The organism is Acinetobacter sp. V110_1, assembly GCF_031798975.1.
GTDB lineage: Bacteria > Pseudomonadota > Gammaproteobacteria > Pseudomonadales > Moraxellaceae > Acinetobacter > Acinetobacter nosocomialis_A.
In genome coordinates this window covers 115,344-173,014 of sequence record NZ_JAVQNN010000030.1, presented here as the reverse complement: position 1 = coordinate 173,014, position 57,671 = coordinate 115,344, and the positions used below count along the sequence as shown (strand labels likewise).

Genomic DNA, 57,671 nt, shown 5'->3' with positions numbered 1-57,671 from the left:
GCTCATGACTTAAAGTCCTGATATAACTTGCTTAGTGAAACTATATTTTTCAACTATTAAAATTAGTTTCATAAAATGCGATCCACCAAGGTATGGGGAAAAGTCAATGACAAAGAAGTATGCGCGTTTTTTACCTACAACGGAATCTTTCACTCTTGAAGATTTTCCATATTATTGGATTACTCAGGTCCATGCTCAATATGTTCAAAATATTGATAATGCCCTTAAAAAATATGGCTTAGATAACTCACGTAGACGCATTATGCTTGCGCTAAGTAGTAAACCTCACGCTAGCGTGTCTGAGCTATCTGACATGATTATTTCAAAGATGTCGACTACAACTAAAATTGTTTATCGCTTAAAAGATGAGGGTTTAGTTGAAACATATTCTTGCCAAACTGATGGTCGTATTACACGCGTATATCTTACTGAACGTGGTACTGAAATGATTAATAAAATTAATGATCTAACCAGCGTAGTACTTGAGCAATCATTTGAAGGTATTACCCCTCTACAGTTAGAAAAAATGATGGAAAGCTTAAAAATGCTTTTAAAAAATCTATCTCGTTAATTTCTTTTAAACTTGCAAAATTTGTTTAGATTTCAAGCTCTCTTATGAGGGCTTTTTTTATATTTACTGAACAGGACTCAGAACCTAGATTTCACAAAGTAGCCAATTAAACACTATGCTTGTTGACATGTTCTTTCAACTCCAGTAGAAACTCTCTTTTATTATCTACATTGTAATTTTAGGAAAATGGCTAAAAGAAAATATAAAAGTGATAAGTTTCAGGTGCGTCGAATTAATCGCCAATGGTGGGTACTTGAAAAGGACTTGGAAACGAACTGCTATGCTAAGCATGAACAAGTAGCTACAAAAACATTAGCGAATAATTATGCTGATGATTATATAGAGCAATACTATATGAATCTCTATATTCAAGAACAATTGAAAAAACCAGAAACTGTATAAAAAGCCTTTATGGCTTTTTTTATTTATAATTTAAAAAGTTAATAAACAATTAAATTATAAAATTATGGCATAAAAAAAAACCTACATCTTGGGGAAAATGTAGGCTATAAAATGCACAAAAAGGAATGATATATCCTTTTTGACAAGAAGAATTTTACGCTACTGCAAGCTCTTATTTTATATTACTTTTGTAAAGTTAATGGTGGTTATTGTATTAATGCTTAATAATTGAAACTGATTTTTTATATAAATTTTCTAACAAAAATATCTAAAGTCATTTTATTTCTTGCTCACTTAAATATTTTATTTGCTATGAATTACTCTATAAACTCTTCTTTTTTGATCTATAAACACCTGTTTTAACAAGTTTTTTACAAAAATAAGCATAATTTTTTAAAGTTAATACTCTATTTTTTACACTCTTAATAAAATTAAAAGTTAATAAATAACATATGCATACATGAGTAATATCAATTTTATTTTAGAAAAACATTTATTCAAGGCGAAAAAAACATCAAATATTATTTTTTTATAGCTTTTGTGGTGACGACACAACTATTACAATACAGTTTATAAATAGTTTAACTCTTCAGCAGTTTTAGGCATGTTATGACTTCAATGTCGAACACTACCCAAAAGCACTTTATTGTTGAGCAGTTTCCTCTACCGACTTGGGTCAATGATGAAAAAGGCTTAATTTTATACTGCAATACGGAGTGTACAAAGTACTGGCACGATACCTCTCCTCCATTGTTTCAGCAATGGTTAGATTTCGTGTACCCTGCCGATTTAGAAGAAGTTAAAAACAAATGGTTAGATGCTATACGACTGCAATCAAGAGTTGAATTTAAATGCCGTCTTTTACATAAGAGCCATCAATATCGATGGTGTAAACTTTCAATTCAATTATCGAAATATCATGAACCTTTTCAAGAAAATCAATGGTTTATTAGTTTTCTAGATATTGATCAAGATATACAAGAACAACAAAGCCTACGTAAAGATATCGATATACAGAATCAAATGCTCGATATTAGTGTCGATTGTATTAAAGTTTTAAATACAGATGGCACAGTATCTCATATGAATAAATCAGGGTGTCTTGCATTAGGTGTACCTGTCGATGAAAAAAAATTCGGTATGCGATGGTTAGATCTTTTACCACCGCATATTCGTAAACGCGGAAGAGTTGCTTTAAAAAAAGCCTTACAGGGTAAAGTGGCTCGATTCGCTGGCATGAGTTGCTTACCAAATCAAGATCCTGAATATTGGGATAACATGCTTACCCCAATTCAACATACAAACGGCGAAATTATTCAAATATTGTGTGTTTCTCGGAATGTCACTCAACAATATCTTACTGAAAACCGATTACGAGATATTAGTGAGAGAGATGAACTTACCGGATTATTTAATAGACGCTCATTTAAGCTCCAATTAAAACGTACCCTAGCCTACTCACGAGAAACCCAAACAAGTGTAGGGTTACTTTTAATTGATTTAGATCACTTCAAACACATTAATGACACCATCGGTCATAGTGCTGGCGATCACTTATTAAAAATTCTGTCTAAACGTTTTAATCAGTGCGTAGACCATGAACGATGTTCTGTCGCTCGCTTAGGGGGCGATGAGTTCGCAGTTATTGTCAGCCATTTAAAAAATGAAAATGATGTCCGAGAGCTTGCTGAAGTATTGCTTCAACAACTCAATCAACCCATTACATATGCGGGGAATGTACTCAACGGCGGTATGAGCATTGGGTGTGCCATTTACCCGCAAGATGCGGTTGATCAATCAAGCTTATTAAGCTGTGCAGACATGGCATTGCATGACTTAAAAGCTCGAGGTCGTGGCGGTATACGTATGTATAACCCGAGTATGATGCAGTTGACTGAAGCCATCGCCTCTCAACTTAACATTGCTCGACAGCTTATTCGCCACCATACTATCCAACCCTACTATCAACCTAAAGTTGATTTAAAAACTCATGCTGTTGTGGGCTTTGAAGCATTACTGCGTTGGCACACGACTTCGGCTCAAAGAGGTTTGCCTTCACAAATTGCTGAAGCTTTTAAAGACTATGATTTAGCCAGTAAGATCGGTGAAATTATGCAGCAACAAGTTTTGCATGATATGGCTAAATGGATAAAGTTAGGCTTTCAGCCACTTCCAGTATCACTAAATGCTGCACCAGTTGAGTTCTTAAGAGATAATTACGCTGAACGTTTATTAAAAAAGATTCATCAACTTGAAATTCCTACATATTTAATTGAAATAGAAGTTACTGAGCATATGCTTGGGGACCGTGGCTCTGAATATGTTATTCGCGCACTCAATAAATTAAAGCAACATGGCGTACGCATTGCTTTAGATGATTTCGGAACAGGATTCTCTTCTCTAACGCATATACGAGACTACCCAATTGATTGTCTAAAAGTCGACTGTAGCTTTATACAAAAGATGCAACAGGACCCATCAATTTATGCAATTGTCCAAGCAATTGGTTTACTCGCACCTAATCTCTCACTCGGTTTAATTGCAGAAGGTATTGAAACCCCAGAACAAAAAGAGCTACTTCTTAAATTTGGTTATAACATTGGACAAGGTTTTTTATTCGAACAAGCTATTGATGCAAATCAAGTTATATCTATTCTTAAACAAGGTCAGGCTTATTTAGAAAGCCATTATTCGATGAATTAATCTGTATATATACAAAAAGTAGTCGCTCACTTTGCACACTAAAAATACACAATAAAAACGATAAAATTGGCGATAATATAACCATAACGATAACAAACTTAGGTTCTTCAACAATAAATATTGTCACAAGGCAATAAGGAGCAATATATGAGTTATCACCATATTTTAGTTCCAGTCGATGGTTCTCCTACTTCACTTATTGCGGTTAATCATGCTGCAAGTCTTGCTAAAGCGTTTAACAGTAAAGTCACTTTAGTATATGCGCTCACTATTGATCCTTTTATTTCAGTTGAAATCATTGATAGTACAGAAATTGCACAAGATTACTTTAATAAAGCGAGAGCTTCGATTCAGGGCATTTTAGATCAAGCTAAAGAGCAATTTAGTCAACACGGAATTTCTGTTGAAACAAAGATTGTTGAAGGTCAAACAATTCACACAGAAATTATCAAAGCAGCAACTGAGCTAAAAGCTGATTTATTGGTAATTGGCTCTCATGGACGAAAAGGTTTTAAAAAGTTCTTCTTAGGAAGTGTGACTCAAGCACTGTTAGGAGAAATCCATGTACCCGTATTGGTCGTAACCGAATAGATAAATTTAAAGTTCAAAAAAACCCAGCTATAGAGCTGGGTTTTTTACATAAACTACTTTCCGTTATACGTAAATTTAATGAGAGAACCAGGATTCTCTAAAGTATGCGTTACAGAACCATCGTCTTTTTGCACATTACCCGCTGTATCGGTCAGTACATATAAGACATTGCCCTCCGGACTTGCAATCACGTCACGATAACGGTTATTGCTTTTAAACATCGGGATGGCATCATCTAAAGTCGCACTATATGTTGGATCTAGCTTAATACGGAAAATGACTCCACGTTTTAAAGATGGTACCAATAATGTATTTTCCCATCCCGGAATCGCCTTTTTACCTCCCGTATATACATATGCCGATGACGGTGCAACCGTTGGCCAGCAGACATAAGTCATATCACCACAAGTTGGATCATTGTAGTTATAGGTATCTTGTACGGTATACAACGTTTTCAAAGGCGCTACAAAATTTTTCCCAGTCCATTCAGACTCTTTAGTCACGGGAACACCTTCGGCTACTTTTACCCCGTTTTGACCCAAATCTTTAATTTGAGATTTATTGGTTGCAGCCGAATAGTTGGCATAAGCATAGCCACTATCATCTTTATAACCTGCTACATTTGGCCAACCATAGTTCCCACCTTTTAAAATGAGATTAATTTCATCATCAGAATTTGGCCCTTGCTCAGATTGTAAAAGCTTTCCATTTGGAGCAAATGCTAAACCTTGTGGATTACGGTGCCCTAAAGTATAAATATGACTAACTACCCCATTAAAGCTCGGGTTATCTTTAGGAATACTTCCATCCAGGTTTAAGCGTAATACCTTGCCCATATAGGTATGGTAGTCTTTGCTGTTCAGCTCTTGCTGAGTTGGGGTATGCTGCGCCTGATTTGGTAAAAACAAATAAGCCAGTTGATTTCGGCCTTGGTCACCAATCGTATAGTAGATTTTTTGGTCTGGACCAATAACAAGACGGCCTGACTGATGGTCTTTTGATGATGGTAAGCCTGCAATCAAATCAACAGGTTTTTCAAATGTATCTGTTGTTTTGTTATAGGTATATCTACGGATAATCGTTTGGTTAGGTAGTTCTTTATCTGTAGATTTTGGATTTTTAAAAGTACCCGAAATATAGATATAAGGGTTATGTTTAAAGTCAGGATGAAAAGCAAAGCCTAACAAACCATTTTGCCCATCCGCATCATTCACAATTTCAGGAACCTGAAAAACTGTTTTTGCGCTACCGGACTCAGGATTTACTCTTAAAATTTTACCGGTTGCACGTTCGGTTAACCAAATCTGATTGTCTGGTCCCCATAACAAAGCATGCGGTTTATTTAAGTTAGACAGAATAACTTTTTTATCAAAATTTTCTGTTTTTGCTTTAGCAAATTGCGCTGGCGTAAGCGGAATGTCCGCAAATGCCGTATTAAGCATAAATAGTTGTGCAGCACCTAAAAGAGTGACCTTGGCTAATAAATGTTTATTCATAATTCCACCTTATAAATTTTTTAAAGAGTTACTCAAATCAAAAACGTTTGATTTGTATAAGTTCTCTATATCTTTTGTATTATGATGAATAGCATATTTATTAAAATCCAAATTTCTGAAAGGCTCTGTTGCATAAAAGTAGCTATTCAAAACAAATGAATACTTTAAAAGTTATCTTATAAATAGTTCATCAAGTTTTTAAACTGATTGATATGAAAGCAACCTTTAACAAAGTAATTGAAAAGTAAAAATTAATACTGAAACAGACAATTCAAACTATAAAAACATACATAACACCCAGCTAAAAGATTCAAGCTAGAGCTTAAGGATTTCAGCAGAAGTCAGGTTCAGTTATGTGCGCAAATTTTAAACCTCTTAAGAAAGATCATGCTCATCAATTAGACTTATTTGAACCAACGTTTGATTACAAATCGGATGTTTATCCAAGTGATGACTGTCCACTGATCTTATCTCACCAAAATGAATTGGAATGGCTAAAAGTTAAATTTGGAATGTTACCTCCCTATGCCAGAGAAGTTTCATTTAAGTATGCAACCTATAATGCAAGAACTGAAACGGTTGAACAAAAACGTTCTTTTAAACACGCTTGGTCACATAATCAATTCGGGCTTATACCTGTTGAAGCTATTTATGAACCGAAATATATCAATGGAAAAGCTCATTGGTATGGCATATTCCGTCAAGATAGGGAACCATTTACACTTGCGGCAATTTATGAAGAAACCATCATTGATGAGCAGAAAGTTCGGTCAATGTCATTATTAACAATAAACGCAGATCAGCATCCATTCATGAAGCAGTTTCACAAACCAGACGATGAAAAACGTTCAATTATTGTGATACCAAATCATCTCAGGAATGATTGGTTGAATTGCAAGCACACTGAAGCATCTGATTTTTTCTTAGATATGCCACTATATGAATTTATATCTCTACCGAAAGCAGATATGAAGAAATAATAATTAAATATTTAGCACTGAGGACACATATAAAAAATTAAAAAAGGCCCGCTTGGGACCTTTTTTTATATTGGACATTAAGGCGATTTGTAGAGCAAACGGTTTGGGCTACCAGACGGATTTTTCACTACATTACTGGTTGCTTGATTTAACAAATTAGTCAATATCGTTTGAGGCGTAGCAGTAGGTGTGCTTTGAAGCATTTCAGCAACTACACCGGCAACATGTGGAGTTGCCATTGAGGTACCATTTAATACTTTAGTGGCTGTATTACTTCCAATCCAAGAAGAATTAATTTGACTTCCCGGCGCAAAAACATCCACACAGCTTCCATAATTAGAATAACTTGCTCGAGTATCAGTATTGTCCGTTGCAGCAACTGTAATTGCATTACTTGTTCTTGCAGGAGAAGAAGTACAAGCATCTGTATTCGAGTTACCTGCGGCTACGACCATTACATAACCATTATTATATAAATTTTCTACTGCACTATCTAAAGAAGAGCTTGCTGCCCCGCCTAACGACATGTTTACAACGGCTGGTTTACTTCCATTTTTCAAAATCCAATCTAAACCAGCAATAACATTACTTGAAGCACCAGACCCATCACATCCTAAAATCCGGACTGGAACTAGTCTTACACTCTTGGCAACACCATAAGTCGTCCCCCCTACAGTCCCAGCAACATGTGTGCCGTGTCCATTACAATCGGTCGTTCCATTACCATCAGATATTGCTGTATATCCATTTAATACACGACCTGAAAATTCTTGATGGGTAGACAATATACCAGTATCAACAATATAAGCTGTTGTACCCGAACCGGTCTGCGAATAAGAATATGCTGAATTTAATGGTAAAGCTTTCTGATCGATGCGATCTAGTCCCCAATCAGGATTACTTTGGGTCGTTGCATCAATATTCACAACAGTATCATTTTCTACAGAAAGAACTTGTGGATTCTTTTTCATCGCTTCAATAAAGGCTGTTCCTGCCGTATCAGGTAAATAAATTGCAAAACCTTTAAGAGCACTATCGTAGCTCTGCAAAACCCTGCCACCATGTTGTTTTGCAATATTCTGTGCAAAATCTTTAGCAGGTCCAATATCCTTGTTCAAGATGACAATATATTGATTTTTAATAATTCCTTTTGCTTGAGAAGAGTCTATTGCAGAATTTAAAAGATTTGGTGCTGCGTAAGCTAAATGGGTCGCTGCCATTGAAAGAAAAATGGCAGAAACTTTGCGAATATTCATGTATATCTCCATATATTATATTTCAGGTATTTTTATGATAAGTAATAACTTTTTTATTTAGGTTTAACTTCCAGATGAAAATTTTAAAGAGTTTTATCTGTTTTTAACCTAAATCATATTTTCATAATTTTTTATTTCACACAATATACTTCAACTTTTTTAACAGAAACTGTGATAGGAATCTAATTAAAACTTATATATTTTATTCTTTTATAGTCAGTTATTCTTTAATATTTGGGATCAACAATATAGAAAAGAATAACCATGATGAGCAAAACTATAGTCATGATTGTTAAGTATGTCCCTACAGTATTAAAACTTTTTAAAAACTTCAAAATATCCATAACAACATGATAGATAAACAATAAATTAGAAAAATTATTTCAAAATTTACTCATTCAAGCAATCATAAGTAATTTACAATTTTTTTAACTATAATTCCTACGTATAGTAAATGTATAAATATTTTATTTACTCAAATTATTATTCATATTTTTAAGCTATAAAATTATTATGTAGGCAAATTTATTAAAAATATAAAATACATTCTCTCTATTTTTATAAAAGTAAAATTAACTATAAAAAATTAAGTTTAATATTTCTTAAAATTTATGTAATTACCTTTTATTTACCAATTAACTTATTTAAAAACAATTTGATGAATAAATACTTTTAATAAAAAATACCCTCATATCTAAGATACGAGGGTATTAAAATAAAAAACTTTACAGACGCAGTATGTGCATGAATAAATATATACTTTTAAAGATATATTTACAATACCTCTTTCATATTTTCATTTAATTGGATGTGATCAACTTCATCAATTGCTGCTTTAGTACACTAAATATTTATGATCAAGAGACGATACAAAATAAAAAAGTCCGTATCTTGGGAAGCTACGGACTATAAAACTCATCTAAGCAACAGCTAAACAGTTTGTCGATTAGAGAGAAAACACTATCCTTTTAATCTAATTGAGTTATTAATTTAGGTCAACTTGAAATCCAACGCAGTGATAAAAAGCTACTTAAATGTGATACGTTTTACATTTCCACTCAAACACAACCTAAAATTAATATATTCAACTAAATTTAATAAAAACATATATCATTTAGCACGCCATCATTGAATAAACTTCAAATTATTGATTCCAAATATTAAAACCAATCATCCACCTTTAAAAGTCGGATTATACAGTTCATATCTATTCAAACCTACCTTTAAAATAGTGCTCTAAAATAGAATAATGATTGACCCCAGAAATAGTCTCTAAAGAGAATAACTCCTGATCTTGCCCCCCTTTATGCTCAAAATAATTTTGGCTTTGCCATCTCAACTCACTTAGCTCCAACTCTCCACACAAAACTATACAAGGAATATCAACACTCTCTTTGTGATAAATAGGGCTATATTCCAAAATATCGTCTTGTGATAAGTTTAATGCATGATTTAAATGAGTCTCTCGTATAGGTGCTAAATCATAGATACCACTTAATAAAACTGCTTCAGTTAATAAAGGATGGCTTAAACATAATGCTCCGAGATGCGCACCTGCTGAATGGCCCACTAATAAAACTTCATCCGTTTTCCAATTCTGCTGTGCAATAAAATCTAGAGCTTTTTGAGTTTGAGCCACCATTTGTGAAATATGACTTTGAGGAGCCAAGTCATATTCTAAAAGTACACACTGCGCCCCTTTTGCCAAAATATACGGCGCTATAAAGGCAAAGTCCGATTTATCACACCACTGCCAATATCCACCATGTATAAAAATCACGGTCTTATTGGCATGTGCTAAAGGGAAAAAATCCATCGTTGATCGGTTCTGTGAACCATACTTTATATCTTTTATATGATGATAGGCTTGATAACTCAGCAAGCTTCTATATTGAAAGCTTGCTAGTATTTCACCTTCATTTGCTACCGTTGTAGCATTATCATATTGTCTCATATACCGATCACTTCAATGTTTCTTCACTAGAGTTGAGATTTAACTTTACGGTGGAACGTTTTAAGTAGAAGCAAAATATCAGAACAAGCACTAAAGGTACGCCAAACTGCAAAGTAGATTTAAACTCATTGGTAAACCAAGTGGTTACTGTAATACTCAAAATCGCAATAAAACCAAATAGTGAGATGAATCGACTGGCTGGAATTTTAAATTTTAGCTGTATGTTTTGCTGAGCCATATGCTTTCTAAAAAACATATGTGTCACAAAGATACTCCCCCAAGTGAACAACGCACCAAACATCGATAGCGCAATCATGATTGGAAACGCAGAAGCCGGATTAATTGTATAAACAATACTAGCAATACCAATCCCTACCGCGGAAAGCAACAGTGCATTTACGGGTACACCGTTACTACTAATTCGGCCAAAAACTTTTGGTGCATCGCCTGCACGTGACAAGCTAAACAACATACGAGTTGAGATATAAAGCATGCTATTCATTGCAGATAAGGCAGCTACAATTACAATAAAGTTTAAAATACTATCGGCATATGGAATACCAACAATCCTCATGACCATAACAAAAGGACTTGTTGCATCTGCTCCAATCAAAACCGTCCATGGCACCAAAGTAACGATGAGAAATAAAGACAATAAATAAAACAAAATAAGTCGGAGTGCTGTGCTTTTAAATGCCTTTTTTACTGCTTTTTCAGGGTCTTTTGCTTCACCAGCTGCGACGGCGATCATTTCTATACTTAAATAACTAAATATTGAAATAATGACACCAATCCATACCCCACTAAAGCCATTGGGGAAAAAGCCTCCATGCCCTGACAAATTAGTCACAACTTGCTTTGCGCCCTCCTTGCTTTGAGTCAAGATACCAATAGCCAAAAGAATAAACACGATAATGGCAAAAACTTTGATTGTGGAAAACCAGTACTCCACCAAACCAAAGGCTTTAACACTATAGGCATTTACAACAAGTAAGGTCAGTGAAAAAAATCCAATCCAGACCCAAGAGCCTACATTTGGAAACCAAAGCTTCATATAATCAGCTACAGCGGTAATCTCAGTGCCTACCGCCAGCACAATACAAGCCCAATAACAGTAGCGAACTAGAAAGCCAGCAAGTGGACTCATATAATGTTCTGCGTATGCACCAAATGAGCCCGAGGTAGGATGCTGAACCGTCATTTCAGCCAAGCAAGCCATAAGTGCAAATGCAATTAAACCACCAATCGCATAGCTGACGATGACTGCAGGACCAGCAAAGCTAATTGCAAATTTGCTTCCCATAAACAATCCGGTTCCAATTGCTCCGCCAATGGCAATCATACCCATCTGTTTTGCGGATAACTTTTTATGCAGCCCAGCTTCTCTATTTTGTATTTCATCAAAACTACTCATAGGCCCTCCTAGCCATTTGTTTTATTTTGATTCCTTAAAAAAATCAGGTCACTTCACCGCGAACTAAATAGCGCTTATTTTTCCATTCACTATTCAGCATAGTTTCTTTTAAATGCTGTACTGCATTCCAAATATCTTCAAATCCTAAGTACAAAGGTGTAACACCAAATCGCAACACCGCAGGTTCCCTATAATCACCAATCACACCACGTGCAATAAGCGCCTGAATAATTTCATAACCGAATTCATGACGATAACTAACATGACTACCACGATATTTATGATCTAAAGGCGTAATTAACTCAAAACCAAATTCAGAGCATTCTTGCTGTACCAGTTGAATAAATAAGTCAGTTAATTTCAGCGATTTTTCACGGATTTTTTGCATATCAGCATGTAAGAAAATATCGACGCCGCATTCAATAAGACTCATAGAAATAACTGGCTGAGTCCCACATAAATATCGGCGGATACTATTCGCTGGCTCATAATGCTGTGCCATATCAAATGGTTTTTTGTGACTCCACCAGCCAGATAAAGGTTGCCAAAACTGATCACGGTGCTTTTCATTGACCCAGAGCAATGCTGGCGAACCAGGCCCCCCATTTAAATATTTATAGGTACAACCAATCGCAAAATCACTACCGCTTTGATTCAGGTCCATTGGAACAGCACCAACGGAGTGACATAAATCCCAAATCACCAAAGCGTCTTTAGAATGAATCTGCTCATTAATAGATGACATATCGTAGAAATACCCTGTACGGTAATTCACGTGAGAAAGAACTACTACAGCAACATCTTTCTCTAAAACCCGAGCTAAGTCTTCTACGTCATCAATCAATTCAACTTGATAGCCCTTTTGTATTAAGTCAATGAAACCTTCAATAATATAAATATCTGTTGGGAAAGCATCCTTTTCCGCAACGATGACTTTACGTTCAGGATTTTTTTCGGCCTGAATTTTTACCGCTGCTGATAAAACTTTAAATAAGTTCAGTGTAGTTGAATCTGAAATAACAACTTCGCCTTGTTCCGCACCAATCAGTTTAGCGACTTTGTCACCCAGTCTTATTGGTAATCCCCACCAATCAGCCTTATTCCAGCTATTGATCAGATCTTCTCCCCATTCTTGGGAAATAATATGCTGAGCGACAGCCAAAGATTTCTTTGGTCTAGCACCTAAAGAGTTGCCATCTAAATAAATAACACCTTCTGGCAATGCAAATTCATCTTTAAATTTTTTGAGTTCATCTTCCTGATCCCAATACAAACACTGTTCACGAGTAATCATTTGGTATTGCACCTATTTCAACATTTCCTTTGTATTTGAATTTTATCACGTCAATTTGTACGATTTATTCGATAATATTTGATTAAAAACGGCTATTTTCGTATAGAATTCTAATTAAAATTAAAAAATATGGATGGAATTCGAAAATGAATGTAGATGCAATCGATCTAAAAATTTTGAAGTATTTACAAGATAATGCCCGCTTAAGCAACCAAGAACTTGCTGATCTCGTTAATCTTTCAGCCTCTGCTTGTCACAGACGAGTCAAGATTTTAGAAACCAACGGAATTATTGAAAAATATCAAGCGAAAGTTAACTACGAAAAATTAGGTATAAAAATTGAGGCGATAGTTGAAATAAAACTTGCTCAACTCACCGAAAATGATCACAATTTTTTCTTAAGCCAGATCAAGAATTTTGATGAAGTGATTAATGCTTATATCATTACAGGCGAATCTAATTATGTTCTGCATGTCGCCACTAAAGATCTAAATTCTTTTTCTCACTTTGTTATTAATACACTCAATAAAATTAAAGGAGTGGTAAGCATTAATTCTAAGATTATCTTACAGAAAATTATACAAAAGCCACTGTAGACTATATAGTTAAATTAAAAATTATATTTACAGAGCTTTTACTATGATCGAAACCGAACGTTTAATCTTAAGACAATGGAAAGAAACTGATGCTGCCCCCTTTATCGAAATGGGATTGGATAAAGATGTTATGCGTTTTTTTCCAAAGCTTTTATCTGCTACTGAAAGTATAAATTTAATTCAAAGAGCATCAGCCCTTATTGATGAAAAAGGTTGGGGATTTTGGGCTGTAGAATTAAAAGAAAGTCATGAGTTTATGGGTTTTATTGGCCTACACGACCAACCAGAACAATTTGATTTTTCCCCTTGCATTGAAATTGGCTGGAGGATTGCTACAAAATACTGGAAAAAAGGTTATGCCACAGAAGGAGCAAAAGCAGCGTTGGACTATGCCTTTAATGTTCTCAATAAAGATAAAGTAGTTTCTTTTACAGCAACTGTGAATAAGCCATCTCAAGCTGTGATGGAAAGACTAGGAATGTATAAAGTTAAATACTTCAATCATCCGAAGCTTCCAGACGAACATGCCCTACAAGAACATGTTCTTTATGAAATAAATAATCCTAAGTTTAAGTTATGAGTAAAGTACATATTGGTATATTTCAAGCATTCCAATGAATTAAAAAATAAGGATTATTCATCAAAGTCATAACCTACAGAAGTAGAATGCTCCCAATATTCATTAATTTTATCTGCAATAGCTTCCTTATCCATTGTAGTTAAAACATAGAAAAGTTTTGCTTCTTTGTTTTTTCTCAAAATTAGTAGATTGTAATAGTCATATTCAGGGCCATTTAGTCCTAATGATGGCTGTTCTTCACAGTGCTTCTCAGCCTTGTAATGCCATTCAAGTTTATAAGTATCAATACCATTGGCGGCATTGATCACTATGCCGTCATTGGCGCCTCCAATAAATCCAATTTTCATTGCCTGCTCTAAATTGTTATTCGGATAATTTTTAATATAACTTTAAACAGGTACGGTTCAATTTATAAAATGTTTGCCAATACGTATCCTATGTAAATCAAAATAACGAGTTTATTACTTCATGGCACGTAAATATTCATAAGCCTCTTTTTCATTGCTCTCCAGATGAACTCGTGCTTCCGTCTCATCATTTAAAGTTTCGTTTATTATTTTGGTATCTTTATAAGAGATTTGATGACCTATTTGAAAATCTGCTCCTAATGCATCAATCACGATAAACTTTCCAGCAGCGTTTGAAGCTATAAAAAAACTGTTGTTACGATAACCATATCTAATTGTATATAAGCCCACTTTCATTCCAACTTTTAATAATATTTAAATAATAATTCCATAGAGTTCATAGAAAAGCAAAAATACTTATCAAAAAATGAACCGAAAAATAAATATAAATCTATATTTCTAAAAGACTTTATTAATCACCTTCCTCCTATTTTACTTCCATGAATATTTTCAAAAATTTGTTCAAGCTCCACTATTAAGTAGTTTTATCATAAAATATACCTTCAAAAAAGTAAGAGCAGATATATAGAAGCTATCTTATGAAAAACACGATTTTTCTTTTCTCTCAATATTGAGTAGTCCAAACTTTAGGGGCACTATTGTTATCTACTCGTTTATTCATTACAGACCATTAGAATTTTAAAATGATGAAATAACAACAAATCAGTCCGTTTTCCCGACTTTAATGATTATAATCTTAAGCTACTTTTCTTCCATGTATATTTTAGTTGGAGCTCTCAAAACATGAATAAAATAGTGCTTTTTGACATGGACGGAACTTTGTTAGATTTGGCTTTTGACGATTTTATATGGAACGAATGCCTACCTGAAAGACATTCTCAGACACATCAAATCTCTTTAATAGAAAGCCAAGAAATATTAAGCCAGTTTTATCGTAGCAATAAGCATACTCTTGCCTGGTATTCTTCAAAATATTGGACAAAAACTACAGGCGTAGATGTTTTAAAGCTTCAACAAGAATTTCAACATAAAATTAAAACACGATCAGGATGCATGGAGCTACTTCGCGCTCTAAAAGAACAAGGTTATCAATGCTGGTTAGTCACTAATGCAGACTATGCAAGTTTACAATTAAAACTTGATAACATTCCTATTCAAGATTTTTTTGATGTGATTGTGTCTAGCGAACAAATTGGTCATGCAAAAGAAGAACTTCAATTTTGGCAAGAGTTACAACGTTTATATTATTTTGTACCAGAAACGACTATTTTTTTAGATGACACTCTTCCAGTTTTAAAAACTGCTGAAAAATTTGGTATAAGACACTTGTTTACTATCTTACAGCCCTCAACTCTTAAGAGTAAAAGGCAGTCACAAGATTTAGAGTATAAAGCTCTAGATCAGCTTACAGAGCTACTGTCTATTTTGAATCAAACTGATAGAAAGGATAATGATGTCAAAATTGCGTGAAAACGATGCTGTGGAAACCATGCGTATTGACAAATGGTTATGGGCGGCACGTTTTTTTAAAACTCGTTCTATTGCTAAAGCAGCAATTGAAGGAGGAAAAGTACATCACAATAATGAGCGTGTAAAAGTTTCTAAAGAAATTCGTGTTGGGATGGAACTGGTTGTTCAGCAAGGTTTCGATAAAAAGACGATTGTTGTTAAAGCACTTTCCAACGCTAGAGGACCCGCTCCTGTTGCACAACAACTTTATGAAGAAACCGAAGTAAGTATTGCAAGACGGGAGTTGATTGCTTCCCAGCGAAAATTGCATAATCTAGCTCGACCTGACCATAGACCAAGCAAGAAAGATCGGCGACAAATCAATCGGTTTAAACAGGATAACGATCAACATTATGAAGACCATTGGTCTTATGATGAGGAATAAAAACGTCGAGTTGTGTCGCACTCACATATACAATATATAGAAGCTAGAGAAAAAATCTGTCACTATTAGCCCTGTGAAACAAGTTGAGATTCAATGCATCCACTTGGGTTAAACGTGATGAACATAGAGTATTGAGGTTTTTGAGATGGATGAGAATAAAAGCAAAGCATTACAAGCCGCTTTGAGCCAAATTGAGAAGCAATTTGGTAAAAACACGGTTATGCGTCTCGGTGACAACACTGTTCAAGCAGTTGAAGCCGTATCTACAGGTTCTTTAACTTTAGACATCGCATTGGGGATTGGTGGTTTACCGAAAGGCCGTATTATCGAAATTTATGGTCCAGAATCTTCTGGTAAAACTACAATGACATTACAAGCAATTGCTCAATGTCAAAAGTCTGGTGGTACATGTGCCTTTATCGATGCCGAACATGCCCTAGATCCTCAATATGCACGTAAGCTTGGTGTAGATATTGATAACCTACTTGTTTCACAACCCGACAACGGTGAGCAAGCACTTGAAATCGCCGATATGCTTGTTCGTTCAGGTGCGATTGATTTAATCGTTGTGGACTCGGTAGCTGCTCTCACACCTAAAGCAGAGATCGAAGGTGAGATGGGTGACTCTCACATGGGTCTACAAGCACGTCTTATGAGCCAAGCACTTCGTAAAATCACGGGTAACGCTAAACGCTCAAACTGTATGGTTATTTTCATTAACCAAATCCGTATGAAAATTGGTGTTATGTTTGGTAGCCCAGAAACTACGACTGGTGGTAACGCACTTAAGTTCTATGCTTCAGTTCGTTTAGATATTCGTCGTATCGGTCAGGTAAAAGAAGGCGACGAAATTGTTGGTTCAGAAACCAAAGTTAAAGTCGTTAAGAACAAAATGGCTCCTCCATTTAGAGAAGCTATTTTCCAAATTCTATATGGTAAAGGTACTAACCAATTAGGTGAACTTGTAGATTTAGCAGTTCAACAAGATATCGTTCAAAAAGCTGGTGCATGGTATTCATACCAAGGTAATAAAATTGGCCAAGGTAAGAATAACGTAATTCGTTATTTTGAAGAAAATAAGCAAATAGCTGAAGAGATTGAGCGCAATATCCGTGAGCAATTGTTGACTACAGGTACAAATGGCGCAGTGCAAATTGAAGATGATGAAGAAGAACCAGATCTTTTATTAGAATCTTAATTATACATGAGTCATAAAACGCCCTTCGGGGCGTTTTTTACAAGGAAATTTATATGTTCAAAAGAAACGATGAGCAATCTCAACAGCGCCCTCCTCTTACTGGCCAGCGCTTACGCTCATATGCTTTTGCTTTACTTACTCGCCGAGACTACTCTAAAGCAGAATTGATTGAGAAATTAGCTCGTTATGCACAAAATATAGAAGAAGTGAAACAACTTGTTGAAGAGTTATCTGAACAAAATTACCAAAGTGACCAGCGTGTTGCGGAATTAACATTGGCTAGCCAGATTCGTAAAGGCAAAGGTCCAAAACGCATTCAACAAGCTTTAAAAACAAAACAGATAGAAAATGATTTAATCGCCGATGAAATTCAAGAAATTGATTGGGTAAAACAGGCGTATCAACTTAAAGTTAAAAAGTTTGGAGAAGCCGTAGAGAAAGATCCAAAACTTAAAGCAAAACAGATCAGATTTCTACAATATAGAGGATTTGATTTAGATGTAATTTTAAAAGCAATCCAACGAAGGTTGGATTAAAAGAAAGGTGGCAGCCCCACTAGCAAAACTTCGGCACATCATAGATCTGCTACCGTTGCTACCTTCCGGTCCTGGCGGGGTTCACAGAGTACAATTGCGAAGCCACCAGCGGGGCTACCATTGCAAAACAAAGTATAGAGATTTTTAAAAGAGTTGCAACCCTTCTCTGTCTTTTTCGGCAAGTTTTTGTTTCGATTGATTAATTCATCAGCAAAAATAGCTTAAAACACTAAAAATGTAATTTTCTGAACTTATGCTCTTTTCGTATTTTGCATAAAATATGCTTGAAGATTGTAAACTATCCTTGCATTTAAACTGTTAACTGCTTTAATTGCATTGATCAATGAAAAACCTTAGATATTTAGAGAATTGTTTTTTATATTCCTGTATCGAGGTGGCTTTTATATAAAATTATGGATTTATACACATGCAAATGAAGAAGCATTCTTTATTATTTATTGCCTTAATGAGTACCACTTCTCTATACGCAAACATTCCTATTGAGTCTCGTGGTTTAAGTCAAAATGATGGTAGTGCATCTAATACTTCTTCAAGCAATATTTCAGTTTCTACAAATTTAAACTGGGAATTGATGCAAAAAAACCAACAATTAGAAAATGATGTCCGTACTTTAAGAGGTCAGTTAGAAGAACAAGCGAATGATATTGAGCAATTAAAGAAAGACCTTGCGAACCGCTATACTGATTTAGATCAACGTCTAGAATTGTTACATCAAAAAGTTGACCCTGACAGTGCTACACAAGAAGATAGCTCAAATACGACTGCTGATAGCACTACTTCTACTAATACATCAGCACCTCAATCTCAGCCTACAGATGGCAACAAAGTAGTTGCAGCTCCACCTACTCCAACCACCTCTGAACAACAACCTAGTGCACCCGTAACAAACGCTCAACCAGTCACCGCGGCCCAAAATCAATCAAATCCACTTGAGCTAGAAAAAGCCGCTTATACAGTAGCTTTAGATGCTTACAAACAAGGTGGAGCAAAAAAAGCAATTGCTCCGATGCAAAACTTTATTAAAAACCATCCTAATAGTATTTATACAGGTAATGCCTATTTCTGGTTAGCAGAGTTTCATTTAGCTACAGACCCAGTGAACTACAATGAAGCGAAGAAAAACTACAATATTGTCGCTAGCCAATATCCAAACTCTAGTAAGGCACCTCGAGCACTGTATCAGCTGTATAGTATTGCGAAAGATGTTGATAAAAATACTGTGTCAGCAAATCAATATAAGAACAAACTACTTACTCAATATCCCAAATCTGAAGAAGTTAAATTCTTTAAGAAATAATTTAAACATATAAAAAAGGCACTGTTTTTAACAGTGCCTTTTTTATATCTTATTAAAAATTAACGCACAATTCCGCGTTCAGATTGTTCAAGCGAGTCAATTAATAATTGAGCTTCCGGAACAGAAGGCAAAATTTCACTTTTAATTTGCTCAACAGCTTGAACAGAGGTCAATCCAGATTTAAATATCAATTTATAAGCTTCTCTTAAGCCCTGAATTGTATTTTTAGACCAACCTTTTCTTCGCATACCTTCAGTATTTATACCAAAAGCATGAGCAGGATTACCAGACGCCATAACATAGGCTGGTACATCTTTAAGAATTAGTGAGGCCCCACCAATCATGCTGTAAGAATCAATCTTACAGAATTGATGAATTCCAGAATTACCACCCACAATAACATGATCCCCAATATGCACATGTCCAGCGACACCAACATTATTGGCAAAAATATTGTGATCACCTACGATACAGTCATGTGCGATATGTGTATTGACCATCAATAGGTTATGACTACCTATCTTAGTCAATGAATTATCTTGCACAGTGCCTCTATGTAAGCTGCAATGTTCACGAATTAAATTGTTGTTACCAATTTCAAGCCAAGTTTCTTCACCTTTATATTTGAGGTCTTGGCAAACTTCACCAACACTTGCAAACTGGAAGATCTCATTATTTTGGCCAATTCTGGTAAAACCACCTACTACCACATGAGAATGTAATTTAGTACCAGCACCAATAGTCACTTGAGGACCAATAACACAATAAGGTCCTATTTGAACATCTGCAGCAATCACTGCAGATGGATCAATAATGGCGGTAGAATGGATTAAATCGTGATTACTCATGCCTGCTCTGTTTTTTGGTGTGAAATCATAATCTCAGCGGTTGCTGCTACAATGCCATCAACGCTAGCTGTACAATTGTATTTGTAAATGCCGCGCTTCTGCATTACCAACTCAGATTTTAATACAAGTTGGTCACCTGCAACTACTTGTTTTTTAAATCTAACTCTTTCTGCACCAGCAAACAGGAACAAAGAACCCGGTTTTGGTGTTTCATTGTTCATAATAAAACCTAGAACGCCTGAAACTTGAGCTAGTGCTTCAACAATTAGAACACCAGGCATAATTGGATATTCTGGAAAATGTCCTTGTAGAAACTCTTCATTGATAGAAACATTTTTATAACCAACAATACTATTGTCAGTAACTTCAGTCACACGATCAACCAATAAGAATGGATAACGATGCGGCAAATATTGACGAATCGTTTGAATCTGCATTGGTAATTCAGGGATGGCAAATTTAGGTGTAGTTGACTCGGTCATAATATTCTATTTACGCAAATTAAAAGTTGATTCAAGAGACTCTATTTGAGCTTGTATATGATCAAGTCGTTTAGTGATTTGGGTCAATGGCACATCTGCTAATTGTCGCAAGCGTACAATTGTCTTTTTCCAATGACTATTTTCAAACAACCCAATTCCTGAAGAATAAGTTCCAGCTTCAGAAATATTTTTTGTGACCATTGACATTCCGGTTAAAGTCACATTATCAGCAATTGTAAGGTGGCCTGAGACTCCACATGCCCCAGCTAGAATACAGTTTTTGCCAATTTTTGTGCTTCCTGCAATACCACACGTAGCTGCAATAGCAGTATTTGAACCAATATGAACGTTATGTGCAATTTGCACAAGGTTATCAATAATTACCCCATCTTCCAAAATTGTATTATCAAGAGCACCTCTATCAATACTACAATTTGATCCAATGCGGACATCATTACCAATGATAACTGAACCTAGTTGAGCAATACGATGCCATTTCCCTTGATATGGAGCAAAACCAAAACCTTCACTACCAATTACAGTATTTGAATGAACACGTACACGATCATGTAATTTAGAACTGCCTGTAATAGTGACATGAGAATCAATAAAACAGTCTTTTCCAACTTCTACATAGTCATCAAGTTTAGTATGCGACTGAATGACTGTATTATCACCCACTACGCAATTTTCACCAATAACTACATAGTGTCCTATATATGCGGTTTCGGAAATAACAGCAGATGGATGAATTTGAGCAGTGCTTTCTATACCTGTTGAAGTAAGCTTTCTATCAAATACGTGAGTAAGGATTGCAAAAGCAAGATAAGGATTATCAACAATAATGAAATTATCTTTTTCAGGAAGATGTTCTTTTAAAGCAGCGGTAACAATAAAAGCTCCCGCGCGGCTTGCTTTAGCTTGTTCGAGATATTTATCACCATTTACAAAAGTAAGATGGTTAACATCCGCATTTTCTAAACTTGCTAGGTTTGAAAATTGAAGGCTACCTTCACCAATTAGCTCACCTTTAACGAGGTGAGCTAATTCATCTAAACGATATTGTTGCACTTTCATTAATTTATTTCATTGAATTAACCTTTTGTATCATTTTATCAGTTAAATCATACTTAGCGTCATAGGCAACAGTTGAATTTTTATTCAAAATAAAGTCAAGATTATTTTCTTTTCGTAACTGCTCAGCAGCTTGTTTAACTCTAGTCTCAAAAGTTGTGTTCATACTTTGCAAGCTAGTTTGAACTCTAGACTGTAAACCTTGCTGTGTTGAATTAAATTCATTTAACTTTGATTGATACTGAGATTGTAATTTTTTAATCTCATCTTCTTTCATTTTTTGGCCTTGGGTTTGAGCTTGACGTTGAAGTCCTTCTAACTCTTTACCCAATTGCTCAAGTTTAGTCGTTGTAGGTTTCACAGACTGGTTTAAGCTTGCATTTTGTTGCTTTAAATAAGTACTATTTTCAACAACTTTAGCGAGATCAATCACACCATAACCAGCTGCATTAGCTGCTACTGAAGCCACCGTCAAGCCTAACCCTAACATTAATGTATTTAATTTTTTCATGTAAATTTCTTTCCTTATTTCATTTTTCAATGAAGTCGTACTTAGAAAGTACGACCAATTTCAAACTGGATTTCTTTAGTTTCATCACCTGGTTTATCATTTAACGGGAATGCATAGCTAAGTGACAATGGTCCAATCATAGTAATCCAGGTTACACCCACACCCACGCTATAACGTAAGTTACCTAAATCAAAGCCGTAGTTATCTTCACAATATTTTTTAACATCTGAAATTGACTGACCATTAATGGTCATGCCTTTAGTGCCATACACAGAGTTATCAATATTACATTTGGTATCGAAGACCTGACCACCTTCAGCAAACAGTACAGGGCGTACCTGACGAGTCCAATCACCCTTAAATGGCATAGGCAATGCCAACTCAGTACCAAATTGAACTAGAGCATTACCACCAACATTTTCAGGTGAAGGATCATTTTGTTTTGTTTCTTGTAAATTTACACTGGCATATTTAGGTCCCAAAGTACTGTTGTCATATCCTCGAACAGAACCGTAACCACCCGCATAAAAGTTCTTATAGAATGGTAAATCGTTACCATAACCAAGCTTACCATAACCACGAAGAACAAAGCCTGATTTACCAATCGGCAAGAATGCTTGCGTATCATAAGTTAATTTTTGATAGTCAACATCACTACCCGGTAAACCAATTTCAAGACCTACACGGTGAGACATACCAGACGTTGGGAAAATTGGTCTATTTAACGTGTTATATGACCAACCTAGGTTTAAGTTATAAGTAAAGAACTCGCCTTCAAAAGCATTATTATAGAATTCTGGAGCTGTACACTCTCCAGTTTTACTATCAATTTGTGATTTTCCATTAGCATCTAAGGGACAGTACGATCCTTTGCCTGTTGCCTTACCACCATTTGCCAATAAATAGTCACGCACATAGGTAGAAACATAAGGACCAGTCGTCACTTTAGTATTATCAATACCTACAGATGCACTTAAGCTTTGGTTTTCATCAATTGGATAACCAAAACTTAAACTACCACCAAAACTATCTGTTACATAGTTGTTAACGTTATAGTTATCATTTAACTTAGTTTTACGATAATAAACGTTATAACCACGGCTGACCCCATCAATGGTAAAGTAAGGGTCAGTAACACTTAAGTTGTAATAGTCTTGAGTTTCTGAACGAGACAAATCAATTGCAACTCGGTTACCAGTACCCATAAAGTTAGTTTGACTAAGTCCTGCTTGGAACGTGATACCGCCATTTTGCGAGTAACCTACAGCTAATGTGGTAGTACCTGAATGTTGTTCTTCAACATTTACATTCAAATCGACCTGGTCTGGTGAATTTGGGATACGAGCAGGCTTAATATCAACTGTTTTAAAGAAGCCTGTACGCTCTAAACGAACTTTAGACAAGTCAATTTTTTCATTACTTGCTAAAGCACCTTCCATTTGGCGCATTTCACGACGTAATACTTCATCGGAAGTTTTGCTATTACCAGTAAAGTTAATACGACGCACGGTCACTTGCTGACCTGGGTTTACATAGTAATTTAAGTCAACAACACCAGTTTCATTATTAATTTGCGGAACGATATTTACATCAGCAAAGTAATAACCAGCGTTACCATACTTACGTAAAAGTAATTGTTTAACCGCATTTACCTTTTCTTGTGAATAGGTATCGCCATCTTTATAAATTTTTAGGGCTTGTAATTCTTCAGGTTTATAAAGCGCATCACCTAAGAATTTAGTTTGACCAAATTTAAACTGGTTACCTTCCTCAACAGCAACTTCAATAAAGATATGTTTTTTATCTTCACTGATATTAAGCTGAGAATTATTAATATTGAAATTAATATAACCCTTGTTAAGGTACATTGCGCGTAATGCTTCAAGGCTTGCAGCCATTTTTTCACGCGCATAACGGTCATTACGTGTGACTACTGAAGCCCAACCACTTTCTTTAACAGCAAATGCTTGTTTAATTTCACTGTCTTTAAAAACAGTATTACCAATCACATTGATATCAAAAACTTTTGCTGGCGTCCCTTCGTTAAAATTAAGTTTTAATTCAACGCGGTTATTTGGTCGTGCAACGGTATCAACAGTAACGCTAGCATCATAACGACCTTGTTGAGTATATTGCTGCTCTAATTCTGTTTGAATGGTTTGCAAAGCAGATTTCTTAAAAACCTCACCCTCTGCAACACCCATTTTTTTAAGGCCTTGTTCTAAGGCCTCTTTAGGAATAAGTTTATTACCCTTAAATTCAAGTTTTGAAATAATTGGGCGTTCAATAACATTAAAAACCAAAGTATCGTTATCTTTTGATGCTTTAATATCATCAAAAAGACCCGTGGCATACAATGTTCGAATTGCTTCGGCGATCATCGGTTCATTAACGCGATCGCCACTGTTGATTGGCAACATGGTATAAACATTTGCAGGAGTAAGACGGACTAACCCGTTTACACGAATATCTCTAACAACGAAATCATCAGCTGCATATGCTTGTTGTACCGCTGCCATAGCGCTAACAAGTGCCAAAGGCATTAAAAAATGTGTGTGCCGCATGCCAGTTTTTTCCAGTAAGTTATAAATCCATATACGTTTACAAACGCATAAAGTCATTAAATAAAGCTAAAAGCATCATACTACCGAGCAGTACCATACCAATTTTTAGACCAAACATTTGTATTTGTTCAGAAACAGGTTTCCCTCGAATAGCTTCAATAATGTAATACACTAGATGGCCACCATCTAACATTGGAATTGGTAATAAGTTTAAAATTCCAAGACTTACACTCATTAAAGCCATAAAGGAGATAAAAGTTTCCCATCCCATTTCTGCACTTTGTCCAGCTACTTTTGCAATGGTAATTGGCCCAGAAAGATTTTCTAATCCAATTAATCCTTTAACCATTTTCACTATCGAATTCAAAATCATGCTAGAGATTTGGCCAGTTTTATCAAGTGCCATTTCAAAAGCTTGTATTGGAGTATATTGAATTGTTTGCTTATATTCGTCAGGAATTGTAATTTTTCCAGCATCACTTTTTACACCAAGAACACCATTGACTTGTCCCATATTATCCCGCTTCCCTTGCGGCATAACTTGTAAATGTACCAACTGCTCATGACGTAAAACGTCAATATTAAGTAGTTTTTCTGGAGAACGCTGAACGACTTCAACTACATCAAACCAATCTTTCATAGGTTGACTATCAATCGCAACAATACGATCACCTACTTTCATACCTTGACGAATTGCTGCACCATCTTCGGTTAATTCTGTTACAACAGCAGGAATGATAGGACGATAAGGCAAGAAACCTAATAATTCCAGTGCAGAATCATTCTGGTTTTTTAAAAAATCTTTAATTGGTAATACAAAATTTTTCTCGGTACCTGCACGATCAACATCGATATTTACAGTACCTGTTTCACCCACACGATCAATTAAAGCAAAATTTAGCTTTTCCCAAGTTGCGGTCTCTTTTCCATCAACTGCAATAATTTTATCGCCTACATGTAACTGGGCAGCAGCAGCTGGAGAATTTGGAATAATTTTGCCAATTTTAGTATTTAATTGTTGTTGTGCGGGTAAAAATAAAACCCAAAAAAGAAGCACAGCAAAAATTAAGTTAATTAACGGCCCTGCAGCAACAATAGCTATACGCTTCCATGGTTTTTGACGGTTAAAAGCATATGGTAGATCTTCTTCTGCGACATTACCTTCTCGCTCGTCTAACATTTTAACGTAGCCACCCAAAGGTAGAGCAGAAAGCTGATACTGAATACCTGACTTTCTAGATGTCCATTTCAGTAAGGTTGGGCCAAAACCAATTGAATAAATTAAAACTTTAACCCCAAGCTTTCGCGCGACCCAATAATGACCAAACTCATGAATTGCTATTAAAGGACCAAGTAAAAGAGCTGCTGCTGCAATCATAAAAAGCGCATTCATTTCAGCCTCCAATACTTGATATATATTTCTGAGCTATAGACCGAGCCACTTTATCTTTATCTAAAATGCACTCAATGCTCTCAGCCGCTGCATTCTCTAAATCTTGCAAAGTATGCTCTACCACTTGTGGAATATGTGTAAATCCAATCCTTTCCTTTAAGAATGCTTCAACAGCAATTTCATTTGCCGCATTCAAAATGGTAGGTGCCAAACCACCTGCACGCATTGCTTGTCTTGCCAAATTCAATGCAGGAAATTTTTGGGTATCTGGCGCCTGAAAATTAAGTTGAGAATACTCAAATAAATCTAAAGCAGGAACGCTTGTTTGTAAACGCTCAGGCCATGCTAATGCATGTGCAATCGGCGTACACATATCAGGATTACCCATTTGTGCTAATGTTGAACCATCAACATACTGCACCATAGAGTGAATAATACTTTGTGGATGAACAACAACTGTAACAAAATGTTCAGATATTGAAAATAAATGACACGCTTCTATCAACTCCAACCCTTTATTCATAAGAGTAGCTGAGTCAACTGAAATTTTTTGCCCCATTGACCAGTTTGGATGTTTACATGCCTGTTGGGGTGTTACATGTTCCAACTGTTCTAGAGAATGATTTAAAAAGGGACCACCAGATGCGGTTAGCAGTATTTTGGATACGCCTAATTGCGGTTGCCCAGTTCTATCGACTTGTAAATAGTTATGAGGTAATGACTGGAAAATAGCATTATGTTCTGAATCTACTGGCAATAATAATGCCTGATGATCAAGAGCAGCTTGCATCATGATTTCACCAGACATAACTAATGCTTCTTTATTTGCAAGCAATACTCGTTTACCTGCTTTAACAGCTGCCAAAGTAGGCAATAAACCAGCTGCACCTACAATTGCAGCCATCACAACATCAACATCTGCATGTGATGCAATATCAACCAAACCATCTTGTCCAACTAAAATATCAATACCCTGTATATTTTGTTGAACAAATGATGTTTTTAGTTCAGCTATTTTGTTTTCAGGAACAACAACAACTTTAGGGCGGAACTGTTTGCAGATTTCAACAAGTTCAGGAATTCGACTATGCGCCGAAACTGCAAAGACTGAATACTTATCTGGATGTTGACTTAAAATTTTTAAGGTACTTTGCCCAATAGAACCGGTTACACCCAATATGCAAACAGATTGTGTCATCTATAAATCTACACCAATAAGCTTTAATATATACATTCCCGTTGCAAAAATCGGGGCTGCTGCGAGTAAAGAATCAATACGGTCCAGTACACCACCATGACCTGGCAAAACACGGCCAGAATCTTTAATACCAGCACGGCGTTTAATCATTGATTCAAATAAATCACCTAATACTGAACCAAATACTGTGATTAAAGACAAGATCAGGAATAAAAGTTGTTGAACCCAAGTTAGATTTAAATATTGATATTGCACTACAAGCATGACAATAACTGTAGTGAGAATACCACCATATAAACCTTCTACTGATTTGTTAGGACTTACTGTAGGTGCCAATTTTCTTTTACCGAATTTACGACCTACAAAATAAGCTCCACTATCTGCACCCCATACAAGCAAGAACAAATACATCAACCACCATGGTGAGCTTTGCCATACTACAAATATCGCAGTCACTGCTGCACAGATAAGAATTAAACCAATGACATAAAGGGTCGCGTTATACCACCCATCAAATTCAGGAAAAGACTTAACCCAATAAACACTAACGAGCCAAGTTAAAATTGAAGCAGACCATAGCAGTAATGCAATGTCATGAAAGAATAAGGCAACGCCTGAAACAAAGGCAACTAGTAGACCATAACCCCATGCTTTAGGCTTTACTACGGCGCCAGCTTCATGAGGCATTAACTTATACCACTCATACCCCGCCACCGCTGCTGCTACAATCATAAGTACCAACATTGGATAATGTGATTGCGTAGCAAACATACAGCCTAAAACAACTGCAACAAGTACCAATGCGGTAACAATCCGCTCTAACATTATAAATTCTCGATTTTCTCTTGCTGAATTTGTTCAGATGTTTTACCGAAACGACGTTCACGCCCTGAAAATACATTCAATGCATGATCGAATTCCTCGACTGTAAATTCCGGCCACAAAGTATCCGTAAAATACAGTTCCGCATAAGCTGCTTGCCATAACAAGAAGTTAGATATACGGAAATCTCCACCTGTACGGATCAACAAGTCCACAGCTGGCAGATCGTTTAGACTGACATATTTTTCGAACAAATCAACATTTATTTGATCAGCGTCAATTTCACCACGTGAAACTGCTTGGGCAACTTGTTTAGCTGCATTTGCAATATCCCACATACCACCATAGCTAATCGCAATGGTTAATGTCATGGCGTCATGATGTACTGTTTGTTGCTCTGCATCTTCCATTAAGGCAACTAAATGTGAAGGTAATCTAGAACGATCCCCTATAAAACGCAAAGCAATATTGAATTTCTTCATGCGAGGTATTTGCTCATGAATGGTTTCTTCAAGAAGTTTCATAAGCAGATCGACTTCATATTGTGGTCGATTCCAATTTTCACTCGAAAATGCAAAAACAGTTAAAGCACGGACGCTAGTTTTTATACAATGTTCAACAATAGGGTCAAGAATATTTTTACCCTCTCGATGCCCATCACCTTTTTGCATTTGGTTTTTCTTTGCAAAGCGGTTGTTGCCATCCATGATGATGGCAACATGCTTAGGAAGATGATACTCTTCTGATTCGGTCATAAAATTAGACCTTCATCAATTCTGCTTCTTTCGCTGCAAGACGCTTATCTACTTCTGCAACATATTTATCAGTGATTTTCTGGATATCATCACCTGCACGACGCTCATCATCTTCAGAGATTTCTTTCTCTTTCAACAATGCTTTGATATCACCTAAAACATCACGACGAATATTACGAATAGCAACTTTTGCATTTTCAGCTTCGCTGCGTGCAACTTTCTGCATATCACGACGTGTTTCTTCAGTTAAAGCTGGTAAAGGCACACGAATTGAATCAGCAGTAATCGGGTTTAAACCTAAATCACTTTCACGAATTGCTTTATCAATTGCAGATACCATTGTACGTTCAAATGGTTGAACGATAAGCGTACGAGAATCCTCAACACCAACGTTCGCTACTTGGTTTAAAGGCACATCAGAACCATAGTAAGGAACCATTACCCCATTTAAAATTGATGGGTGTGCACGGCCGGTACGAACTTTAGCAAACCCTTGTTCCAAAGACTCAAGAGTTTTCATCATACGCTGTTCGCTGTCTTTTTTCAGATCGTTAATCATATGATCTTCCTTACTTATTTATTCAAGGATGTATATAACAAATTTAATTTAGCGCTAGTATAAAGAGCTTTGCAGCACACGTACATTACTTAGTAACGCGTGTACCCTCTTTTTCACCCATTACAACTGATAAAAGCGCACCAGATTTATTCATATCAAATACTTGCAATGGCACATTATGGTCACGGCATAAACAAATTGCTGTTAAATCCATAACACCTAACTTCTCATCCAACACCTGATCAAATGTTAAATGATCGTATTTCACCGCATCTTCGTATTTGCTTGGATCTTTATTATAAACACCGTCTACTTTGGTTGCTTTCAAAATTAAATTTGCTTCAATTTCAATACCACGTAAACATGCTGCTGTATCAGTAGTAAAGAATGGATTTCCTGTTCCCGCAACGAAAACACATACTTCGCCTTGGCTTAAGTGGCGAATTGCATCACGACTTGAATATGACTCTACAACAGTACCAATTGGTAGTGCAGACATAAGACGAGTTCTGATGTTACGACGCACCAATGCATCACGCATTGCCAAACCATTCATGACAGTTGCAAGCATCCCCATTTGGTCACCTGTTACACGGCCAACCAAACCATCTTTTTGTAACTGGCTACCACGATATAAGTTACCGCCACCCACAACGATACCTACTTGCACACCCAAGCCAACCAAATGTGCAATAGAAAGTGACATTTGATCTAAAACTTGAGCATCAATACCCATATCTTTATTACCTGATAAAGCTTCACCAGATAATTTTAATAAAATTCGTGAATAACGGGGGCTGATTGTTTCCGCCATGATTTTGCTCCAAGACCTCTTAAACTGAATGCTTTTTGAATCGTGATTCGATTAGACCGATTTAATTTTAATTAACTTTGCAAATAAGTCGTATTCATCCGCATCGGTAATTTCGACTTCCAACATATCGCCTGGTTGAATCGTGCTCTTATCGATATCTTCTACAAAGACATTACCGTCAATTTCCGGAGCATCGGCATAAGAACGTGCAACAGCAACAGGATATTCATCTTCCAAACTATCGACTAATACAGTCATCGTTTGACCAATACGTTTTTGTAATTTGGCAGCAGATATTTGCTGCTGCACTTGCATAAAGCGCTCGTAACGCTCTTGCTTAATTTCTTCTGGCACATGATCTGGTAAATCATTTGCCGTAGCGCCTTCTACTGGTGAATAGGTAAAGCAGCCTACACGATCAAGTTGAGCTTCAACTAACCAATCTAGCAAAATCTGGAAGTCTTCTTCAGTTTCACCTGGAAAACCAACCACAAAAGTAGAACGGATTACAAGATCAGGGCATTTTTCACGCCATAATTTAATTTTTTCTAAAGTATTTTCACTATGTGCCGGACGTTTCATTAATTTAAGAACGCGTGGGCTTGCATGCTGGAATGGAATATCGAGGTATGGCAAGATTTTACCTTGAGCCATTAAATCGATCACTGCATCAACATGTGGGTATGGATATACATAATGTAGACGAACCCAAATACCAAGCTGACCAAGTGCTTCACACATATCAAAGAATTTAGTTTTTACAGGTTGGCCATTCCAGAAGTCCAACTTATATTTAGTATCTACACCATAAGCTGAAGTATCTTGTGAAATAACCAAAATTTCTTTCACACCTGCGCGTTTTAATGCAGCCGCTTCTTCTAATACGCTACCAACTGGACGTGATACTAAATCACCACGCATGCTCGGGATAATACAGAAGGTACAACGGTGGTTACAGCCTTCAGATATTTTTAAATAAGCATAATGTTTAGGTGTTAAACGGATACCTTGCTCAGGAACAAGATCAATAAACGGATTATGTTTAGGCGGCGCTGGCACATATTCATGTACAGCTTCCATAACGTCCTGGTAAGCTGCTGCCCCAGTAACTTTTAAAACATTAGGGTGCATTTGACGAATTTTATCTTCGTCTTTACCCAAACAACCTGTAACAATAACTCGGCCATTTTCACTCATGGCTTCGCCAATTGCATCTAACGATTCTTGTACTGCAGATTCAATAAAACCACAGGTATTAACAACAACTAAATCAGCACCATCATAATCTGATGCAACTTGATAACCTTCAGTCTTTAACTGAGTTAAAATTCGTTCAGAATCTACCAATGCCTTAGGACAACCTAAAGAAACAAAACCGACTTTGGGGGTCTTCATGAATCTGCGCTCCACTTGAATGCGCGTATTGTATGTCTTTTCTCGTCTCAAGCATAGGTGGAAACCCCACTCTTTGTGTAATGCACCAAAATACAACCAATATTTGCACCAAAACTCAATATTGCACCAAGTTGGAACATGGTATTATTAGCAAGCAGGCTGCTATTTTTGACCAAAAGATATTAAGAACGATTTTAGAGCGCTTTAAATACGCTTAAAACCTTAAAATAATCCATAAACAAAGTTGGCGTATATTTTGCATCATTCATGTTCTATAACGGTGAAAACCGAGAACCAATGAAGATGCCATTGCGCCATTTTAAGACAGGAACGATTCGCTAATGGATCAACACACACCTATCGACTATCGCCTTTTGGTAGACAATTTAACTACTGCGATTTTATTAATCGATAGTAACTTTAATATTTTTTATTTGAATTCAGCTTGTGAAGCACTTTTTGACATTAGTTTGCTTCGCGCTTCTGGACAACCGGTTTTAAATTTACTTCATGCACCTGATGATACTTTTAATACGCATGAAGCTTTGCTCAATACTCTAAAAACAGGACAACCTTATACACGTCGTGAAGCTGTCATTAATGTCAACTTTAAAGACTTACATGTTGATTATACGGTCTCACAGTTAAATGCAGGTAAAAGCTACCACCCGCTCTTACTTATTGAGCTAAATCCTATTGATCGCATGTTGAAAATTTCTAAAGAAGAAAACCTGATTCAACAGCATCAAGTGGCTCGACAGTTAGTTCGAGGGGTTGCTCACGAAATTAAAAATCCTCTTGCTGGAATACGCGGTGCAACCCAGCTACTTGCTCGGAGCTTAAATGACGAGAGCTATGCGGAATTTACAGATGTCATTATTAACGAGGTAGACCGTCTTACCAATTTGGCTGACACCATGTTGGGTTCAAGACAACTGCCAAGTTATGAGAACGTAAATGTACATGAACCTTTAGAACGTGTACGTTCTTTAATAGCAAATCAAACCAAGAAAAAAATTAAAATTACGCGCGACTATGATTTGTCTTTGCCAGATGTAAAAGCCGATCGAGATCAACTCATTCAAGTCATGCTCAATATTAGTGTGAATGCAATTCAAGCGATTACAGAGAATAAATCATTTTTTACAGATCAAGAGCCTGAATTAATTTTACGTACCCGTATTCAACGTCTAGTCACCATTAATGGTGTGCTCAACCGCTCTGCTGTAAGAGTCGATATTGAGGACAATGGACCGGGTATTCCCGAAAGCATTTTAGAATCTGTGTTTTATCCTTTGGTTACAGGACGAGCAAAAGGTACAGGGCTTGGCCTGAGTATTGCACAGAACATCATGCATCAACATAACGGAATGATTGAATGCCAATCAGTTCCTGGAAAAACAATGTTTAGCTTATATTTACCTTGGGAGTCAGACCGTGTCGCGAAATAAAATATGGGTTATTGATGACGATCGCGCCATGCGATGGGTACTTGAAAAGACCTTTAAAGAAGAAGGATTTGACGTCACCAATTTTGAAGAAGCTCAAACAGCACTCGAACGTTTACATCATGATGCGCCTGATGTCATCTTAACTGACATCCGTATGCCAGGTATTGATGGATTAACTTTCTTATCTAAAGTCAAAAACTCTCATCCCGACTTGCCTGTGATCATTATGACAGCGCATTCGGACTTAGAGTCTGCTGTATCTAGCTATCAAACTGGTGCATTTGAGTATTTACCAAAACCGTTTGATATTGATGAAGCTTTAGCATTAGTCAATCGTGCGATTTTGCATATTAATAAATTGCAGCAGCAAGAGGCTACAAAAACTGCTTCTCCGCTACAATCGACAGAAATTATTGGTGAATCTCCTGCTATGCAAGAGGTTTTCCGAGCAATTGGCCGCTTATCGCAATCACACATTACCGTTTTAATTAATGGCGAGTCAGGAACTGGTAAAGAATTAGTTGCGCATGCGTTACATAAGCATTCACCACGCCGCGCCAAGCCATTTATTGCTTTAAATATGGCAGCAATTCCTAAAGATTTAATCGAAACGGAATTATTTGGTCATGAAAAAGGTGCTTTTACCGGCGCTAACACTCAACATCAAGGTCGTTTTGAACAAGCAAATGGCGGAACTCTCTTCCTTGATGAAATTGGTGATATGCCTTTTGAAACACAGACTCGTTTATTACGTGTACTTGCTGATGGCGAGTTTTACCGAGTAGGTGGACATATCCCAGTTAAAGTTGATGTCCGAATTGTGGCTGCGACACACCAAGATTTAGAAAAATTGGTGAATGAAGGACGCTTCCGTGAAGACTTATATCATCGCTTAAATGTAATTCGCATTCATATTCCTAAGCTTGCACATCGCAGTGAAGATATACCGATGCTGGCTCAACACTTCTTGGCTCGTGCTGGTAAAGAGTTAGGCGTAAGTCCAAAGATTTTACGTACCGAAACGACTGACTATATGCAGCAACTACCATGGCCTGGTAATGTTCGTCAGCTCGAAAATACTTGTCGTTGGCTAACCGTCATGATTACTGGTCGTGAGGTTTACCCTGAAGATTTACCTTCTGAACTCAAACAAGTTCCACTCCAAAAAAATAGTGAAACTAGCCAACCAGCACCATCTTTTGAGCGTATTTCGCTACATCATTGGGATGAATTGCTAAACCAATGGGCAATTCAAAAGCTTAAGAATGGTGAAATGAAAATTTTGGATATTGCTACGCCGATGTTTGAGCGTACTTTAATTAACGCAGCACTACAGCAAACTCGTGGACGCAAACGTCATGCAGCCGAGCTATTAGGTTGGGGACGTAACACCCTAACCCGAAAGCTAAAAGAGCTAGGAATGGATTCTGCTGATGACGATGATGAGGACGAACACAAAGCGACTTTATCAGAAGCCTAACAGCGAAGTAAGAATTAAAAAGCGGCTAAAATAAATTAGCCGCTTTTTCTTTATCTCGATTTATATCGAAAAGATATGGTTAAACTAAAATGTGAACATACAGTTACATCATTAGAAATCTCAAAAATCAAACTTAACCACCTATATTTTAATATATTTTTTCATTTCCACATTTGCTTTACTGTTTACCCGATAACCTAAAAATATAGCGATGACCATCGTTAAAGATAGTTTTGCTATACTAGATAAGCAGTCTTAATCGCCGTTATTAAATTTTATGCATGATCCAGTCCTCGAATCACATCATCCTATATGTGATAAACCTCAAACACGCCGTGGTATCGAACGTCGTTTAGCACTATTGTTAAGCGCAACCGAGCTGTTTTTGGAAAAAGGATATGATGCTGTTTCTTTAGATGACATCGTCAACCATGCAGGGGGTTCCAAGGCCTCTATTTATAAATATTTTGGTAATAAAGAAGGACTTTTTACCGCTATTTGTGACTATAAACGTGAAATGTTCTTTAAAGATGTTTGTATTCCATTTCAGCCAGAGAAAAGCACTTTAAGAGAGTACCTAGTTCAAACACTTAATCGTGTTTATGTTCACATTATTCAACCTGAACATATTGCGTTTTTAAGACTTATTATCGAACAGACCGAATGTAATACGGTCCTCATACAATACCTATATGATAAATGGGTACATAATCTACAAAACACACTTACTCAAGCATTAGAATTTGCGGATAAATCAGGAGAAATTACATGTCCTTCTCCTTATCATTCTTCACTCATGTATTTTGGGATTTTACGCGATATTGAATGGCGTATGATTATGGGCATGCCGGCCCTACCAGATGAGAAAGAAGCTTTTGATTATATTGAATATTGTGTAGATATTTTTTTAAAAGGCCACCATAAAGTCTAATTCTTTTGCATTTTGAAATGCTTATAGTATAGTAGACTTCTTTTTTCCCACATCCACCCAGCCAACAACAGATAATTGTTGTATTTAAAAGACAATTATTATGGAGTAGCTACATGGCTTTAAGACATTTCCTGACTTTACGTGATCTATCTACATTAGAACTCAACCGCGTTTTACAACGCGCAAGCGAACTAAAAAAAATGCAACAGAGCAATAAGGTATATCAACCTTTTGTTGGTAAAGTATTGGGAATGATTTTTGAAAAATCGAGCACACGTACTCGTATTTCTTTTGAAGCCGGTATTAATCAATTTGGTGGTAGTGCTATCTTTTTATCGCCTCGTGATACACAGCTAGGCCGTGGTGAACCAATTGAAGACTCAGCACGCGTTATTTCAAGCATGCTTGATATTGTGATGATTCGTACTTTTGGTCATGACATTGTTGAACGTTTTGCATCTTATTCAAAAGTTCCTGTCATTAACGGTCTGACCGATGATCACCACCCTTGTCAATTACTTGCAGATTTGCAAACTTATATTGAACATCGTGGCAGCATTGAAGGTAAAACCGTAGCCTGGATTGGTGATGGCAATAATATGTGTAATTCATATATTGAAGCTGCACATTTAATGGGTTTTAAATTAAAAATTGCTTCGCCAAAGGGTTTTGAACCTAAACCTGAGTTTTTAGCAGAGTTTGGACATTGTGTTGAGCTTTTTGACAATGCTGAAGATGCGGCTGTAAATGCTGACCTTATCGTTACAGACGTATGGGCAAGCATGGGGCAAGAAGAAGAACAAAAATTACGTAAGAATGCATTTGCAGCTTTTCAAGTCAATGAAAAACTGATGAGTCTTGCGCATCCTGATTGTTTGTTTATGCATTGTTTGCCAGCACATCGCGGTGAAGAAATTTCAGAAACCATGCTTGATCATAAAAACTCAGTTGTATGGGATGAAGCTGAAAACCGTCTACATGCACAAAAAGCTTTAATGGAATTTTTATTGAATGAAAATTTGAAAAAAGCTTAATCTCGATAAAAAAACAGCATCTTTAAGGTGCTGTTTTTTTATTTCTATAAAACTCTTATTTTTCTTGTTTATTTTTTAAAATTTTTCACGATGTTGCTGAATATATAAACAGTCTATATTTCAACTACACTCTAGAATCGTGTATAACATTCTACACAATAAGCCAAGCCTACTCTTGTAGAGTGCGATTATGACAACCCTTGAAGAATCACTATCTCAGATCCCTGCATTTTCAATTATTCATGAACATTTATTTAGTTCAGCACAACCTTCCGTTGAACAGCTCAAACTGATTAAAGAGTATGGCTGTAGTACCGTTATCAATTTAGCTTTGACAAACTCACCGAATTGTATTGAAAATGAAGATCAGGTTTGTCTTGAGCATGGTTTAAATTACATTCATATTCCAATTGACTGGGAAACACCGTCTTCTGACCAATGCTTATTGGTTTTAGATTTAATTGATCATTTGGTTCAAAATGAAATTGTTTGGGTACATTGTGCCAAAAATAAACGCGTAAGTTGTCTCATGTACGTATACAGACAATTTTATATGAATATGGACATGCCAACTTCTCAAGATTTACTGCACGAGATATGGGAACCCAATGAAACTTGGACTGGACTGATCCATAGTATTACCTTACAGCTACAAGGCCGTAAGGCTACCTTAGAACTTCAACAGTCTTTGCAACAAACTGATGATTTAGTTTAATTAGAGATTAATACCGTCGCTGTTGCTAAAATTCCTTCTTGGCGGCCTGTAAATCCGAGCTTTTCGGTAGTGGTCGCTTTGATACTAATTTGATTTAAATCTACATTCAAAACATCCGCAATGCTTTGTCGCATCTCTAAATTATGTTTCGCTAGTTTAGGACGTTCACAAGCTACTGTAATATCGGCATTATTCAAACGATAACCACGATCTAAGATTAACTGATAAACGTGTTTTAACAGTACACGGCTATCCGCTCCTTTAAACTCTGGATCGGTATCTGGAAAATGCTGACCAATATCGCCAAGCGCCAGTGCACCGAGTAAAGCATCACATAGCGCATGTAACACGACATCGCCATCAGAATGTGCTTTCAAGCCATGCGTATGTGGAATCTGAACGCCAGCTAAAGTTACGAAGTTACCCTCTTCAAAAGCATGCACATCCATTCCTTGTCCAATACGAATTTGAGCAACCATATCAACTCTTCCCTTCTATAAAAACTTAAGAAATCTTGTATTCAACTGTTGTGTTTCGCTATAGTACACTTAGCAAAGTAGACTGAAAGTATAAGCGATCATGCCGTCGAATACTGATATGAATCAATTGAAAAGATTAAGTTTTGTCGTGACATTGAGTTGTTTATGCTCATCGCTTGTTTTTGCGGAATCTATCGACTGCTCTAAATCCAAAACAGAGCTCAAAATTTGTTCAAAAACCTTTAGTGAAGCACGTAAGCAACTCAACAATAAATATCTTTCTGCATACCTAGTCACAGATGCACCATTAAAACTTTTACAAGATACACAGACTTTGTGGTTTAGACATACACAACAATGTAAAACCAATTCATGTTTTCAACAGCAGTTTGATGTACGTGGGGATGACTTAAATTTCTATGCATCACTTAAACAAACCCTGACGCAGCATTATCTTAAATTTGAAAATGGACATATTGCTTCCCAACCTGTTCATTTACAAATACATCAACTTGCTAAAGATAAAATCAAAATTGAAGGCTTAGCATACCGCAATCCAAATAACCGAAAAGATGCTCAAACTATTTCATTAATGGCTTATAGCTCTCCTGAGCAGAAAAGTGAAATTTTAGATAATGAGCATCACTGTAAATACAAGTTTGATTTTCAAAAGGCCTTACTTATTGTAAAAACTCAACAAAAAGGCTGCGAACGATTTACGGGTGTTTATCGACTATATGATTAATTGATATAAAACGAAAAAGCCAGTGCATCTACACTGGCTTTTCTTTTTTAAGCTGGATATTTTTGTAGAATATCCTGACTCACCAAAACAGCTGTCGCCGCTGATAAAGTCCAACCTAAATGGCCATGTCCAGTATTATAAAAAACTCGTGGCTGCTTAGACTGTTTTACGACTGGTAACATATTAGGCATCATTGGTCTTAAACCTGCCCAAGGCACAACATGCTCAGTTGAAATGTCAAAATTACGGTTCACCCAATTCACTAGAGGTTGAATACGATCCGCTCGAATGTCTCGATTATAGCCATTAAACTCAGCTGTACCTGCGATACGTAAACGATCTTGACCCAAACGAGACGTTACAATTTTGGCGCTTTCATCAAGTAAACTCACCCATGGTGCATTTTTAATGCTTTTCTCGTCTTTCAATTGGACAGTAATTGAATAGCCTTTAACTGGATAAACATTTACACGCTCACCAATCATGTCAGCCAACTGATAACTTCCAACACCACCACAAACAACTAGAACATCACCTTCTAATTGAAAGCTATCTGATTGAGAAAGATGAGGATGTTCAGCACTTGGCTGACAATTCAGCACTACTTTATCTGTATGACACTTAATATCAGTAACTTCTAAACCAAACTTATACTGAACCCCATATTGTTTAGTCTTCTCAGCTAAAGAAGTTGAATACTTATGAATGTCTCCAGTTGCATCACTTGGGGTGTAATAACCACCAAAGTAATCACCAGTTAAAGATGGCTCGATTGACTTCATTTCTTCCGGTGAAACTGAATAACGCTCCAAAGTACCTTTGTTTAAGACGTCATTCACTTGTTTAGCAATGTCATAATCAGCCTTGCTGTGGTACATATGAAGAATACCGCGTTTCTCCAAATCAAATTGAAGCTGCTCTTTTTCAGCGACTTCAAACAAGCGCTTACGCGCGAGCAATGCTAAGCGAACAGTTTCTATAGTATTGGCCTCATAGTTTTTAATATGAGATAGAAACTCAACTAACCAGCTGTATTTGTGCAAACTAAAAGAAGGGTTAAGTAATAGAGGAGCATCTTTTTGCCTCATCCATTTAAAACCTTTTATAACGGTCGCTTTCTGATTCCAGACTTCTGCATTACAAGCAGATAATTGCCCTCCATTTGCAAATGATGTTTCCATAGCTGGATAAAGATGGCGATCAATCACTGTGACTTGGTAACCTAATTGAGATAATTCATAGGCTGAAGTAACCCCGGTGATTCCTGCACCAATCACAATAACATGTGGCATAACAGACTCCTCTGAAATGCAAAAACATTTCATCAGTACAGCCCATCTGTCATTTGTACCTGAGAGTTTCGACCTAAATACTACCTTTTAGTATTTCGATCTTCCCCTTCGGTGAGTTTATGACTTATAAGTTTTTATTCTTCATCTTATAAATCTTAAGCTTCTCTCCAGATTTTTTAATTATTACAGTCCCTTTTGCCTGAGAGTTTCCGGGCTTGTTGCTCCTTCGGCGGGTTCCTAAGAACCTCTCTCCCGCAATAATTTTGTATTTATATAAGCAATGTATCTGCCACTTTTAAAAAAACGCATTCTTTTCTTGTAAACTTTTGTACAGCAATCTAATTAAATAGAAAAGTAATTGATTTAATTATAAAAAAAGGTGAATTATTTAAATTCACCTTTTGCAATTTATTAGAGCTTTCCTTCAAGCACTTGGTCAGAAACTAGACCTTTCCATTGCTCTCGCAAGGTTGGTAAATAAAACTTCTCACCAATTGTGACCAACTCAGCATCAATCAATGCATGAATTTCGTGCATAAAAATATAATCCAACGCAACTAAAGAAAGCTGATGATTTTTTTGTGCTACTTTTTTACGTTTCACTTGAGCTTGTTTAATGAGCTCATTTGCAAAATTTTTATCCTTATATGTAGTGATGGCATTTAAACGAAGCTCAATAACCCCCCAACCCGCCAACAATTTTTTGAAAATTTCAAAGTCTTTTGTTGTTGATTCCCAAGTTACGTTTTCCAGATCATTATCTTCTGGCAAAACAGGTAACAGTAAATCACCAGTACTTGGAAAAATCTTTTTAAGATTTAACAGAAATTTAACAGGCTGATCACTTGGGTAATCATTAAACTGCACATGTTGTTGAGTATCTGTTAAATAAATAGAGAGCATTCAAAAAATCCTTAGCTAAACAACTGTTTATTATGTGTTTAATTTCAATATCGCAAAATAAATGTAAATTAAAAACAATACAAAAACAGGATAAGGTGGGCATTTTAACAATTATGGCAGCTTATTCAACTCTAAGTTGGTTTGATTAAGATATATAAGAAAAATTAAATTCAAGTAACTTTGCAAACAACGCTTATATAAATTAATTGCTCAAAAAGTGAGTGAGTATTAAATATACTGAAACTCAGCCTCTTATTAAAATTTAATGTTACAATACAGTGATTTAATCAATTTCATCTGGCTCCCAAAGAAATGAATAGATCACAGTTAATTTTATTATTTTTAAGTATTACTACTTTTTCTTCTTCTGTATTTTCTGAAACAATTATTTCCCCAATTAAGCAAAAATTTTATGACCAAGAATCGAAGCGCCATAGAAGTATGCTTGAGGTTAATAATAATTCGAATCATAAGTTTAGCGAATCACAACACAATCCTTTTCACTCCGATCCACGCAAGCAAAAAGTAGATTTTTTCGAAATTGCCAAACAATACCAAGATGAGAAACCTCAAAACCCCCACTCCTACTCTCCTGATCCAACTGTGAATATGAGTGATCATGATCGAAGTCTCTACTATATTAGAAATCATGATGATATAGGTCTTAAAAGGGATATTCGCATTCAACAATATAGATCATTAAAACAGCAATATGATAAAGGCGTTATTTCCAATGATGAATACAAAGAGAAAGTTTACAAAATTTTAAAATAAGCTTTTATATATTCTGAAGCCTTCTTTTAATGGAAGGCTTTTATAATAGTTTTGATATAGATTGTTAAAAAAACTTTAAATAACAAAGATTCATAGTAAATAAGCAATAAAAATTAAACAGTTTTAACTGCTAAAAGACGCCAGACTATTCAGATCTTCTCTACACATAAAGGAGAGATCCATGAAGATCCGCGCTTCACGTACCTATTCAACTTATTCAAATCATTACTTTATTTCGAAAGAATATGAATGCAGCGTTATTCCACTAAAAGGAATGTGCTTTACCGATCTTGGTTTGACCGAAAATGGTGTAATCGCACCTATAGAAATTGCAGAGGTCACTATAGATCCAGCCTCTAATTCATATCATGTTCTTTTAGCAAAAGACGCGCACGAATATACAAAAGAAGAACTAAAAAGAAAATTTGAAGAAATGAAAGCAAATGGTTGGGAATATATAGAAGATCTACTAGTGTAGTTTTTATTTTCAACCTATACGTTAGAGCACATATGAAAAGCTCTAGATTTAATGTGTAAACATAATAGCCATCAGTAGTACTGTACATTCAATACAAAATGATACTGCTGATGGCTATATAGACCGCTTATTTACTATTTGGCGAAACCATTTTTTCAGGTTTAACGACTTCATCAAATTGTTCTGCTGTTACTAAACCAAGCTCAACAGCCACTTGTTTTAAAGTCTTATTCTCTTTATAAGCAGTTTTCGCTACTTTTGCAGAGTTTTCATAACCAATAACTGGATTCAATGCAGTAACTAACATGAGAGAGTTATGCAAGAAGTGATCAATTTTATCTCGATTAGGTTCAATTCCAACCGCACAATGATCATTAAAACTATTGCATACATCGCCAAGAAGCTGAATAGATTGCAATAAATTATAAGCAATCACTGGCATAAATACGTTTAACTCGAAGTTACCCGAAGCACCTGCAACATTAATAGTGGTATCGTTGCCAAGCACTTGTGCAACCACCATGGTCATTGCTTCACTTTGCGTCGGATTCACTTTACCCGGCATAATGCTTGAGCCTGGTTCATTTTCAGGAATGCGAATTTCACCAAAACCACAGCGTGGGCCACTTGCTAACCAACGAATATCGTTAGCAATCTTATTTAAGCTTACTGCTAGAGTTTTTAATGCACCTGATGCAAAAACAGCAGCATCACGCCCTGCAAGTGCTTCAAATTTATTAGGAGCAGTAACAAATGGCAAACCTGTTAAAGTTGCAAGCTGAGCTGCGGCCTTAACAGCATAGTCAGGATGAGCATTTAACCCAGTTCCTACTGCTGTACCACCCAATGGCAACTCATACAAACCAGTTAAGGCTTGTTGTAAGCGCACTAAACCATGCTCAAGCTGCGAAACATAACCGCTAAATTCTTGGCCTAAGGTTAATGGTGTGGCATCTTGCAAATGAGTACGGCCAATTTTAACAATATCTTGAAATTCATCGGACTTCTTCTGCAAAGTCGCTTTAAGCTGTTCCACAGCTGGAATCAGTAATTCATTGATTTGCAAACTTGCCGCAACGTGAATAGCCGTTGGAAATGAGTCATTGGTAGACTGCGCACGATTGACATGATCATTTGGATGTACTGGTTTTTGTGCACCCAGTGCTTCGCCTAATTTTTGGTTGGCAATATTGGCAATCACTTCATTACAGTTCATGTTGCTTTGCGTACCAGAACCTGTTTGCCAAACTACGAGTGGGAACTGTGAATCCCATTTTCCTGCAATCACTTCTTCGGCAGCTCCCACAATGTATTGACTTAAATCTTGTGGTAACTGTCCTAACTCGGCATTGGTTATTGCTGCTGCTTTTTTTACCAATCCCATCGCTCGAATCATGGCACGGGGTAAACGCTCCTGCCCGATTTTGAAGTTCTGTAAGCTACGTTGGGTTTGTGCTCCCCACAGTGCTTCATTTGGAACTTCAATTTCACCCATAGTGTCATGTTCAATTCGTGTTTGCATAGAAACCTCGGTTATCTGGTTAAAGAACTCACGGGCTGAAGCAATTTTTGCTTTGGCTAGTTAATTTTAGTATCGTACTCAAGCATTCCATTATTGTAAATAAGAATCATTATCTTATCTTCCATTTAATGTATTTTGATAGAATCTCCACTCATCTTCAATCATTTGCTTTAAAGTTCGTTTTGGATCCCACTGTAATAAAGTTTTTGCTTTTCCTATATTTGCACCAAGTTGAGCCAACTCTTCATGCTTATAAATTGCCGATTGTGTCGGAATTTCAGCTTGGGTCACTTGTGAAATTTCATCCAATAACTGACGAATTGAATGTACTTGGTCATGTGCAATATTAAATGCTTCACAGCAATGGGTTTGATCACGTAGCCATAGTAGAGTTGCACTTACCGCGTCACATACATCTAACACATGTAGAAAGCTACGTTCCACGGTATGGTCTTCGGTCGAAACCTGATCTTGTAATTCAATTAAATCACGCTGCATCGCTGCCACTTGCAGTGCAAGCGGTACAATATTTTTAGGGAGCTGCGCAACATACTCACCTAATACACCATGCTCAAAAGCACCTACAATATTTGATAGGCGTAAGATCGCAATTTTCCATTCATGATCAATTTTATGAGTATCTCTAATGATTTCTTCAATCATCTGTTGAGATTTGATATATGGATTAGGATAACCGTAGTTAAAATCTTCTGTTTCGCTTAACTGCAAACCAGATTTTCCATAGACTGCCAAGCTAGATAAATGAATGAAATGACGAACACCTGTACGTTGCATCGCACGTAATAGGCTCATAATGCAACTGACATTATCGTTGTAATATTCGAGCGGTTTTAAATTAGACTCTTCAATAGATTTAAAACCAGCTGTGTGAATGACTGCATCGATTGAGTACTGTTCAAATACTTTGTTCAATGCAGGTGTATTACGTACATCAAGTTTAACAAACGGAACGTACATACCAGAGATGTATTCTAACCGCTCAAGCGTTTGCAAGGTCGAGTTAGCCAAATTATCGACAATAACCACTTCTTGGCCTTGAGCCAACAGACTCAATGCAATGTGTGAACCGATAAAGCCTAAACCACCTGTCACTAAAATCATTGTATACTTACCTTTCTCTTAATGTATCTACGCCCATTTAGACGTATGACCATAGTGAATTCTCAATGAGTACATTACTACTAATAACCTCTGCTCCTACTTCAATCCATGCTTGGCATGCACTGGGCCTTGCTCAGGCACTCAAAAGTAAAAATGAAGACTTTCGTGTATTCTTTTACCAAGATGGCGTTCAAGTTGCGAATGACTTTCAGTGGGTTCCTGACGACCAGCGTAATTTAACGCATGAATGGCAAAAGCTCGCGATCCGACTTCCTGTTTGCGTTAGCGCTGCTCTTGCACGCGGGATTACCGATGCAGAAAATGCGAGTCGCCATCAACTTAGTCATCACAACCTAGCGAACAACTTTGAGTTGGTTGGACTAGGTGAACTTGCTGATGCAGTACAGTCAGCCTCTCGTCTTCTTCAATTCTAAGTTACTTTGTTAACTTAGATTGTTGCTTTTAAAAGGTATATTGTGTGAAAACTGTACTCGTTATTTTGACCCAAGCCAATCTAACCAGCCTACAAGTCAATGAAAGCCTCGCCGCTACTATGGTTTTAGCAACCTTTGGCTCACCAGTCAAAGTATTATTGAAAGATGCAGCTCTTAGCCTCTTACAAAATGAACATAACTTTGACCAGTTGCAGCATGCTTTTAAAATTGCTTCAAACATGGTGGATAGCTTTGAGTTTTATGACTTAAGTCCAATTCTTGTTGAGATCAAAAATAAACAGCATCCTTTTGTTCAAAACAGTGAGCAGGAGCTAGAGTTTGTTCAGTTAGATACTGAACTCATCCAATCTTTCGATCATGTCTTATATTGGTAGATAAAGGTGTAAATTTAATGACGCAATCAACACTTTATCTGGTGCAAGCTTCTTATCACCATACCCCTCGTATTATTGAAGAACTTGAAAAGCTTTTTCATCAAGACGATCAGATTGTTTTTATGGGCGATTCAACCGCACAGCTTTCCGTAGACATTTGTCAGCAGTTTGGCTCAGTTTCTTGTTTAGCTCATGAAAAAGATTTAATTGATGCAGAAACCTTGGCTCACGTTAAGGTATTAAACTATGACCAGTTTGCAGATCTGGTTTTACAATTTAATCGATGCATTTCTTTGAAGTAATATTGTTAGGCTCATTTTTATGAATTTAGAATTAGATCAAGATGGTCATTTAGTCGACTATACGATTTGGAATCCCGAAGTCGCACAGGAACTCGCCAAATCTCTCGATCTTGAATTAACAGATTGGCATTTTGAAGTTTTAGCTGCGGTTCGCCAATTTTATCAACAATTTGGGCACTCTCCTGCAACACGCCCTCTGATTAAGTTTTTAATGAAAACCGTCAGTCCTGATATTAATAATGCTGTTTTACAGCAAAAATTTAATACTGGTTTAGTTGCACGCCATCTCAGTCGTTTGGCAGGCATTCCTAAACCAGCAAATTGTTTATAAATTTTTATGCAAACTTTTTAGCGGCAGCGACACACAAAATTGTTACTGCCGTTACCATTAACATCGACCAACTTACATGTTCATGTAATAAAAGTGCGGCAATCGCGAGTCCCATCAAAGGTTGTAAAAGTTGTAGCTGGCTAATTGCAGCAATACCGCCTTGAGCAAGACCTTTGTACCAGAAAAAGAACCCGATAAGCATACTAAATAAAGATACATAAACCAGCCCTGCTATCGCTGATGTAGATACATCTTGGAAAGAAACAGGCATATAAAAAACAGTAGCAAACAGCATAATCGGTAAAGCTAAAATAAGCGCCCAACAAATCACCTGCCAACCACCTATTTTTTTCGAAAGTACTCCTCCTTCTGCATAGCCAAATCCACACAAAATAATTGCAATAAGCATGTATAAATCGCCGATGCCAAAAGATGCTTCGCCCGACAAAAAGAACATGTAGGTAAAGACAACCAAACTGCCTAAAATTGCAAATATCCAAAAAAATAGATTTGGCTTTTCTCCACCTCTTACAACAGCGAATATAGCAGTAGCTAGCGGCAAAAGACTCACAAAGACAATTGAATGTGCTGCATTCATATATTGCAAAGCAAGCGCCGTAAATAATGGGAAACCCACAACAACACCTAAAGCAACTATTGCGAGTGGCCACCAATCTTGCTTAGCTGGTCTTTTTTCTTTAAGCAAAAAGATAAGAGTTAAACCTAAAACGCCCGCAATAACTGCTCTTGCCGCCGTCAGAAAACCAGGATCAAAACCGGTGACCGCAACACGGGTAGCAGGCAGTGAACCTGCAAAAATTGCAACCCCTATAAAACCGTTCACCCAACCATTCATAAACTTTTGCATATTATTCTCCGCAACTATACGAAGAATTTAAGCTGTGATATGGTGTTGATACCAGATACAAAGCAGTACAATTTTAAAAAACTGTTATGTATAAATAAGCAGTACAGTTAGAGATAATTAACGTGAACCAGTCAAAAACAAAAATCGAGTTTGTTATTTCACAGATTGAACAACAAATTAAAAATCGTTCTTTAACACCAGGCTCCCGTTTACCTTCTGTACGCAAGCTAGCAAAAGATTTAGGTTTTTCAGTTTCTACTATTGTCGAAGCTTATGAGCGATTAATTGCCGTAGGTAAACTTGAATCTCGTAGTGGCTCCGGTTTTTATGTTGTGGGACCGCTTGCCCCTTTAGCTTTGAGTGAATTAGGCCCTAAATTAGATCGCTCTATCGATCCATTATGGATTTCACGTCAGTCCTTAGAAGCAAAACCTGATGCGTTTAAACCTGGTTGTGGCTGGTTACCAAATGACTGGATGCCACTTGAGAGTATTCGCAAAGCTTTAAGATCTGCTACACGTAACGAAGATGATAACTTAATGGGCTATTCGTCACCTTTAGGACTGCCAGCATTAAGAGATTTACTCGCTAGACGAGCACAAAGTAAAGGTATAGAAGCAAACTTGAACCAAGTTCTTTTAACCGATTCTGGTACTCAAGCAATTGATCTGGTTTGTCGTTTCTTACTTAAACCAGATGATGTAGTTCTAATTGATGACCCTTGCTACTTTAATTTTCATGCTCTACTTAAAGTTCATCAAGTTAAAATTATTGGCATTCCCTATACACCAAACGGACCAGACATAGAGGCATTTAAAGAAGCGATTGAGACCTATAATCCGCGGCTTTATATTACAAACTCTGGAATACACAACCCAACTGGTGCAACACTCTCACTTTCGATCGCTCATCAATTATTAAAACTCATTGAGCAGTCTAATTTAATTGTGATTGAAGACGATATATTTTCAGATTTTGAACATACTTCAGCGCCACGGCTTGCGGCCCTAGACAACCTTTCACGCGTGATTTTTATTGGAAGTTTCTCTAAAACGCTCTCTGCCTCTATTCGCTGCGGCTACATTATTGCGAAACCAGAATGGATTGATCAAATTACCGATTTAAAAATTGCTACCAGCTTTTCTCACAATGGACTCTCAGCCAAGATATTACATACAGCTTTAACCGATGGTTCATACCGTAAGCATCTAGATGTGTTAAAAGTTCGTTTAGCCCAATCCATGCAGGAAACGATAGCAAAGCTTAAAGCGATTGGAATAGAACCGTGGATTGAACCAAAGGCCGGAATTTTTGTGTGGTGTCGTCTACCAGAAGGAATAGATGCAGCAAAGATTGCACAGTTTTGCTTGAATCGAGAAGTGATTCTTGCTCCGGGTAATGCCTTTAGCCAATCAAAATCGGCAGGCCAATTTATTCGTTTTAATATTACCCAGTCAAACCATGATTATATTTATAAGACTCTTACAGAAGCACTTCAGCAAGAGTCTTTAAACAAAGAACTTTAAGCTTGTTTTTTCTTTTGTTCCATATAAGCAAAGTAGCCCGGTCCAGCCGAAACTTGAACTTGTTTTGCATGTAAAGGTTCACGGCAGACCGAACAAACCATGACTGGTTCAAATTTATGACCACAAGCTTTATGGCGATATTCCAAAGGTTTACCTAAACCTTGATCCATCCATTTATCTGCCCAATTCGCCATAGATAATATAATTGGATAAAGCTCAAATCCTTTATCAGTGAGACGATATTCAAAACGTTCCTGACGGTCAAAATAAGGAGCTTTGACTAAAATTTCGTATTCAACCAAACGCTTTAAACGATCCGACAGCACATGACGAGTGACACCTAGTGATTTTTGAAAATCATCAAAACGGCGAATTCCCATAAAAGCATTACGTAATATTAGCATCGTCCACCGATCACCAATTACTGATAGCATACGGGCAACAGAACAAGGTTGATCACCGATGTCATCCCATTTCATCTTTATGCTTACCTCAATATAGAACTGGCCTACTTGCCTTATTATTTATACCCTAAACCACTTAATATGTTATATGCAATATTCAGCTTAAAAATAAGTTTTTAATGTACTTATGACGCCTATTTTTTAAATAACCATGAATAGAAATACTTATAAAATATGATTAACTTATAAGTATAAATTAATCATATTCAATTTATTTATAGGCTAATTTGAAATAAAGATTCCTTTTAATAAAGTACCTGACTCTAGTTTTGTACTCGCAGGAATACGAACTAGACAATTGGCTTGCATAAGGTTACTCAGCATATGAGACTGCTGCTTGGCCAAACTTTTTACTCTAAGTTGTCCTGCATCAAAATAAGCATACATTCGTAAAAAACGCTCACGTGCATCTTCTTTTAAATCATGCTCTAAAATTGCAGTAAACCATTCTGGTCCGCATCTATTACCCTGTAATGCATCAAGCAAAGATTTACCATAAACTTGCATTGCTACATATACCGCAGCTGGATTACCCGGTAAGCCTAACAAATAGCAAGAATGGCTAGCTTGTGAATTATGGTATTCGGCAAAGAATAAAGGTTTACCCGGTTTTTGTTTAACTTTCCAAAATATTTGTTCAAACCCAACTTCGAAAGCACATGGTCGAACAAAGTCATAATCACCTACTGACACTCCGCCTGTGGTTATGATGACATCATGGCTGTCTTTTAACTGGTTAAAGTATTGGGTGACCTGTTCAGCTTCATCTGCAACATGAATGAGTTCGATATCTAAACCATAATCTTCAAACCAAGCTTTTAATAAAGGCCCATTTGCATCAAAGACTTTTCCATCGATTAAATCATCTGCCGTTTGAGCAACTTCATCACCTGTGACTAGTACTGCAACTTTTGGTCTACGATAAACAGTAAGCTCTTGCATTCCCGCCATACTTAAAGCAGCCAAGCTTCCAATATTTAGAAACTGTCCTACTTGAGCAAGCAACTGTCCCTGCTGGATTTCTTCACCAGTAAAACGGATATCAGCTTGAGGGCGTATATGCTCCGTTACACAAATTTCTTGAGCCGAAATAATCGATACGATTTCTTGCCGAGCTACATGCGTTGTCCCTTCAGGAATTTTGCCGCCCGTAAATATACGAATCGCCTGACCTTCACCGAGTATGTCATGACTCTCGCTTCCGGCACGAATCTCACCTGTAACTTGAAACTTTTGATTATTTAAATCTTCTGCATGGCTACAAAGTGCATAACCGTCTACCGCACTTTGAGAAAAACTTGGTAGATTAATTTCAGAGTAAATATCTTGAGCAAGATAACTACTTAGGCTATTTGTTAGAGTCTTTTGAATAGAGCTTAAGTTTTTAGGCTTATTAATCACTAAATCTAGTGCTTCATCTATACTGATTAATCCACGCTCTGCACCACAACCTGACATTATTCATAGCCTCCCGGATGCGGTAAATCACGGCAAACATCAAAAATATGGACTAAGGCAGGTAAAATAGCAGCCATTGATTCGCTTGCTCCACCGCGGCTTCCCGGTAACGTCACTACTAAAGAACGGTCAATAAACCCTGCTACTCCGCGTGACATAGCAGCATATGGCGTGCGTTTTTGTCCAAATGAGCGAGCAGCTTCCATTAAGCCATCTAACTTACGTTCTAAAAGAGGCTCCAGCGTATCAACCGTAATATCACGCTTACCAATTCCTGTACCGCCGACGGTCATAATACAAGCATACAATTTGGTGAGTTCTAGGACCAATTCTTTGAGATCATCTGCTTCATCAGGCAAAATTTGGTAATGGATCGGATCAAATCCAGCTTCAGTTAAAGTTTCAACTACAGATTTTCCGGCCGTATCCGGCTTTCTACCCGCTGCTACGGTATCTGACAATACAATAACCGCAGCCGAAACAGGCTGACGCAATACCCGTTTAAAATGGGATTTTCCGCCTTTTTTCTTAAGTAGTTTACATTGATCCATCCAGAGTTCTTCTGGTTCACAATGGGGCTTTAACATGTCGTAAATGGTTAAACCTGCAAGGCTTGCCGCCGTTAAAGCTTCCATTTCTACGCCAGTTGGCCCAATGGTCTCAACGACAGCAATAATTTTTACAAAGTCATGTTCCAATTCATATTCTACATCTGCCCGATAAATCGGTAGCGGATGACATAGTGGAATCAGCTCATCAGTTCGTTTTGCTGCCAAAATTCCTGCAACACGTGCTGTTTTTAATGCATCACCTTTTTCCGTGTTTCCTTGTCTTAATAATTCAATACAGTGCGGTGGTGCATATAAAATCGCTTGTGCTTCGGCAACACGATAACTTTCCGGCTTCATTCCTACGTTTTTCATTATTTATCCTAGTCTTGCTTATTTCAGTGTGAGTGCTCATGGCCGGCATGATGATGGTGATGTTTGTGGTCGTGCGGTGCATCCTTACGAATACAACAGCCCTCTACATAATGACTTGTGCCATCTGTAAAAAACTCTTCTTTAAAGACAGGTACTTCATGCTTTACCCGTTCGACCGCTTCCTCACATGCCTGAAAAGCTTCACGGCGATGGGCTGCATACGCAATTGCAATAATGGCTGTTTCACCGACATCCAGATATCCAATTCGATGAACCACTCGCACATAAGATACCTGATACTTTTTCTCAATTTCTAGTTCAATTTCACGTATCATTTTTTCTGCAAGCGGTTTATACGATGTATATTTCAGCGCCTTTACCGCTTTACCTTCGTGGTGATTACGAACCGTACCCATAAAAATATCGATACCGCCACATTCAGGAAAAGACTGAATCGGATCAAAAGTATCCAAGCTTAAAGCCTGCTCTTGTATTCTTGCGAACTCTTTCATGACTCATCCTCCGGCAACGGGTGATAATAAAACCAAAGTGCATGGCTCACTTAAGACAGTTTGTCTGGTTATGACATTATCACCAATCGCACATGCACATTTTTCCATGGCTTTTGTAGATTCCGGATGCAATAAAACAATTTCATCTAATACATCTTTAACTAGACTATGGCTAGGACAAACTAACAAAAGATTTTCAGGAAGCAATTTTTCAATTGCACCAAATGCTTCGACTTTAATTTGGATAGATTGTTGCATTTATCCCCCAAGCATATGCATGCTGATTTTACGGGTTTGTTGATGTTGTAAGGCATGGAAACCTTTTGCTTTATGCCAGATATAAGGATGAACCAAATTCTTTAAATTTTGGATATACACACCATATTCTGGAGTATGTTGTTTGCTTACCAGCGTTTGAAGCTGAGGCTTAATATTTAAGCCTTGCGGTGCAAATAAACAGTTATATAGTTCGCCTTTTGCGGTAAGCCGTATACGGTCACATTGGTGGCAAAATGAATGCGTAATTGTGGAAATAATTCCTAAATGGTAGCTACCGTTAATTAGATATTGACGCGCTGGCTCATGTTGCTGCTCGATGACTTGTACCGAATAATACTGTTGCAATACCTGTAAAATTTCAGCCTCACTTACCACATCTTTATTTGACCAAAGTGCATCACCATCAAGCGGCATAAACTCGATAAAACGCAAAGGAATATGATGAGCAATTGACCATTTCACCATAGGTAAGATTTGATCATCATTTCTATCTTTCATTAACACGCAGTTAATTTTAAAAGGTAATCTTACTTCTTTTGCAGCTTGTATCCCCTCTAAAACAGGCTCCAATTTTTTCTTGGTCAACTCTTTAAACTGAACAGGATCTAAACTATCTAAACTAATGTTTAAATCATCTAATCCAGCGTCTTTTAGCTGCTTGGCATGTTTAGCAAGGTAATGACCATTGGTAGTCATCGATATACGTTTTAAACCTAAACTTTTTAAAGACTGTAGATCTCGAATGAAATGAACAATACCTTGACGCATTAATGGTTCACCACCCGTAATGCGAATACTCTCGATACCTTGCTGCACCATAAAATGACAAAATTGAAAGAGCGCTTCAAAACTAAGCAAGTCCTGTTTATTTAACCATTCTGGATGCTCAGGCATGCAATATACACACTTAAAATTACAGCGATCAGTTACAGAAATTCGTAACTTACGCTTGATACGCCCATATTGATCTTGCAGAAGGCTTGGCGCATTTTCAGAGTGATATTGTTTCATCATTTGCACTCATATCGAGAACATTTCAAATCTTGCGAGCACCGATTATGAACAATCAAATACAAAAAATTGCATCTTAATAGTGCTTTGTTCTTTAATAGCAAAATTTGTTCCAGCTCTACTTATTTTCCATAATATTTAAATTTTTTATAGACTTTTCACCGCACTACCTTAAGAACAATTAAAAAAATAAATCTCAAGTTAGCACGGTAAAATCTATGTTTTACTTGATTCTATTTCTAACACTTTTCTAGACGGATGGGTACATATTTATGGTACGGCGTTTTCGACAATGGATCACAATGTTCAGCAGAAATAAGTAAGTTTAATTGTGGCCCAATCGGTGCTCCATTTTGAAAGCGCATACCGTAGCCATGTGGCAGTGACACAACACCTCTTCTCATCCCATCATCCAACTCAATAGCTACCTGAATTTCTCCATGTTGTGAGATACATTTAAGCTGCCCTCCTGTATCTACATTTAAGTGCCTTGCATCTTCGGGATGAATACGTAGTGCACCTTCTGCATCTACTTTTCGCCAAGCAGGGTCACGGTAAATTTGGTTGGCGTTGTAACTACGGCGTTCACCTGACAAAAGGATGAAAGGAAACTCTTCAATATTAACGTTATGGCTTTTCAAGCTTGCGAGTTCACTTAACATCTCGGGAATTGCAAGACGTATTTTCTTATCTTTATAAGCCACCAGTTTCCAGACTTCGTCATATTCATGTTGCGATAAAACCATACCTGAACGTTGCTTTAATATCTGCTCAAATAATTTGACTCCTTGTGTTAACGGATTACCTTTATAACCTGCACGGCGTACTGCTTTGGTATGTAAAACAGCATATTGAATAGATAGCGGCAATAAAAAAGCAACTGAATCTGCATAATTGCCAAGTCGTTTGCCCAGAGTTCGATAAATAATAGAAGCAGCAAAAGGGATATATTTTTTATGGCGTGCCAAGGTAAGTCCTAGCGCCGACAAGTATGGTAAGTAGGCAGTTTTTTTCGAGTCGACCGCAGCTATTTTTTCTAAAACTGGGAAACTCTTCGGAATAGCATTCATCGCTTCCAGTAATCGAGTATAAATTTCGGCTTCCGGTAAAGTGTTTGCTTGAGCAGCCAATACGGGATGACGCAGGTGAAAACCATTCTTAGGAAATTCCAAGTTAAAACCAGTAAATTCCCATTTTTCAAACTGAGTATGAGCAGGCAAAATATAGTGTGCAAGTCTCGCGGTTTCTGTCATCGCAACATCAACTACCACCAACAAATCTAATGCATTAAATGCTTCCTCATAAGCTGGTGTATCAGGATAGGTTAATAGTGGATTACAGCTATCTACAAACACAGCACGAATTCGCTTTTCCCCTGCTTTTAAGATTTCATCGGGTAAAATATTAGGCGGGAAAAACCCGGAAATTGGGAACATTTTATGGTAAACACTACGTCGATATTTAGACTTTCTTTCATCTGTATCGCTTAAAATTGGAATAAACATGGTATGCAAATTATTGGTACCCTGTTTTCCAAAGTTCCCTGTCAGTAAGTATAAAAGCTTTTCTAAATAACCATTTAATGTTGTATTCAAAGTATGTTGAATACCTAAATCGATACGTACACAGCCTCTTTTTGCTTTGGCAAACTCTCGAACAACCTGATAAATCAAATCGACAGGTACATCAGCTTTAGCAATATAGTCTTCAATCGGGACATGGTTAAATGCAGCTTTTACGTCTTCAAACCCATGTGTGTGCTGCTCAATAAACGCTGCATCATAAAGCTTTTCTTTAATAATGATCGCAATCATGGCCGACATTAAAAAAGCATCTGTTCCCGGTTTTAGCTGTACGTGAATGTCTGCTTGTTTTGCTGTTTCGGTAACACGCGGGTCGAACACCACCATGGTTCGGTTCGGATCTTTCTTAATATGTTTTAGCGTGTCTCGTGCGTTGGGAATACCGTGTGCTTGAAATGGATTTGTTCCAATAAAAAGTACGTAATCTGCATGTTCAACATCTTCTGTCGTATGGCAGGACTGACTACCGAATAGGCGGCCATTGAGCCAAAAGTCACCTGTTTTTTCTTGGGCAAGTGAGTTATATGCATAATAACTTTTCATAGCCAATAAAAGTTGTCGACCATAAGCTGCACCGAGGTGGTTACCCTGTCCACCGCCCCCAACCGTAGCAAAAGCAGTACCGCCAAATTTATCTCTAATCTGCACTAATCGATCAGCAATTTCTTGTATCGCGACATCCCAACTAATTTCTTGAAATAAACCATCTGGCTGGCGTTTTAAAGGTGCGGTTAAACGGTCTGCATGTTTCTGGTAATGCTGTAATCTTGCGGCTTTTTGGCAAATGTAACCTTGAGAAAATGGATGTTCAGGATTGCCTTTAATTTTGACAAATTGGTTATCTTTAATTTCTACGCTCAAACCGCAGTTTCTTGAACATAAAATACATGCGGTCACATCTGTTTTTCTTTGCTGAGCTGCGTCCATCATTTTTCTGGCTCCGTTTATTTTTATACATCTGGCTAGAATGAAAATAACAAGTTCCAAAATAGAACTTAAATTCTAAACAGTCAATAACTCAAAATTTAAAAAATGATTTCAGATTATCAATGTAAATTTTAAATCGATATGATTGAAGTTCTAATTTGTCGAAAAAATCTCTTTAAATGCTTTAATTTGTTTGTATTGTTGAAGTTCATCTAAAGAATTAATGCTATGGAAAAATAAGTTCTGCTTTTGAAAAATGGCTACTTGTGCATGTAAAAGTTTAAAGCAATTTTTTAAACTCAATTGTTGCTTATCAATTTGCTGCTCTAAAATTTCTAGACTTTCACGTTTTAACAAACAAAATGGGTATAAAGCATCTCCGTTAATTGAAACGTAAGCTGCCTGAGCTTGTTTATTTTTGCGAAGTGCACTGTGTAATTTCGCAACGACTTGCGTAGGTATGTAGGTCACATCACAAGGAATAAACAAAACATAATCTGCCTTTACATGTGACCATGCACTTTTCATCCCCATAAGCGGGCCGAAAAAACCAGAAGCATCATCTTGAAAACATTTAATATCAGGCACAATACTTTGATAGATTGAATAGTCTCGATGACTATTCACCCAAATTTCAGATACTGAAGATTTTAGCTTTTGGTGAATCTTAAGAAGTTGCGTATCGCCATCGAATTGTTGCAACAGCTTATTTAAACCATTCATACGGCGGGCTTGTCCACCCGCCAGAATGACCAGATCAGTTATGGGATATCCCTTATTCACACTTCTACCTCTTGCTGGCAAGCTTTAATTAAGCCACGGATTTCAGGTAAACATGATCCACAATTGCCACCAGCTTTTAAACAAGCAGTGATCTGTTTTTCATGGGTAATATTTTGTGTTTTTATTGCTTCGATAATTTTATTCTTACCTACTTTAAAACAACTACACACCAAAGGCCCATCATTATTAGTAGCCGACATTGGCATGCCTGCTAGTAAAGCTTTACGGTGCAAGGCGCTCAAACGTTCTCGTTTAAACAGACTTGCTACCCAGTCACGGTCTGGCAATAAATCTGGCGGTGCAATATATAAACTTGCAATTACAATGCCATCTTTCAAAATAATACTATGGCTCAGTTGTGAAGAAATATCTTCTATGCTTAACCATTCAAAGGTTTCATCGGCAAATGGCAAAAAGCTTTTCAGATTCTTTTGAGTATCATGAAAAGTTTGGCGGTCTGCAAGTTCATAGCGATTGGTTTTGACCATTTTGACTTTAGTCCACCATGCACAGTGATGTAGCGATTCTTGAATATGCGAATCGTATCCTTCACGAATATAGAGCACACCTTGCCAAGTGGTATAGAACGGCTGAATAGTTACAGGCGTATGTTTGAACTCGGGCTCACCTGAAATTGCATCAACTTCTGGATTCACGACTTTACCAATACGGGCGTCGGATGCGACCTGTTCAGTCCAGTGAATCGGTGCAAAAATTTGCCCACGACGGACACCTGATGAGAATGTCACGCGTAGTACACAACTGCCCCATTTCGAACGAACTTCTACCAAGCCTTGATCACGTACACCAAACTTCAATGCATCACTCGGATGAATCTCACAGAATGGTTCAGCACGATGACTGGTTAAATTTGGCGACAAACCAGTACGGGTCATGGTATGCCATTGATCACGAATACGCCCCGTGTTCAAAATGAGCGGATAATCTTCTGAAACCGCATGTACCGGATTAGTTGCAACAGTCGGAATTAGTTTTGCCTTGGTGTTTTTGTGACTAAACTGGCCCTTACCAAACAGTTGTTGAACAGCTTTAGCGTCTTGTTTTTTATCCCATACTGGCCATTGCACTGGTTGCAGAGCATCGTACTCAGCAGTACTTAGGCTCATTAAACCTTTTAAATTGAAATAACGAAACGTATCAGTTTGCTCACATGTTTCAATATCCGCATTATCTTGTGCTGACAAAGCCGCATGTTCATTGAAAATATCAACAGCACTATTAAAGTCAAAACCTTTAAAGCCTAATTTTTTCGCGACTTGGCTAACAGACCACCAATCTGCTTTTGCTTCGCCCGGTGCAGGTAAGAAAGCACGTTGACGTGAAATACGGCGCTCAGAGTTCGTCACTGTGCCATCTTTTTCA

At 37.0% G+C, this 57,671-nt stretch carries 61 protein-coding genes, 1 other RNA gene and 1 riboswitch (1 of these 63 only partly in view); of the genes, 26 read left to right on the top strand and 36 right to left on the bottom strand.

The annotated features are described in order from the left end of the window. Positions 1-106: 106 nt before the first annotated feature. The 4 genes from RMA95_RS11735 to RMA95_RS11720 all read left to right on the top strand — a co-directional run bounded on the left by RMA95_RS11735 (position 107) and on the right by RMA95_RS11720 (position 4,267). A complete protein-coding gene (locus RMA95_RS11735) occupies positions 107-571 on the top strand; it encodes a MarR family winged helix-turn-helix transcriptional regulator (RefSeq protein WP_002050629.1) in 465 nt (154 codons plus the stop codon). 186 nt (positions 572-757) lie between these two features. Beyond that, positions 758-973: a hypothetical protein gene (locus RMA95_RS11730; protein WP_002050718.1), complete on the top strand. Its 216-nt coding sequence runs from the start codon at positions 758-760 to the stop codon at positions 971-973. Between the two features lie 609 nt (positions 974-1,582). Next, on the top strand, positions 1,583-3,676 hold the full coding sequence (locus RMA95_RS11725; protein ID WP_311070754.1) for an EAL domain-containing protein: 2,094 nt from the start codon (positions 1,583-1,585) through the stop codon (positions 3,674-3,676). Between the two features lie 147 nt (positions 3,677-3,823). Next, on the top strand, positions 3,824-4,267 hold the full coding sequence (locus tag RMA95_RS11720) for a universal stress protein (protein WP_002050707.1): 444 nt from the start codon (positions 3,824-3,826) through the stop codon (positions 4,265-4,267). A 53-nt stretch (positions 4,268-4,320) separates the two neighbouring features. Here the strand turns inward: RMA95_RS11720 and RMA95_RS11715 are convergent, their stop codons facing one another. Next, positions 4,321-5,763 (bottom strand): glucose/sorbosone family PQQ-dependent dehydrogenase, encoded by a 1,443-nt coding sequence (locus tag RMA95_RS11715; RefSeq protein ID WP_311070752.1) that lies wholly within the window; start codon positions 5,761-5,763, stop codon positions 4,321-4,323. 353 nt (positions 5,764-6,116) lie between these two features. Between RMA95_RS11715 and RMA95_RS11710 the strand changes: the two genes are divergently transcribed. Next, on the top strand, positions 6,117-6,743 hold the full coding sequence (locus RMA95_RS11710; protein ID WP_311070750.1) for an SOS response-associated peptidase family protein: 627 nt from the start codon (positions 6,117-6,119) through the stop codon (positions 6,741-6,743). 77 nt (positions 6,744-6,820) lie between these two features. Here the strand turns inward: RMA95_RS11710 and RMA95_RS11705 are convergent, their stop codons facing one another. The 5 genes from RMA95_RS11705 to kynU all read right to left on the bottom strand — a co-directional run bounded on the left by RMA95_RS11705 (position 6,821) and on the right by kynU (position 12,661). After that, positions 6,821-7,999 (bottom strand): S8 family peptidase, encoded by a 1,179-nt coding sequence (locus RMA95_RS11705; protein ID WP_311070748.1) that lies wholly within the window; start codon positions 7,997-7,999, stop codon positions 6,821-6,823. Positions 8,000-8,226: 227 nt separating this feature from the next. Further along, a complete protein-coding gene (locus tag RMA95_RS11700; protein WP_263613878.1) occupies positions 8,227-8,343 on the bottom strand; it encodes a hypothetical protein in 117 nt (38 codons plus the stop codon). 863 nt (positions 8,344-9,206) lie between these two features. Further along, positions 9,207-9,953 (bottom strand): alpha/beta hydrolase fold domain-containing protein, encoded by a 747-nt coding sequence (locus tag RMA95_RS11695; RefSeq protein ID WP_311070744.1) that lies wholly within the window; start codon positions 9,951-9,953, stop codon positions 9,207-9,209. A gap of 7 nt (positions 9,954-9,960) precedes the next feature. Beyond that, complete coding sequence (locus RMA95_RS11690) at positions 9,961-11,367, bottom strand: amino acid permease (RefSeq protein WP_311070741.1); 1,407 nt, start codon at positions 11,365-11,367, stop codon at positions 9,961-9,963. Between the two features lie 43 nt (positions 11,368-11,410). Then, entirely contained in the window at positions 11,411-12,661 is a 1,251-nt protein-coding gene (gene kynU, locus RMA95_RS11685; protein ID WP_311070739.1) for a kynureninase, read from the bottom strand. 146 nt (positions 12,662-12,807) lie between these two features. On the opposite strand from kynU, the gene gigD reads away from it, so the two are divergent. Together gigD and RMA95_RS11675 are read left to right on the top strand one after the other, a co-directional pair. Continuing rightward, positions 12,808-13,257, top strand: coding sequence for an Lrp/AsnC family transcriptional regulator GigD (gene gigD / locus RMA95_RS11680; protein ID WP_001099948.1), 450 nt, complete (start codon positions 12,808-12,810; stop codon positions 13,255-13,257). A 43-nt stretch (positions 13,258-13,300) separates the two neighbouring features. Further along, entirely contained in the window at positions 13,301-13,837 is a 537-nt protein-coding gene (locus tag RMA95_RS11675; RefSeq protein WP_311070736.1) for a GNAT family N-acetyltransferase, read from the top strand. A 53-nt stretch (positions 13,838-13,890) separates the two neighbouring features. On the opposite strand, the gene RMA95_RS11670 is transcribed toward RMA95_RS11675, so the two are convergent. After that, positions 13,891-14,184 carry a hypothetical protein gene (locus tag RMA95_RS11670; RefSeq protein WP_004708422.1) on the bottom strand — a complete coding sequence of 98 codons (294 nt, stop codon included), beginning with the start codon at positions 14,182-14,184 and terminating at the stop codon, positions 13,891-13,893. Between the two features lie 114 nt (positions 14,185-14,298). After that, the gene (locus RMA95_RS11665) at positions 14,299-14,535 is read right to left on the bottom strand and encodes a hypothetical protein (RefSeq protein WP_311070733.1); all 237 of its coding nucleotides are present in this window, start codon (positions 14,533-14,535) and stop codon (positions 14,299-14,301) included. A 453-nt stretch (positions 14,536-14,988) separates the two neighbouring features. On the opposite strand from RMA95_RS11665, the gene RMA95_RS11660 reads away from it, so the two are divergent. The 4 genes from RMA95_RS11660 (at position 14,989) to RMA95_RS11645 (ending at position 17,833) form a co-directional block, all read left to right on the top strand. Continuing rightward, positions 14,989-15,675, top strand: coding sequence for an HAD-IA family hydrolase (locus tag RMA95_RS11660; RefSeq protein WP_311070731.1), 687 nt, complete (start codon positions 14,989-14,991; stop codon positions 15,673-15,675). After that, positions 15,659-16,099: a S4 domain-containing protein gene (locus tag RMA95_RS11655; protein ID WP_311070728.1), complete on the top strand. Its 441-nt coding sequence runs from the start codon at positions 15,659-15,661 to the stop codon at positions 16,097-16,099. The genes RMA95_RS11660 and RMA95_RS11655 overlap by 17 nt, the downstream gene beginning before the upstream one ends. 145 nt (positions 16,100-16,244) lie before the next feature. Continuing rightward, positions 16,245-17,297 (top strand): recombinase RecA, encoded by a 1,053-nt coding sequence (recA, locus tag RMA95_RS11650; RefSeq protein ID WP_263613886.1) that lies wholly within the window; start codon positions 16,245-16,247, stop codon positions 17,295-17,297. A 53-nt stretch (positions 17,298-17,350) separates the two neighbouring features. Further along, positions 17,351-17,833, top strand: coding sequence for a regulatory protein RecX (locus RMA95_RS11645; protein ID WP_311070726.1), 483 nt, complete (start codon positions 17,351-17,353; stop codon positions 17,831-17,833). 14 nt (positions 17,834-17,847) lie between these two features. Here the strand turns inward: RMA95_RS11645 and ffs are convergent. Then, positions 17,848-17,944, bottom strand: an RNA gene (ffs, locus tag RMA95_RS11640) — signal recognition particle sRNA small type. Between the two features lie 316 nt (positions 17,945-18,260). On the opposite strand from ffs, the gene RMA95_RS11635 reads away from it, so the two are divergent. After that, entirely contained in the window at positions 18,261-19,151 is an 891-nt protein-coding gene (locus RMA95_RS11635) for a YbgF trimerization domain-containing protein (protein WP_311070724.1), read from the top strand. A 59-nt stretch (positions 19,152-19,210) separates the two neighbouring features. Here RMA95_RS11635 and lpxA read toward each other — a convergent pair whose 3' ends face one another. From lpxA to rimO, 12 genes are all read right to left on the bottom strand, one after another. Next, positions 19,211-19,999 (bottom strand): acyl-ACP--UDP-N-acetylglucosamine O-acyltransferase, encoded by a 789-nt coding sequence (gene lpxA / locus RMA95_RS11630; protein WP_263613889.1) that lies wholly within the window; start codon positions 19,997-19,999, stop codon positions 19,211-19,213. Then, the gene (gene fabZ / locus RMA95_RS11625; protein WP_000140523.1) at positions 19,996-20,481 is read right to left on the bottom strand and encodes a 3-hydroxyacyl-ACP dehydratase FabZ; all 486 of its coding nucleotides are present in this window, start codon (positions 20,479-20,481) and stop codon (positions 19,996-19,998) included. Before fabZ ends, lpxA begins: the two co-directional genes overlap by 4 nt. Positions 20,482-20,487: 6 nt before the next feature. Further along, positions 20,488-21,558, bottom strand: a complete 1,071-nt coding sequence (gene lpxD / locus RMA95_RS11620) for a UDP-3-O-(3-hydroxymyristoyl)glucosamine N-acyltransferase (protein ID WP_311070722.1) — start codon at positions 21,556-21,558, stop codon at positions 20,488-20,490. 4 nt (positions 21,559-21,562) lie between these two features. Beyond that, positions 21,563-22,066 (bottom strand): OmpH family outer membrane protein, encoded by a 504-nt coding sequence (locus RMA95_RS11615; protein WP_311070720.1) that lies wholly within the window; start codon positions 22,064-22,066, stop codon positions 21,563-21,565. Positions 22,067-22,107: 41 nt separating this feature from the next. Further along, complete coding sequence (gene bamA, locus RMA95_RS11610; RefSeq protein WP_400197282.1) at positions 22,108-24,630, bottom strand: outer membrane protein assembly factor BamA; 2,523 nt, start codon at positions 24,628-24,630, stop codon at positions 22,108-22,110. A 37-nt stretch (positions 24,631-24,667) separates the two neighbouring features. Then, positions 24,668-26,023: an RIP metalloprotease RseP gene (rseP, locus tag RMA95_RS11605; protein ID WP_311070718.1), complete on the bottom strand. Its 1,356-nt coding sequence runs from the start codon at positions 26,021-26,023 to the stop codon at positions 24,668-24,670. Position 26,024: 1 nt separating this feature from the next. Then, on the bottom strand, positions 26,025-27,221 hold the full coding sequence (gene ispC / locus RMA95_RS11600) for a 1-deoxy-D-xylulose-5-phosphate reductoisomerase (RefSeq protein ID WP_311070716.1): 1,197 nt from the start codon (positions 27,219-27,221) through the stop codon (positions 26,025-26,027). Further along, positions 27,222-28,046, bottom strand: a complete 825-nt coding sequence (locus RMA95_RS11595) for a phosphatidate cytidylyltransferase (RefSeq protein WP_304400411.1) — start codon at positions 28,044-28,046, stop codon at positions 27,222-27,224. It abuts the gene before it with no gap. Then, the gene (uppS, locus tag RMA95_RS11590; RefSeq protein ID WP_304400410.1) at positions 28,046-28,798 is read right to left on the bottom strand and encodes a polyprenyl diphosphate synthase; all 753 of its coding nucleotides are present in this window, start codon (positions 28,796-28,798) and stop codon (positions 28,046-28,048) included. Before uppS ends, RMA95_RS11595 begins: the two co-directional genes overlap by 1 nt. A 4-nt stretch (positions 28,799-28,802) precedes the next feature. After that, on the bottom strand, positions 28,803-29,357 hold the full coding sequence (gene frr / locus RMA95_RS11585) for a ribosome recycling factor (protein WP_002049637.1): 555 nt from the start codon (positions 29,355-29,357) through the stop codon (positions 28,803-28,805). Between the two features lie 85 nt (positions 29,358-29,442). Continuing rightward, the gene (gene pyrH / locus RMA95_RS11580; protein ID WP_000852257.1) at positions 29,443-30,171 is read right to left on the bottom strand and encodes a UMP kinase; all 729 of its coding nucleotides are present in this window, start codon (positions 30,169-30,171) and stop codon (positions 29,443-29,445) included. 51 nt (positions 30,172-30,222) lie between these two features. Continuing rightward, on the bottom strand, positions 30,223-31,566 hold the full coding sequence (gene rimO, locus RMA95_RS11575; RefSeq protein ID WP_000856678.1) for a 30S ribosomal protein S12 methylthiotransferase RimO: 1,344 nt from the start codon (positions 31,564-31,566) through the stop codon (positions 30,223-30,225). Positions 31,567-31,598: 32 nt separating this feature from the next. On the opposite strand from rimO, the gene RMA95_RS11570 reads away from it, so the two are divergent. The 6 genes from RMA95_RS11570 (at position 31,599) to RMA95_RS11545 (ending at position 37,177) form a co-directional block, all read left to right on the top strand. Next, positions 31,599-31,784, top strand: coding sequence for a hypothetical protein (locus RMA95_RS11570; protein WP_263613898.1), 186 nt, complete (start codon positions 31,599-31,601; stop codon positions 31,782-31,784). 123 nt (positions 31,785-31,907) lie between these two features. Further along, positions 31,908-33,017 (top strand): nitrogen regulation protein NR(II), encoded by a 1,110-nt coding sequence (gene glnL / locus RMA95_RS11565; protein ID WP_304400409.1) that lies wholly within the window; start codon positions 31,908-31,910, stop codon positions 33,015-33,017. Further along, a complete protein-coding gene (gene glnG, locus RMA95_RS11560; protein WP_311070706.1) occupies positions 33,004-34,497 on the top strand; it encodes a nitrogen regulation protein NR(I) in 1,494 nt (497 codons plus the stop codon). Before glnL ends, glnG begins: the two co-directional genes overlap by 14 nt. A 277-nt stretch (positions 34,498-34,774) precedes the next feature. Continuing rightward, positions 34,775-35,428: a TetR/AcrR family transcriptional regulator gene (locus tag RMA95_RS11555; protein ID WP_263613901.1), complete on the top strand. Its 654-nt coding sequence runs from the start codon at positions 34,775-34,777 to the stop codon at positions 35,426-35,428. 113 nt (positions 35,429-35,541) lie between these two features. After that, positions 35,542-36,462, top strand: a complete 921-nt coding sequence (gene argF / locus RMA95_RS11550; protein ID WP_002049620.1) for an ornithine carbamoyltransferase — start codon at positions 35,542-35,544, stop codon at positions 36,460-36,462. A gap of 190 nt (positions 36,463-36,652) precedes the next feature. Continuing rightward, positions 36,653-37,177, top strand: coding sequence for a protein tyrosine phosphatase family protein (locus tag RMA95_RS11545; RefSeq protein WP_174735373.1), 525 nt, complete (start codon positions 36,653-36,655; stop codon positions 37,175-37,177). Here RMA95_RS11545 and ispF read toward each other — a convergent pair. After that, positions 37,174-37,656 (bottom strand): 2-C-methyl-D-erythritol 2,4-cyclodiphosphate synthase, encoded by a 483-nt coding sequence (gene ispF / locus RMA95_RS11540; RefSeq protein ID WP_004701182.1) that lies wholly within the window; start codon positions 37,654-37,656, stop codon positions 37,174-37,176. The genes RMA95_RS11545 and ispF overlap by 4 nt on opposite strands. Before the next feature lie 100 nt (positions 37,657-37,756). On the opposite strand from ispF, the gene RMA95_RS11535 reads away from it, so the two are divergent. Then, entirely contained in the window at positions 37,757-38,401 is a 645-nt protein-coding gene (locus RMA95_RS11535) for a hypothetical protein (protein WP_263613903.1), read from the top strand. A 47-nt stretch (positions 38,402-38,448) separates the two neighbouring features. Here the strand turns inward: RMA95_RS11535 and RMA95_RS11530 are convergent, their stop codons facing one another. Next, the gene (locus RMA95_RS11530) at positions 38,449-39,693 is read right to left on the bottom strand and encodes a D-amino acid dehydrogenase (RefSeq protein ID WP_263613904.1); all 1,245 of its coding nucleotides are present in this window, start codon (positions 39,691-39,693) and stop codon (positions 38,449-38,451) included. Positions 39,694-39,869: 176 nt separating this feature from the next. Further along, positions 39,870-39,958, bottom strand: a riboswitch (glycine riboswitch). Between the two features lie 146 nt (positions 39,959-40,104). After that, positions 40,105-40,596: a hypothetical protein gene (locus RMA95_RS11525; protein ID WP_263613905.1), complete on the bottom strand. Its 492-nt coding sequence runs from the start codon at positions 40,594-40,596 to the stop codon at positions 40,105-40,107. A 312-nt stretch (positions 40,597-40,908) separates the two neighbouring features. Here RMA95_RS11525 and RMA95_RS11520 point away from each other — a divergent pair, with 312 nt between their 5' ends. Together RMA95_RS11520 and RMA95_RS11515 are read left to right on the top strand one after the other, a co-directional pair. Continuing rightward, a complete protein-coding gene (locus RMA95_RS11520) occupies positions 40,909-41,370 on the top strand; it encodes a hypothetical protein (protein WP_263613906.1) in 462 nt (153 codons plus the stop codon). 181 nt (positions 41,371-41,551) lie between these two features. Then, a complete protein-coding gene (locus tag RMA95_RS11515; RefSeq protein ID WP_311070701.1) occupies positions 41,552-41,848 on the top strand; it encodes a hypothetical protein in 297 nt (98 codons plus the stop codon). Between the two features lie 127 nt (positions 41,849-41,975). Here RMA95_RS11515 and fumC read toward each other — a convergent pair whose 3' ends face one another. Both fumC and galE read right to left on the bottom strand, forming a co-directional pair. Further along, positions 41,976-43,370 carry a class II fumarate hydratase gene (gene fumC, locus RMA95_RS11510; RefSeq protein WP_311070699.1) on the bottom strand — a complete coding sequence of 465 codons (1,395 nt, stop codon included), beginning with the start codon at positions 43,368-43,370 and terminating at the stop codon, positions 41,976-41,978. Between the two features lie 114 nt (positions 43,371-43,484). Continuing rightward, positions 43,485-44,492, bottom strand: coding sequence for a UDP-glucose 4-epimerase GalE (gene galE, locus RMA95_RS11505; RefSeq protein WP_022575597.1), 1,008 nt, complete (start codon positions 44,490-44,492; stop codon positions 43,485-43,487). Positions 44,493-44,557: 65 nt separating this feature from the next. Between galE and tusD the strand changes: the two genes are divergently transcribed. Genes tusD through RMA95_RS11485 form a run of 4 tightly spaced genes read left to right on the top strand, consistent with a single transcriptional unit; the run spans position 44,558 to position 45,954 of the window. Beyond that, positions 44,558-44,926 (top strand): sulfurtransferase complex subunit TusD, encoded by a 369-nt coding sequence (gene tusD, locus RMA95_RS11500; RefSeq protein ID WP_000105718.1) that lies wholly within the window; start codon positions 44,558-44,560, stop codon positions 44,924-44,926. A 44-nt stretch (positions 44,927-44,970) separates the two neighbouring features. Continuing rightward, positions 44,971-45,321 carry a hypothetical protein gene (locus RMA95_RS11495; RefSeq protein ID WP_032048183.1) on the top strand — a complete coding sequence of 117 codons (351 nt, stop codon included), beginning with the start codon at positions 44,971-44,973 and terminating at the stop codon, positions 45,319-45,321. Positions 45,322-45,338: 17 nt separating this feature from the next. Beyond that, positions 45,339-45,623, top strand: coding sequence for a DsrH like protein (locus tag RMA95_RS11490; protein ID WP_174744930.1), 285 nt, complete (start codon positions 45,339-45,341; stop codon positions 45,621-45,623). Positions 45,624-45,642: 19 nt separating this feature from the next. Next, on the top strand, positions 45,643-45,954 hold the full coding sequence (locus RMA95_RS11485) for a TusE/DsrC/DsvC family sulfur relay protein (RefSeq protein ID WP_001047539.1): 312 nt from the start codon (positions 45,643-45,645) through the stop codon (positions 45,952-45,954). Between the two features lie 4 nt (positions 45,955-45,958). Here the strand turns inward: RMA95_RS11485 and RMA95_RS11480 are convergent, their stop codons facing one another. Further along, complete coding sequence (locus RMA95_RS11480; RefSeq protein WP_311070693.1) at positions 45,959-46,822, bottom strand: DMT family transporter; 864 nt, start codon at positions 46,820-46,822, stop codon at positions 45,959-45,961. Between the two features lie 122 nt (positions 46,823-46,944). On the opposite strand from RMA95_RS11480, the gene RMA95_RS11475 reads away from it, so the two are divergent. After that, complete coding sequence (locus RMA95_RS11475; protein ID WP_311070691.1) at positions 46,945-48,348, top strand: PLP-dependent aminotransferase family protein; 1,404 nt, start codon at positions 46,945-46,947, stop codon at positions 48,346-48,348. Here the strand turns inward: RMA95_RS11475 and RMA95_RS11470 are convergent. The 9 genes from RMA95_RS11470 to RMA95_RS11430 form a co-directional block, all read right to left on the bottom strand. Then, entirely contained in the window at positions 48,345-48,827 is a 483-nt protein-coding gene (locus RMA95_RS11470) for a helix-turn-helix domain-containing protein (RefSeq protein ID WP_049066221.1), read from the bottom strand. The genes RMA95_RS11475 and RMA95_RS11470 overlap by 4 nt on opposite strands. 207 nt (positions 48,828-49,034) lie before the next feature. Further along, on the bottom strand, positions 49,035-50,270 hold the full coding sequence (locus tag RMA95_RS11465; protein ID WP_311070688.1) for a molybdopterin molybdotransferase MoeA: 1,236 nt from the start codon (positions 50,268-50,270) through the stop codon (positions 49,035-49,037). Then, a complete protein-coding gene (moaCB, locus tag RMA95_RS11460; protein WP_272328337.1) occupies positions 50,270-51,193 on the bottom strand; it encodes a bifunctional molybdenum cofactor biosynthesis protein MoaC/MoaB in 924 nt (307 codons plus the stop codon). The genes RMA95_RS11465 and moaCB overlap by 1 nt, the downstream gene beginning before the upstream one ends. 23 nt (positions 51,194-51,216) lie before the next feature. Continuing rightward, positions 51,217-51,705 (bottom strand): molybdenum cofactor biosynthesis protein MoaE, encoded by a 489-nt coding sequence (locus tag RMA95_RS11455; protein WP_000657202.1) that lies wholly within the window; start codon positions 51,703-51,705, stop codon positions 51,217-51,219. 3 nt (positions 51,706-51,708) lie between these two features. Continuing rightward, positions 51,709-51,963, bottom strand: a complete 255-nt coding sequence (locus tag RMA95_RS11450) for a MoaD/ThiS family protein (RefSeq protein WP_001187658.1) — start codon at positions 51,961-51,963, stop codon at positions 51,709-51,711. Further along, a complete protein-coding gene (gene moaA / locus RMA95_RS11445; RefSeq protein WP_311070683.1) occupies positions 51,964-53,004 on the bottom strand; it encodes a GTP 3',8-cyclase MoaA in 1,041 nt (346 codons plus the stop codon). It lies immediately after the preceding gene. Between the two features lie 230 nt (positions 53,005-53,234). Beyond that, positions 53,235-55,508, bottom strand: a complete 2,274-nt coding sequence (locus RMA95_RS11440; RefSeq protein ID WP_311070682.1) for a molybdopterin-dependent oxidoreductase — start codon at positions 55,506-55,508, stop codon at positions 53,235-53,237. Between the two features lie 150 nt (positions 55,509-55,658). Further along, entirely contained in the window at positions 55,659-56,288 is a 630-nt protein-coding gene (locus tag RMA95_RS11435) for an NTP transferase domain-containing protein (protein WP_311070680.1), read from the bottom strand. Beyond that, on the bottom strand, positions 56,285-57,671 hold the end of the coding sequence (locus tag RMA95_RS11430) for a molybdopterin-dependent oxidoreductase (protein WP_311070678.1). 1,394 nt of this gene lie beyond the right edge of the window; only the last 1,387 of its 2,781 coding nucleotides appear in the window; its start codon lies off the right edge, out of view; it ends in the stop codon at positions 56,285-56,287. Before RMA95_RS11430 ends, RMA95_RS11435 begins: the two co-directional genes overlap by 4 nt.

Excerpts from the sequence above, each read along its gene's own strand:
- RMA95_RS11735 (WP_002050629.1), top strand. The coding sequence starts at position 107 with ATGACAAAGAAGTATGCGCGTTTTTTACCTACAACGGAATCTTTCACT.
- RMA95_RS11730 (WP_002050718.1), top strand. The coding sequence starts at position 758 with ATGGCTAAAAGAAAATATAAAAGTGATAAGTTTCAGGTGCGTCGAATT.
- RMA95_RS11725 (WP_311070754.1), top strand. The coding sequence starts at position 1,583 with ATGACTTCAATGTCGAACACTACCCAAAAGCACTTTATTGTTGAGCAG.
- RMA95_RS11720 (WP_002050707.1), top strand. The coding sequence starts at position 3,824 with ATGAGTTATCACCATATTTTAGTTCCAGTCGATGGTTCTCCTACTTCA.
- RMA95_RS11715 (WP_311070752.1), bottom strand. The coding sequence starts at position 5,763 with ATGAATAAACATTTATTAGCCAAGGTCACTCTTTTAGGTGCTGCACAA.
- RMA95_RS11710 (WP_311070750.1), top strand. The coding sequence starts at position 6,117 with ATGTGCGCAAATTTTAAACCTCTTAAGAAAGATCATGCTCATCAATTA.
- RMA95_RS11705 (WP_311070748.1), bottom strand. The coding sequence starts at position 7,999 with ATGAATATTCGCAAAGTTTCTGCCATTTTTCTTTCAATGGCAGCGACC.
- RMA95_RS11700 (WP_263613878.1), bottom strand. The coding sequence starts at position 8,343 with ATGGATATTTTGAAGTTTTTAAAAAGTTTTAATACTGTAGGGACATAC.
- RMA95_RS11695 (WP_311070744.1), bottom strand. The coding sequence starts at position 9,953 with ATGAGACAATATGATAATGCTACAACGGTAGCAAATGAAGGTGAAATA.
- RMA95_RS11690 (WP_311070741.1), bottom strand. The coding sequence starts at position 11,367 with ATGAGTAGTTTTGATGAAATACAAAATAGAGAAGCTGGGCTGCATAAA.
- kynU (WP_311070739.1), bottom strand. The coding sequence starts at position 12,661 with ATGATTACTCGTGAACAGTGTTTGTATTGGGATCAGGAAGATGAACTC.
- gigD (WP_001099948.1), top strand. The coding sequence starts at position 12,808 with ATGAATGTAGATGCAATCGATCTAAAAATTTTGAAGTATTTACAAGAT.
- RMA95_RS11675 (WP_311070736.1), top strand. The coding sequence starts at position 13,301 with ATGATCGAAACCGAACGTTTAATCTTAAGACAATGGAAAGAAACTGAT.
- RMA95_RS11670 (WP_004708422.1), bottom strand. The coding sequence starts at position 14,184 with ATGAAAATTGGATTTATTGGAGGCGCCAATGACGGCATAGTGATCAAT.
- RMA95_RS11660 (WP_311070731.1), top strand. The coding sequence starts at position 14,989 with ATGAATAAAATAGTGCTTTTTGACATGGACGGAACTTTGTTAGATTTG.
- RMA95_RS11655 (WP_311070728.1), top strand. The coding sequence starts at position 15,659 with ATGTCAAAATTGCGTGAAAACGATGCTGTGGAAACCATGCGTATTGAC.
- recA (WP_263613886.1), top strand. The coding sequence starts at position 16,245 with ATGGATGAGAATAAAAGCAAAGCATTACAAGCCGCTTTGAGCCAAATT.
- RMA95_RS11645 (WP_311070726.1), top strand. The coding sequence starts at position 17,351 with ATGTTCAAAAGAAACGATGAGCAATCTCAACAGCGCCCTCCTCTTACT.
- RMA95_RS11635 (WP_311070724.1), top strand. The coding sequence starts at position 18,261 with ATGCAAATGAAGAAGCATTCTTTATTATTTATTGCCTTAATGAGTACC.
- lpxA (WP_263613889.1), bottom strand. The coding sequence starts at position 19,999 with ATGAGTAATCACGATTTAATCCATTCTACCGCCATTATTGATCCATCT.
- fabZ (WP_000140523.1), bottom strand. The coding sequence starts at position 20,481 with ATGACCGAGTCAACTACACCTAAATTTGCCATCCCTGAATTACCAATG.
- lpxD (WP_311070722.1), bottom strand. The coding sequence starts at position 21,558 with ATGAAAGTGCAACAATATCGTTTAGATGAATTAGCTCACCTCGTTAAA.
- RMA95_RS11615 (WP_311070720.1), bottom strand. The coding sequence starts at position 22,066 with ATGAAAAAATTAAATACATTAATGTTAGGGTTAGGCTTGACGGTGGCT.
- bamA (WP_400197282.1), bottom strand. The coding sequence starts at position 24,630 with ATGCGGCACACACATTTTTTAATGCCTTTGGCACTTGTTAGCGCTATG.
- rseP (WP_311070718.1), bottom strand. The coding sequence starts at position 26,023 with ATGAATGCGCTTTTTATGATTGCAGCAGCAGCTCTTTTACTTGGTCCT.
- ispC (WP_311070716.1), bottom strand. The coding sequence starts at position 27,221 with ATGACACAATCTGTTTGCATATTGGGTGTAACCGGTTCTATTGGGCAA.
- RMA95_RS11595 (WP_304400411.1), bottom strand. The coding sequence starts at position 28,046 with ATGTTAGAGCGGATTGTTACCGCATTGGTACTTGTTGCAGTTGTTTTA.
- uppS (WP_304400410.1), bottom strand. The coding sequence starts at position 28,798 with ATGACCGAATCAGAAGAGTATCATCTTCCTAAGCATGTTGCCATCATC.
- frr (WP_002049637.1), bottom strand. The coding sequence starts at position 29,357 with ATGATTAACGATCTGAAAAAAGACAGCGAACAGCGTATGATGAAAACT.
- pyrH (WP_000852257.1), bottom strand. The coding sequence starts at position 30,171 with ATGGCGGAAACAATCAGCCCCCGTTATTCACGAATTTTATTAAAATTA.
- rimO (WP_000856678.1), bottom strand. The coding sequence starts at position 31,566 with ATGAAGACCCCCAAAGTCGGTTTTGTTTCTTTAGGTTGTCCTAAGGCA.
- RMA95_RS11570 (WP_263613898.1), top strand. The coding sequence starts at position 31,599 with ATGTCTTTTCTCGTCTCAAGCATAGGTGGAAACCCCACTCTTTGTGTA.
- glnL (WP_304400409.1), top strand. The coding sequence starts at position 31,908 with ATGGATCAACACACACCTATCGACTATCGCCTTTTGGTAGACAATTTA.
- RMA95_RS11555 (WP_263613901.1), top strand. The coding sequence starts at position 34,775 with ATGCATGATCCAGTCCTCGAATCACATCATCCTATATGTGATAAACCT.
- argF (WP_002049620.1), top strand. The coding sequence starts at position 35,542 with ATGGCTTTAAGACATTTCCTGACTTTACGTGATCTATCTACATTAGAA.
- RMA95_RS11545 (WP_174735373.1), top strand. The coding sequence starts at position 36,653 with ATGACAACCCTTGAAGAATCACTATCTCAGATCCCTGCATTTTCAATT.
- ispF (WP_004701182.1), bottom strand. The coding sequence starts at position 37,656 with ATGGTTGCTCAAATTCGTATTGGACAAGGAATGGATGTGCATGCTTTT.
- RMA95_RS11535 (WP_263613903.1), top strand. The coding sequence starts at position 37,757 with ATGCCGTCGAATACTGATATGAATCAATTGAAAAGATTAAGTTTTGTC.
- RMA95_RS11530 (WP_263613904.1), bottom strand. The coding sequence starts at position 39,693 with ATGCCACATGTTATTGTGATTGGTGCAGGAATCACCGGGGTTACTTCA.
- RMA95_RS11525 (WP_263613905.1), bottom strand. The coding sequence starts at position 40,596 with ATGCTCTCTATTTATTTAACAGATACTCAACAACATGTGCAGTTTAAT.
- RMA95_RS11520 (WP_263613906.1), top strand. The coding sequence starts at position 40,909 with ATGAATAGATCACAGTTAATTTTATTATTTTTAAGTATTACTACTTTT.
- RMA95_RS11515 (WP_311070701.1), top strand. The coding sequence starts at position 41,552 with ATGAAGATCCGCGCTTCACGTACCTATTCAACTTATTCAAATCATTAC.
- fumC (WP_311070699.1), bottom strand. The coding sequence starts at position 43,370 with ATGCAAACACGAATTGAACATGACACTATGGGTGAAATTGAAGTTCCA.
- galE (WP_022575597.1), bottom strand. The coding sequence starts at position 44,492 with ATGATTTTAGTGACAGGTGGTTTAGGCTTTATCGGTTCACACATTGCA.
- tusD (WP_000105718.1), top strand. The coding sequence starts at position 44,558 with ATGAGTACATTACTACTAATAACCTCTGCTCCTACTTCAATCCATGCT.
- RMA95_RS11490 (WP_174744930.1), top strand. The coding sequence starts at position 45,339 with ATGACGCAATCAACACTTTATCTGGTGCAAGCTTCTTATCACCATACC.
- RMA95_RS11485 (WP_001047539.1), top strand. The coding sequence starts at position 45,643 with ATGAATTTAGAATTAGATCAAGATGGTCATTTAGTCGACTATACGATT.
- RMA95_RS11480 (WP_311070693.1), bottom strand. The coding sequence starts at position 46,822 with ATGCAAAAGTTTATGAATGGTTGGGTGAACGGTTTTATAGGGGTTGCA.
- RMA95_RS11470 (WP_049066221.1), bottom strand. The coding sequence starts at position 48,827 with ATGAAATGGGATGACATCGGTGATCAACCTTGTTCTGTTGCCCGTATG.
- RMA95_RS11465 (WP_311070688.1), bottom strand. The coding sequence starts at position 50,270 with ATGTCAGGTTGTGGTGCAGAGCGTGGATTAATCAGTATAGATGAAGCA.
- moaCB (WP_272328337.1), bottom strand. The coding sequence starts at position 51,193 with ATGAAAAACGTAGGAATGAAGCCGGAAAGTTATCGTGTTGCCGAAGCA.
- RMA95_RS11455 (WP_000657202.1), bottom strand. The coding sequence starts at position 51,705 with ATGAAAGAGTTCGCAAGAATACAAGAGCAGGCTTTAAGCTTGGATACT.
- RMA95_RS11450 (WP_001187658.1), bottom strand. The coding sequence starts at position 51,963 with ATGCAACAATCTATCCAAATTAAAGTCGAAGCATTTGGTGCAATTGAA.
- RMA95_RS11440 (WP_311070682.1), bottom strand. The coding sequence starts at position 55,508 with ATGATGGACGCAGCTCAGCAAAGAAAAACAGATGTGACCGCATGTATT.